At 71.2% G+C, this 47,318-nt stretch carries 49 protein-coding genes, 1 pseudogene and 1 riboswitch (1 of these 51 running past the window's edge); of the genes and pseudogenes, 23 read left to right on the top strand and 27 right to left on the bottom strand.

Going from position 1 to position 47,318, the window contains the following annotated elements; translation table 11 throughout:
- Positions 1-2,211: the 5' portion of a pyruvate dehydrogenase (acetyl-transferring), homodimeric type gene (gene aceE, locus ACH4XV_RS17945; protein ID WP_395790815.1), read on the bottom strand. It extends 468 nt beyond the left edge of the window; only the first 2,211 of its 2,679 coding nucleotides appear in the window; it begins with the start codon at positions 2,209-2,211; its stop codon lies off the left edge, out of view.
- A 166-nt stretch (positions 2,212-2,377) separates the two neighbouring features.
- Between aceE and ACH4XV_RS17950 the strand changes: the two genes are divergently transcribed.
- Positions 2,378-3,046 carry a GntR family transcriptional regulator gene (locus ACH4XV_RS17950; RefSeq protein WP_395790817.1) on the top strand — a complete coding sequence of 223 codons (669 nt, stop codon included), beginning with the start codon at positions 2,378-2,380 and terminating at the stop codon, positions 3,044-3,046.
- Positions 3,047-3,137: 91 nt separating this feature from the next.
- On the opposite strand, the gene ACH4XV_RS17955 is transcribed toward ACH4XV_RS17950, so the two are convergent.
- Both ACH4XV_RS17955 and ACH4XV_RS17960 read right to left on the bottom strand, forming a co-directional pair.
- Positions 3,138-3,524, bottom strand: coding sequence for a hypothetical protein (locus ACH4XV_RS17955; RefSeq protein WP_395790819.1), 387 nt, complete (start codon positions 3,522-3,524; stop codon positions 3,138-3,140).
- A gap of 161 nt (positions 3,525-3,685) precedes the next feature.
- Positions 3,686-3,892, bottom strand: coding sequence for a DUF2191 domain-containing protein (locus ACH4XV_RS17960; RefSeq protein WP_078979074.1), 207 nt, complete (start codon positions 3,890-3,892; stop codon positions 3,686-3,688).
- A 263-nt stretch (positions 3,893-4,155) separates the two neighbouring features.
- Here ACH4XV_RS17960 and ACH4XV_RS17965 point away from each other — a divergent pair, with 263 nt between their 5' ends.
- Genes ACH4XV_RS17965 through ACH4XV_RS17980 form a run of 4 tightly spaced genes read left to right on the top strand, consistent with a single transcriptional unit; the run spans position 4,156 to position 7,344 of the window.
- Complete coding sequence (locus tag ACH4XV_RS17965) at positions 4,156-4,902, top strand: amino acid ABC transporter ATP-binding protein (RefSeq protein WP_395790821.1); 747 nt, start codon at positions 4,156-4,158, stop codon at positions 4,900-4,902.
- A 13-nt stretch (positions 4,903-4,915) separates the two neighbouring features.
- Positions 4,916-5,881 (top strand): glutamate ABC transporter substrate-binding protein, encoded by a 966-nt coding sequence (locus ACH4XV_RS17970; protein ID WP_395790823.1) that lies wholly within the window; start codon positions 4,916-4,918, stop codon positions 5,879-5,881.
- A gap of 15 nt (positions 5,882-5,896) precedes the next feature.
- Positions 5,897-6,541: an amino acid ABC transporter permease gene (locus ACH4XV_RS17975; protein WP_395790825.1), complete on the top strand. Its 645-nt coding sequence runs from the start codon at positions 5,897-5,899 to the stop codon at positions 6,539-6,541.
- Complete coding sequence (locus ACH4XV_RS17980) at positions 6,538-7,344, top strand: amino acid ABC transporter permease (protein WP_395790827.1); 807 nt, start codon at positions 6,538-6,540, stop codon at positions 7,342-7,344. The genes ACH4XV_RS17975 and ACH4XV_RS17980 overlap by 4 nt, the downstream gene beginning before the upstream one ends.
- 61 nt (positions 7,345-7,405) lie before the next feature.
- Here ACH4XV_RS17980 and ACH4XV_RS17985 read toward each other — a convergent pair whose 3' ends face one another.
- The 3 genes from ACH4XV_RS17985 to ACH4XV_RS17995 form a co-directional block, all read right to left on the bottom strand.
- Positions 7,406-7,636, bottom strand: a complete 231-nt coding sequence (locus tag ACH4XV_RS17985; protein ID WP_395790829.1) for a hypothetical protein — start codon at positions 7,634-7,636, stop codon at positions 7,406-7,408.
- Between the two features lie 11 nt (positions 7,637-7,647).
- A complete protein-coding gene (locus ACH4XV_RS17990; RefSeq protein ID WP_395790831.1) occupies positions 7,648-8,358 on the bottom strand; it encodes a hypothetical protein in 711 nt (236 codons plus the stop codon).
- A gap of 102 nt (positions 8,359-8,460) precedes the next feature.
- On the bottom strand, positions 8,461-10,065 hold the full coding sequence (locus ACH4XV_RS17995; RefSeq protein ID WP_395790833.1) for an alpha/beta fold hydrolase: 1,605 nt from the start codon (positions 10,063-10,065) through the stop codon (positions 8,461-8,463).
- 320 nt (positions 10,066-10,385) lie between these two features.
- Between ACH4XV_RS17995 and ACH4XV_RS18000 the strand changes: the two genes are divergently transcribed.
- Positions 10,386-11,600, top strand: coding sequence for a CHAT domain-containing protein (locus ACH4XV_RS18000; protein WP_395790835.1), 1,215 nt, complete (start codon positions 10,386-10,388; stop codon positions 11,598-11,600).
- A 61-nt stretch (positions 11,601-11,661) separates the two neighbouring features.
- Positions 11,662-11,805: riboswitch (TPP riboswitch) on the top strand.
- Complete coding sequence (locus tag ACH4XV_RS18005; protein WP_395790837.1) at positions 11,801-13,168, top strand: purine-cytosine permease family protein; 1,368 nt, start codon at positions 11,801-11,803, stop codon at positions 13,166-13,168. It overlaps the preceding riboswitch by 5 nt.
- 33 nt (positions 13,169-13,201) lie before the next feature.
- Here the strand turns inward: ACH4XV_RS18005 and ACH4XV_RS18010 are convergent, their stop codons facing one another.
- Both ACH4XV_RS18010 and ACH4XV_RS18015 read right to left on the bottom strand, forming a co-directional pair.
- The gene (locus tag ACH4XV_RS18010; protein WP_395790839.1) at positions 13,202-13,840 is read right to left on the bottom strand and encodes an NADPH-dependent F420 reductase; all 639 of its coding nucleotides are present in this window, start codon (positions 13,838-13,840) and stop codon (positions 13,202-13,204) included.
- A gap of 57 nt (positions 13,841-13,897) precedes the next feature.
- Positions 13,898-14,710, bottom strand: a complete 813-nt coding sequence (locus ACH4XV_RS18015; RefSeq protein WP_395790841.1) for an inositol monophosphatase family protein — start codon at positions 14,708-14,710, stop codon at positions 13,898-13,900.
- Between the two features lie 114 nt (positions 14,711-14,824).
- Here ACH4XV_RS18015 and ACH4XV_RS18020 point away from each other — a divergent pair, with 114 nt between their 5' ends.
- Complete coding sequence (locus ACH4XV_RS18020) at positions 14,825-15,736, top strand: LysR family transcriptional regulator (RefSeq protein WP_395790843.1); 912 nt, start codon at positions 14,825-14,827, stop codon at positions 15,734-15,736.
- A 202-nt stretch (positions 15,737-15,938) separates the two neighbouring features.
- On the opposite strand, the gene ACH4XV_RS18025 is transcribed toward ACH4XV_RS18020, so the two are convergent.
- Positions 15,939-16,964: a hypothetical protein gene (locus tag ACH4XV_RS18025; protein WP_395791115.1), complete on the bottom strand. Its 1,026-nt coding sequence runs from the start codon at positions 16,962-16,964 to the stop codon at positions 15,939-15,941.
- A gap of 96 nt (positions 16,965-17,060) precedes the next feature.
- On the opposite strand from ACH4XV_RS18025, the gene ACH4XV_RS18030 reads away from it, so the two are divergent.
- Positions 17,061-17,708, top strand: coding sequence for a TetR/AcrR family transcriptional regulator (locus ACH4XV_RS18030; protein WP_395790845.1), 648 nt, complete (start codon positions 17,061-17,063; stop codon positions 17,706-17,708).
- 244 nt (positions 17,709-17,952) lie between these two features.
- Here ACH4XV_RS18030 and ACH4XV_RS18035 read toward each other — a convergent pair whose 3' ends face one another.
- Both ACH4XV_RS18035 and ACH4XV_RS18040 read right to left on the bottom strand, forming a co-directional pair.
- Positions 17,953-18,129 (bottom strand): DUF397 domain-containing protein, encoded by a 177-nt coding sequence (locus ACH4XV_RS18035; RefSeq protein WP_395790847.1) that lies wholly within the window; start codon positions 18,127-18,129, stop codon positions 17,953-17,955.
- 38 nt (positions 18,130-18,167) lie between these two features.
- A pseudogene (locus tag ACH4XV_RS18040) lies at positions 18,168-19,073 on the bottom strand (DUF5753 domain-containing protein); the annotation flags it as partial.
- 176 nt (positions 19,074-19,249) lie between these two features.
- On the opposite strand from ACH4XV_RS18040, the gene ACH4XV_RS18045 reads away from it, so the two are divergent.
- Entirely contained in the window at positions 19,250-19,657 is a 408-nt protein-coding gene (locus tag ACH4XV_RS18045; RefSeq protein WP_395790849.1) for a PPOX class F420-dependent oxidoreductase, read from the top strand.
- A 63-nt stretch (positions 19,658-19,720) separates the two neighbouring features.
- A complete protein-coding gene (locus ACH4XV_RS18050) occupies positions 19,721-20,095 on the top strand; it encodes a VOC family protein (protein ID WP_395790851.1) in 375 nt (124 codons plus the stop codon).
- Positions 20,096-20,113: 18 nt separating this feature from the next.
- On the opposite strand, the gene ACH4XV_RS18055 is transcribed toward ACH4XV_RS18050, so the two are convergent.
- The 4 genes from ACH4XV_RS18055 to ACH4XV_RS18070 form a co-directional block, all read right to left on the bottom strand.
- Positions 20,114-21,256: an FAD-dependent monooxygenase gene (locus ACH4XV_RS18055; RefSeq protein ID WP_395790853.1), complete on the bottom strand. Its 1,143-nt coding sequence runs from the start codon at positions 21,254-21,256 to the stop codon at positions 20,114-20,116.
- 67 nt (positions 21,257-21,323) lie between these two features.
- A complete protein-coding gene (locus ACH4XV_RS18060) occupies positions 21,324-22,769 on the bottom strand; it encodes a hypothetical protein (protein WP_395790855.1) in 1,446 nt (481 codons plus the stop codon).
- 118 nt (positions 22,770-22,887) lie between these two features.
- A complete protein-coding gene (locus ACH4XV_RS18065; RefSeq protein WP_395790857.1) occupies positions 22,888-23,400 on the bottom strand; it encodes an ATP-binding protein in 513 nt (170 codons plus the stop codon).
- A gap of 53 nt (positions 23,401-23,453) precedes the next feature.
- On the bottom strand, positions 23,454-24,362 hold the full coding sequence (locus tag ACH4XV_RS18070) for an MEDS domain-containing protein (RefSeq protein ID WP_395790859.1): 909 nt from the start codon (positions 24,360-24,362) through the stop codon (positions 23,454-23,456).
- 457 nt (positions 24,363-24,819) lie between these two features.
- Between ACH4XV_RS18070 and ACH4XV_RS18075 the strand changes: the two genes are divergently transcribed.
- Positions 24,820-27,045 (top strand): SDR family oxidoreductase, encoded by a 2,226-nt coding sequence (locus tag ACH4XV_RS18075; RefSeq protein WP_395790861.1) that lies wholly within the window; start codon positions 24,820-24,822, stop codon positions 27,043-27,045.
- A 112-nt stretch (positions 27,046-27,157) separates the two neighbouring features.
- Here ACH4XV_RS18075 and ACH4XV_RS18080 read toward each other — a convergent pair whose 3' ends face one another.
- Together ACH4XV_RS18080 and ACH4XV_RS18085 are read right to left on the bottom strand one after the other, a co-directional pair.
- Positions 27,158-27,736, bottom strand: a complete 579-nt coding sequence (locus tag ACH4XV_RS18080; RefSeq protein WP_395790863.1) for a 1,4-alpha-glucan branching protein — start codon at positions 27,734-27,736, stop codon at positions 27,158-27,160.
- A 57-nt stretch (positions 27,737-27,793) separates the two neighbouring features.
- Positions 27,794-28,984, bottom strand: a complete 1,191-nt coding sequence (locus ACH4XV_RS18085; RefSeq protein WP_395790865.1) for a hypothetical protein — start codon at positions 28,982-28,984, stop codon at positions 27,794-27,796.
- A gap of 273 nt (positions 28,985-29,257) precedes the next feature.
- Between ACH4XV_RS18085 and ACH4XV_RS18090 the strand changes: the two genes are divergently transcribed.
- Positions 29,258-29,476 (top strand): hypothetical protein, encoded by a 219-nt coding sequence (locus tag ACH4XV_RS18090; RefSeq protein WP_395790867.1) that lies wholly within the window; start codon positions 29,258-29,260, stop codon positions 29,474-29,476.
- Positions 29,477-29,517: 41 nt separating this feature from the next.
- Here the strand turns inward: ACH4XV_RS18090 and ACH4XV_RS18095 are convergent, their stop codons facing one another.
- The gene (locus ACH4XV_RS18095) at positions 29,518-29,943 is read right to left on the bottom strand and encodes an EboA domain-containing protein (RefSeq protein WP_395790869.1); all 426 of its coding nucleotides are present in this window, start codon (positions 29,941-29,943) and stop codon (positions 29,518-29,520) included.
- A gap of 238 nt (positions 29,944-30,181) precedes the next feature.
- On the opposite strand from ACH4XV_RS18095, the gene ACH4XV_RS18100 reads away from it, so the two are divergent.
- Positions 30,182-30,616 (top strand): SRPBCC domain-containing protein, encoded by a 435-nt coding sequence (locus ACH4XV_RS18100; RefSeq protein WP_395790871.1) that lies wholly within the window; start codon positions 30,182-30,184, stop codon positions 30,614-30,616.
- 10 nt (positions 30,617-30,626) lie between these two features.
- Here ACH4XV_RS18100 and ACH4XV_RS18105 read toward each other — a convergent pair whose 3' ends face one another.
- A complete protein-coding gene (locus tag ACH4XV_RS18105) occupies positions 30,627-30,914 on the bottom strand; it encodes a VOC family protein (RefSeq protein ID WP_395790873.1) in 288 nt (95 codons plus the stop codon).
- Positions 30,915-31,137: 223 nt separating this feature from the next.
- Here ACH4XV_RS18105 and ACH4XV_RS18110 point away from each other — a divergent pair, with 223 nt between their 5' ends.
- Positions 31,138-31,293 carry a hypothetical protein gene (locus ACH4XV_RS18110; protein ID WP_160161830.1) on the top strand — a complete coding sequence of 52 codons (156 nt, stop codon included), beginning with the start codon at positions 31,138-31,140 and terminating at the stop codon, positions 31,291-31,293.
- Between the two features lie 327 nt (positions 31,294-31,620).
- Here the strand turns inward: ACH4XV_RS18110 and ACH4XV_RS18115 are convergent, their stop codons facing one another.
- A complete protein-coding gene (locus ACH4XV_RS18115; protein WP_395790875.1) occupies positions 31,621-32,565 on the bottom strand; it encodes a hypothetical protein in 945 nt (314 codons plus the stop codon).
- A 322-nt stretch (positions 32,566-32,887) separates the two neighbouring features.
- On the opposite strand from ACH4XV_RS18115, the gene ACH4XV_RS18120 reads away from it, so the two are divergent.
- From ACH4XV_RS18120 to ACH4XV_RS18130, 3 genes are all read left to right on the top strand, one after another.
- Positions 32,888-33,475: a hypothetical protein gene (locus tag ACH4XV_RS18120; RefSeq protein WP_395790877.1), complete on the top strand. Its 588-nt coding sequence runs from the start codon at positions 32,888-32,890 to the stop codon at positions 33,473-33,475.
- Between the two features lie 142 nt (positions 33,476-33,617).
- Positions 33,618-34,946, top strand: a complete 1,329-nt coding sequence (locus ACH4XV_RS18125; RefSeq protein ID WP_395790879.1) for a sensor histidine kinase — start codon at positions 33,618-33,620, stop codon at positions 34,944-34,946.
- On the top strand, positions 34,943-35,641 hold the full coding sequence (locus ACH4XV_RS18130) for a response regulator (protein ID WP_395790881.1): 699 nt from the start codon (positions 34,943-34,945) through the stop codon (positions 35,639-35,641). Before ACH4XV_RS18125 ends, ACH4XV_RS18130 begins: the two co-directional genes overlap by 4 nt.
- A gap of 108 nt (positions 35,642-35,749) precedes the next feature.
- Here ACH4XV_RS18130 and sigJ read toward each other — a convergent pair whose 3' ends face one another.
- Both sigJ and ACH4XV_RS18140 read right to left on the bottom strand, forming a co-directional pair.
- The gene (gene sigJ / locus ACH4XV_RS18135; RefSeq protein ID WP_395791117.1) at positions 35,750-36,637 is read right to left on the bottom strand and encodes an RNA polymerase sigma factor SigJ; all 888 of its coding nucleotides are present in this window, start codon (positions 36,635-36,637) and stop codon (positions 35,750-35,752) included.
- A 264-nt stretch (positions 36,638-36,901) separates the two neighbouring features.
- Positions 36,902-37,150, bottom strand: coding sequence for a hypothetical protein (locus tag ACH4XV_RS18140; protein ID WP_395790883.1), 249 nt, complete (start codon positions 37,148-37,150; stop codon positions 36,902-36,904).
- A 481-nt stretch (positions 37,151-37,631) separates the two neighbouring features.
- On the opposite strand from ACH4XV_RS18140, the gene ACH4XV_RS18145 reads away from it, so the two are divergent.
- A complete protein-coding gene (locus ACH4XV_RS18145) occupies positions 37,632-39,269 on the top strand; it encodes a TROVE domain-containing protein (protein ID WP_395790885.1) in 1,638 nt (545 codons plus the stop codon).
- A gap of 92 nt (positions 39,270-39,361) precedes the next feature.
- Here the strand turns inward: ACH4XV_RS18145 and ACH4XV_RS18150 are convergent, their stop codons facing one another.
- Positions 39,362-39,826 carry a hypothetical protein gene (locus tag ACH4XV_RS18150; RefSeq protein ID WP_395790887.1) on the bottom strand — a complete coding sequence of 155 codons (465 nt, stop codon included), beginning with the start codon at positions 39,824-39,826 and terminating at the stop codon, positions 39,362-39,364.
- Positions 39,823-40,389 carry a hypothetical protein gene (locus ACH4XV_RS18155; RefSeq protein ID WP_395790889.1) on the bottom strand — a complete coding sequence of 189 codons (567 nt, stop codon included), beginning with the start codon at positions 40,387-40,389 and terminating at the stop codon, positions 39,823-39,825. Before ACH4XV_RS18155 ends, ACH4XV_RS18150 begins: the two co-directional genes overlap by 4 nt.
- 341 nt (positions 40,390-40,730) lie before the next feature.
- On the opposite strand from ACH4XV_RS18155, the gene ACH4XV_RS18160 reads away from it, so the two are divergent.
- Positions 40,731-41,648, top strand: a complete 918-nt coding sequence (locus ACH4XV_RS18160; protein WP_395790891.1) for an NAD-dependent epimerase/dehydratase family protein — start codon at positions 40,731-40,733, stop codon at positions 41,646-41,648.
- A gap of 25 nt (positions 41,649-41,673) precedes the next feature.
- Here ACH4XV_RS18160 and ACH4XV_RS18165 read toward each other — a convergent pair whose 3' ends face one another.
- Positions 41,674-42,459 carry a GNAT family N-acetyltransferase gene (locus ACH4XV_RS18165; protein ID WP_395790893.1) on the bottom strand — a complete coding sequence of 262 codons (786 nt, stop codon included), beginning with the start codon at positions 42,457-42,459 and terminating at the stop codon, positions 41,674-41,676.
- 162 nt (positions 42,460-42,621) lie between these two features.
- On the opposite strand from ACH4XV_RS18165, the gene ACH4XV_RS18170 reads away from it, so the two are divergent.
- Positions 42,622-42,843, top strand: a complete 222-nt coding sequence (locus ACH4XV_RS18170; RefSeq protein WP_395790895.1) for a hypothetical protein — start codon at positions 42,622-42,624, stop codon at positions 42,841-42,843.
- Positions 42,844-42,883: 40 nt separating this feature from the next.
- Here ACH4XV_RS18170 and ACH4XV_RS18175 read toward each other — a convergent pair whose 3' ends face one another.
- Together ACH4XV_RS18175 and ACH4XV_RS18180 are read right to left on the bottom strand one after the other, a co-directional pair.
- Positions 42,884-44,137 (bottom strand): PrsW family intramembrane metalloprotease, encoded by a 1,254-nt coding sequence (locus tag ACH4XV_RS18175; protein WP_395790897.1) that lies wholly within the window; start codon positions 44,135-44,137, stop codon positions 42,884-42,886.
- Positions 44,134-44,772: a hypothetical protein gene (locus tag ACH4XV_RS18180; protein WP_395790899.1), complete on the bottom strand. Its 639-nt coding sequence runs from the start codon at positions 44,770-44,772 to the stop codon at positions 44,134-44,136. Before ACH4XV_RS18180 ends, ACH4XV_RS18175 begins: the two co-directional genes overlap by 4 nt.
- A 243-nt stretch (positions 44,773-45,015) precedes the next feature.
- Between ACH4XV_RS18180 and ACH4XV_RS18185 the strand changes: the two genes are divergently transcribed.
- Both ACH4XV_RS18185 and ACH4XV_RS18190 read left to right on the top strand, forming a co-directional pair.
- The gene (locus tag ACH4XV_RS18185; protein WP_395790901.1) at positions 45,016-46,044 is read left to right on the top strand and encodes an alpha/beta hydrolase; all 1,029 of its coding nucleotides are present in this window, start codon (positions 45,016-45,018) and stop codon (positions 46,042-46,044) included.
- Between the two features lie 40 nt (positions 46,045-46,084).
- The gene (locus ACH4XV_RS18190) at positions 46,085-47,179 is read left to right on the top strand and encodes an alpha/beta hydrolase (protein WP_395790903.1); all 1,095 of its coding nucleotides are present in this window, start codon (positions 46,085-46,087) and stop codon (positions 47,177-47,179) included.
- The last annotated feature ends 139 nt before the right edge of the window (positions 47,180-47,318 follow it).

Raw genomic sequence — 47,318 nt, forward strand, 5'->3', positions numbered from 1 at the left:
GTGCATGCCCCGCAGGATTCCCTCGACCGCCCCGCCCCCGGGCATCGCCGGCTGCGGCAGCGGCTCGTTGTACACCGTCAGGTAGTAGAAGACGTCCTCGCCCGTGGGGTGTTCGGGCGTGGCCGTGAGCATCCTCCGCAACCCCTCCCGCACGATGACCGCGATCTCGTACGCGAATGCCGGGTCGTACGACACGCACGCCGGGTTCGTAGACGCGATCAACTGCGAGTGTCCATCAGCGTGTTGCAGCCCCTCGCCGGTCATCGTGGTCCGGCCGGCGGTCGCGCCGATCAGGAAGCCGCGCCCCATCTGGTCGGCCAGCGCCCACAGTTGGTCGGCCACCCGCTGCCACCCGAACATCGAGTAGAAGACGTAGAACGGGATCATCGGCTCGCCGTGCGTGGCATACGCCGTGGCCGCCGCCGTGAACGAGGCGAGCGCGCCGGCCTCGGTGATGCCCTCGTTGAGGATCTGGCCGTCCACCGCCTCCCGGTAGGAGAGCAGCAGTTCGCGGTCCACCGCGTCGTAGGTCTGCCCGTGCGGCGAGTAGATCCCGGCCGTCGGGAACATCGACTCCATGCCGAACGTGCGCGCCTCGTCCGGCACGATCGGCACCCATCGCCGACCCACGACGGGGTCGCGCATCAGGTCCTTGGCCAGCCGGACGAACGCCATCGTGGTGGCGATCTCCTGCTTCCCCGACCCCTTGAGCAGCGCCGCGAACGGCGCCGACGTCAGCGCCGGCGGCTCCGGAAGCGGGGTGAACGCGGTACGCCGCGCCGGGACCGGGCCGCCGAGCGCGCGCCGCCGGTCGGCCAGGTAGCGGGCCTCGGGCGAGCCCGGTCCCGGGTGCAGGTACGGCGGCAACTCGCCGTCCAGGTCGGCGTCGGACACCGGCAGGTCGAGCCGGTCGCGCATCACCCGGAATTCGTCTTGGCGCAGCTTCTTCATCTGGTGGTTGGCGTTGCGCGCCTCGAAGCCGGGTCCGAGCGTCCAGCCCTTGACCGTCTGCACCAGCACCACGCTCGGGCCGCCGCGATGCTCGACCGCCGCCCGATAGGCCGCGTGTACCTTGCGGGGTTCGTGTCCCGCCCGCGAGAACCCGACCACCTCGGCGAGCCGCGGATCGGCCAAGTGCGCGGCCACGTGGTGCAGATCGGGGGTGCCGCCGAGCAGGTTGTCCCGGATGTAGGCGCCATCCGCGGCCGAGTAGGTCTGGAACTGGCCGTCGGGCGTGTGTTCCAGACGGCGGATCAGCTCGCCGTCGTGGTCGCGGGCGAACAGGTCGTCCCAGGCCCGACCCCACAGCGCCTTGACGACATGCCAGCCGGCGCCGGCGAACACGCTCTCCAACTCCTGGACCACCCGCCCGTTTCCGCGCACCGGGCCGTCCAGGCGTTGCAGGTTGCAGTTGATCACGAAGACCAGGTTGTCCAACCCCTCGCGGGCGGCGAGCGTCAGCGCCGCGGTGGCCTCGGGCTCGTCCATCTCGCCGTCGCCGAGGAAGGCCCAGACCCGGCTGTGCGACGTGTCCTTGATGCCGCGGTGGTGCAGATAGCGGTTGAACCTGGCCTGGTAGACCGCGGCCAGCGGGCCCAGGCCCATCGACACGGTCGGGAACTCCCAGAATCCGCCGAGCGATCGCGGATGCGGATAGGACGGCAACCCGCCGCCGCCCACCTCGCGCCGGAACCGGTCGAGCTGATCGACCGTCAGGCGCCCTTCCAGGAAGGCCCGGGCGTACACACCGGGCGATGCGTGTCCCTGGAAGTAGATCTGGTCACCGGGGCCGCCGTCGGCCCGCCCCCGGAAGAAGTGCTCGAATCCGACCTCGTACAACCAGGCCGCCGACGCGTAGGTGGCCATGTGCCCGCCGAGGCCGAAGCGGCTCGCCCGGGTGACCATCGCGGCGGCGTTCCACCGGTTGTACGCGGTGATCCGCTCCTCCAGGGCGAGGTCGCCGGGGTAGGCCGGCTCGGCCGCGGTCGGCACGGTGTTGACGTACGGGGTGCGTGTCACGGGCGGCAGGTCGAGGCCGTGGTGCGCGCCGTGTTCGAGCAGGCGGGCGAGCAGCAGGCGGGCTCGGCCGGGGCCGGCGGCGCGTACGACGGCGTCGAGCGATTCGGCCCATTCCGCGGTTTCCTCGGGGTCCCGGTCGGGGAGCTGGTCGAGCTGCCCGGGCGGGATTCGGCTCGACGTGTGGGGTGACATCCGGGCCGCCTCCTTCGTATCGGTGAAGTCGGTGAAGGCTTCCGCGCGGGCCTCCGGGAGGCCGCTGCGTGCCGGCTTCCGACTGAAGCCCGGCGGCGAAGCATATTCATTCTGCGCAATGATCGATCATTGCGCAAAAGCCGCCCCCTCCGCCTACACTGGCGCGATGACCGAGCCGCGCCCGACCGCCGAGCCGCCCCGCCCGACCCTGGAACGCCGTCCGCTGCGCGAACAGATCCGCCAGTACGTCACAGAGGCCGTGGTCGCGGGCCGCTGGGCACCCGGCGAGCGCATCGTCGAACGCCGCGTCGCGGTCGAGCTGGGCGTCAGCCAGGCACCCGTACGCGAGGCGCTGCGCGAACTGGAACAGCTGGGCCTGGTCGAATCGGAGCCGAACAAGGGCGTACGCGTGCGCTCCTTCAGCGAGGCCGATCTGCGCGAGATCTACCCGGTCCGGGCCGGCCTCGAGGAGACCGCGGCCCGGCTGGCGCTGCCGCGGATCGACGACGAACGGCTTGCCGCGCTCGATCGCCACGTCGCCGCGCTGCACGCGGCCTCGACAGCCGGTGACGCCGCCGCGCAGGTCCGGCACGGGGTGGCCTTCCACCGCGAGATCGTCGCCGCGTCGGGGAACGCGCTGCTCGGCTCGGTGTGGGAGGCGCTGGGCATCGAGGTCTGGACGACGCTGTCGATCCGCGTGTACCGCATGGACCTGCACGAGAACGCGGCCGACCACGAGCCGATCGTCGCCGCCTTCCGCCGCCGGGACCCGGCCACGGGCGAACTACTGCGCGAACACGTACTGGGCTACGGCGGCTGCGCGTTGTTGCCGTAGGCGCGACCGGGTACAGGGCACGCCGGGGCGCGTCGGGTGCGCGCGGGCCCGTCCGCCCCCAGGCTCCCGCCCCCGAACGCGCCCCGCGCCCTCACCCCAGGACGCCGCGTTCCGCGCGCATGTGCGGCGCGACCACATTGCGCGGCCGGTTGAAGAGGATCACCGTCAGCTCGACCACCGCGACCGCGAGCGCCACCACGAACGCGACCAGCGAGAGGTAGCCCCCGAACGCCGCCGGGCTCTCCCCATCCGCCGAGAACCACGGCGACACCGCGATCACTATGGACATGCACCACATCTGGATCGCTACCAGCGCCATCGCCCGCACCAGCCCGCGCCGCGCCGGGTCGCCCAGCGGCAGCGCCCGGAACGCGAGCATGACGTCGTCGGCCACACGCGCGCTGCGCCACAGGTGGCTCGTACGGTTCGTCAGACCCACCGAGGACATGAACGCGAGATAGGTCAGCCACAGCCGCATGCGCACAACCTCTTCCCCCGCGACCCGACGTGTGGCTTCGTGTCACACGTGTCACCACCATTCTTGCCCAGCCCCTTCGGCCCGTGCACGGGGCCTCCGGTCAAAAGGGACAACGATGCGGTGTGTGAGGGTGTTGGGGCCACCGCTGGGAGCGGTGCGCGCTACTCGGTGACCGGGTTGCGCCGCTCGCGCTCCTCGACCGTACGCCGGTGCTCCTCGACGTTGCCGGTCAGCGCCTCGGTGCGATGTCCGCGGGCGATGTAGTCGAGGACGACCGCCTCGATCGCGTCCTGTGCGTTGCGGACGCCGGACAGGACCATGACCTCGATCACGGCGTTCGCGTCCAGGCTGATGTTGACCTTGGCCATCGACGGCTCCCTCGACTCGATCCGCTCCACACGATCGCACGCCTGCCCGCCCGTCGGCGCGACCGCTCCACCGCCGAACCGCCGCGGATCCCCGGGGTATCGCACCGCACGACCGTCGGATCACCCGCGAGAGGGGACTCTATCGGCCGTTAGGGGGGTTGGCGTCGTCGGCGCGACTGAATTCGTCCCGAACAGGTGGATCCTCCGGGCATGTGCGCTTGTGTACGGTCCCTGCCCCCGTGTCGAAGGCGAGTCGGATACCTGTGACCTCGGAAGACCCCCTCGTCGTTCTCTCCGGCGTGAACAAACACTTCGGGTCGCTGCACGTGCTCCGCGACATCGACCTGACGGTGGCCCGCAACGAGGTGGTCGTCCTGATCGGCCCCTCCGGCTCCGGCAAGTCCACGCTGTGCCGCACGATCAACCGGCTGGAGCCGATCGACTCCGGCACGATCACCATCGACGGCCGACCACTGCCCGCCGAGGGACGCGGACTTGCCCGGCTGCGGTCCGAGGTCGGCATGGTGTTCCAGTCCTTCAACCTGTTCGCGCACAAGACGGTGTTGGAGAATCTGACCCTCGCTCAGCTCAAGGTGCGCAAGCGCAGCAAGGCCGAGGCGGAGAAGAAGGCCCGCGAACTTCTGGCCCGGGTCGGACTCGCCGACCAGGCGCCCAAGTATCCGGCGCAACTCTCCGGTGGCCAGCAGCAACGGGTCGCGATCGCACGGTCGTTGGCGATGGATCCCAAGATCATGCTGTTCGATGAGCCGACCTCCGCACTGGACCCGGAGATGATCAACGAGGTCCTGGAGGTCATGCGCACGCTCGCCGTCGAGGGCATGACGATGGTCGTGGTCACCCACGAGATGGGCTTCGCCCGCTCGGCGGCCAATCGGGTCGTGTTCATGGCCGACGGACAGATCATGGAATCGCGCACGCCCGAGGAGTTCTTCGACCACCCGGAGACCGACCGGGCCAAGGACTTCCTGTCCAAGATCCTCAAGCACTGACGGGGGATCGGACATGCGCACCCACACCGCCATCGCGACCGGCCCCGGCACCGCGGCGGGCACCGGCGCGCCGCCGCGCCGCCCGTCCCGCTCCGCCGTGGTGCTGCTCGCGGCCCTGCTCGCCGTCGTGCTGCTCGCCGCGTGCGGCAAATCCGGTACGCCCCCGCCCAAGGGCCCCAAACCCAAGGACCTGCCGTCGTATCAGGTCGCCACCGACGTGAACATCGACTCGCCCACGTTCCGATCGGCCAAGTCGCGCGGCAGGTTGGTCGTCGGCACCAAGGCGGACCAGCCCTATGTCGCGGCGCAGGACCCGGCGACCGGCTATTACTCGGGCTTCGACGTCGAGATCGCCAAGATGATGGCCGCGTCGCTGGGCTTCGGGGTGGACCGGATCGAGTTCAAGACGATCACCTCCGCCAACCGCGAGACCTCGTTGCAGAACGGCGAAGTCGACTACTACGTCGGGACGTACACGATCAACGACAACCGCAAGAAGCTGGTCGGCTTCGCCGGGCCGTACTACATCGCCGGTCAGGCGCTGCTGGTCCGCAAGGACGACAAGTCCATCAACGGTCCCCAGGACCTGGCCGGCAAGAAGGTCTGCTCGGTCGCCGGTTCCACGCCGTACCAGCGGATCGTGGCCAACTACCCCAAGGCGACCGCCGTCGCCTACGACAGTTACTCGGTCTGCGTGGACAACCTGATCAGCCTTCAGGTCGACGCGGTGACCACCGACGACACCATCCTCAAGGGGTACGCCGCGAAGGTGCCGGACCAACTCCGGCTCGCGGGCGAGCCGTTCTCCAAGGAGCCGTACGGGATCGGCGTGCCACGCGGGGACCGCACCTTCCGGCTCGCGCTGGACGACGCGATCGTCGAGCACGAACAGAACGGCGACTGGAAGCGCGCCTACGACTCGACCCTCGGCCTCTCCGGCGTACCGGCACCCCCGCCGCCGCCCGTGGACCGGTACTAGCGGAAGGCGTCGACCATGAATGTCCTGCTCGACAACTTCACCCTGTTCCGCAAGGGCTTCGTCGGTACCGTCGAACTGACCCTGGCCGCCGGGCTGATCGCACTGGTGGTGGGTGTGCTGATGGCCGGATGCCGGGTCTCGCCGGTGCGACCGCTGCGGTTGCTCGGCGGCGCGTGGGTGACCGTACTGCGCAACACCCCGCTCACGCTGCTGTTCTTCGCGGTGGTCCTGGGGCTGCCCCGATTCGGCGTGGTACTCCCGTTCTTCACCCTCGCCGTGCTCGCCCTGGGCTGCTACACCTCGGCGTTCATCTGCGAGGCGGTGCGGGCCGGCATCAACACCGTGCCGGTCGGTCAGGGCGAGGCGGCCCGGAGTCTGGGCATGAACTTCGGCCAGACGCTCAACCTGATCGTGCTCCCGCAGGCGGTGCGCGCGGTGATCCCACCGGTGGGCAGCACGATGATCGCACTCGCCAAGAACACCGCCATCGCCGGTTCGTTCAGCGTGGTCGAACTGCTCGGCACGTACCGCCCGCTCAATGAACTCGGCTACGACATCGTCGCCACGTTCCTGTGGATCGCGGTCGGCTACCTGATCATCACGCTGACGATCAGCGCGGTGTTCCGGTTCCTGGAGAAGCGTCTGGAGGTGGCCCGATGAGTGTCGAGACGTCGGCGCTGTACGACATCCCCGGCCCGAAGGCCCTGACCCGGCACCGGACTTACGGCTGGATCGCGACCGCCGTGCTGCTCGGCGTGCTGGCCTGGGTGATCTACAAGCTGATCGACACGGGCCAGTTCGCGAGCGACAAGTGGGCGCCCTTCCAATACGTGGGCGTGCAGAAGCTGTTGCTGCGTGGTCTGTGGCACACGATCCAGGTCTTCGCGTGGGCGGCGGTGTTGTCCCTGGCGTTCGGCGCGCTCTTCGCCGCCGGGCGGCTGTCCGACCATCGGGTGATCCGCTGGATCGCGGGCCTGGTGGTGGAGTTCTTCCGGGCCATGCCGGTGCTGGTGATGATCTTCTTCATCTTCATCGCGATGAAGGTCGAACCCCGCCTGGCCCTGATCGCCGGCCTGACCCTGTACAACGGCTCGGTACTGGCCGAGGTCTTCCGGGGCGGAGTCAACGCGGTCCCCAAGGGCCAGAGCGAGGCGGCCTACGCGCTGGGCATGCGCAAGACCTCGGTGATGATCCACGTGCTGATCCCCCAGGCCGTGCGCACCATGCTGCCCACGATCATCAGCCAGTTGGTGGTCACGCTCAAGGACACCTCGCTCGGATACCTGATCTCCTACGAGGAATTCCTCTACGCCGGCAAGCAGATCGCCACCAACCTCGACTACAGCCTCCCCTTCATCCCGGTGGTCATGGTGATCGCCCCCATCTACATCGGCATGTGCATGCTCCTGTCCGGCCTGGCCCGCTACCTCGAAAGCCGCCGCCGACAACCCAGGGGCACGTAACCCCTGGGCCGGCCACGCCGATGACAGGCTCACCCGTGCGAGCGAGCCTGTCATCGGAGGCTCAGGCGGACGGCGGTTCGGCGAAGGCAAGCAGAACCCGACGCCGCACACGGTCCATCTCGACGATGCGCACGACCGCCTCTTCATCCACCGCGACCACCGGATCCGAAGGCGCCCCCGTCGGCTCGCCCGGGCCGCCCGGGTCGACCGCCCCGCCGGGCACCTCGGGCTCGACCCGCCACCCGGTCCGAAGTACGAACCCCGTGATTCCGCCCCCGAGATCGACGACCACGCCCGGGGGAATCACCTTGACGACCCGTCCGGTGACCGACTGGAGGACATCTCTGGCGTGCGAAGGAAACCGAGGACGCCGTCGGGAGCACAGTCCGGATCCACGAACACCCCGACGTCGTGGAGCCCGGTCGCGACCACCCCGGTGACGATGTCTCCGATCCGGAGCGTGGCCAGGAACGTGTGGCGTTCCTCGGCCGCCGTCTCGTTGCTCCGCCAACGGGCCCGGAGCACGCCGTCGGCGTCGGGCAGGACGCCGGTGGACAGCGGTCGGCGGTCGACCTCCCGCACGGGAACGAGGGCGGCCCGGTGGCCCGGGGCGGCGGAAACGTAGGGGTTGGGGACGTCCGCACGCGCCATTTGCGGCTCAGCGACGCATTCGGGATGGAATCGTCCGTTGGGGTGTTGTCGAACGAGCCAGGCGAGCCGCTCCCGACGCGCGATCCCCGCCCGGACCTCCTCGGCGTCCTCGGACAGGTCCGGCCAGACCGCCAACCGGGCCCGAGGCGTCAGTCGTGTGCGCGTGGAGCGGATGTCGGCCTCGTCGGTGAGGCGATACCAGCGGTACGCATTGCCGAGGTGGCACTCCTCCAGGAGCACACCGCCTCGGTCGGCGATCAGGCCGGCCACCTCGGTCCAGAACGCCTCGTCGGCGGCACGATCGTCGACCACCCGGTCGCCCGCCGGATCGTACGGCGAACTCGCGACATGGTTCACGAACAAGCCCAGCACTCGGGCTCGGGCATCGGCCGGCACCCGGGCCGGGCTGTTCCGGTGCCCTCGGGCGAAGCGCGCCGAAGGCACCGGAACCGTCGGGATGTGGCCTCAGGCGCGGGTCGGGATGCTCAGCGTCGAGGGGTCGTTCCGGGGTGAGGTGAAGGTGAGTTGGCTGCCGAGGGGGTTGTGTTGGAGGTAGAGGGGGTCGACCGTGTCGATGACCGCGGCCAGGCTGTGGCCGGCCGGGACGTCGTAGGACGTGGCGGTCAGGTCGAGGTCGATCGGGAAGGGGATGCCCGGGGTTTTGGCGTGGAAGGTGTATGGGGCGTGGGTGACGAGTTTGCCGATGCCCAGCGGGCCTACGTCGTATAGGTAGGCGAAGATCGTTCCGCTTTCGTGGGATGCGGTGATCGTGGTGTGCAGCTTGGTGGTGCCGCGGACCCTGGTTGCCGTGGCGTATCGGTCGGATTGCCAGACGGCGGCGAAGGCCCTGGGCAGGAGCGGGATCGACGCGGTCGGTGGGGCCTTGAGGAACTGGTCGAGGATGCTGGACAGGAAGATCGTGCCGCCGTCGGCCCCGGAGTCGATGCCGGTCAGGATGCGGCGGGTGTCGGTGAGCGCGAGGGTGCGGGTCGCGTTCGCCGCGGCGGGCCAGTTCGGGTAGCCCTCGTAGCCGCCGCCGGTGCGGGACTTCAGCTGTACCGCCGGCTCCCGGTCGATGCCGTTGTCGATGCCCCTGAGGTGGTGGTCGAGCCAGCGGGTCGAGTCGGCCCAGACGTCGTTGGGCAGGCCGAACAGGCCGCCCGCCTCGGCGGTGGCGTGGTCGCCGGGGCGGAATTCGAGGCGCTTGGGGCCGGTCAACCCGCCGAAGAAGTCGGCGTATTGGTCGGGCGGGAAGAGCGAGTCGCCCCACGCGTTGCCGAGCATGATCGCGGGGGCGTTGGCGTTGATCCGGTCGAGGTAGGTCGCCGGGGAGCGTTTGGCGCCCCACGCCAGCATCTCCGGCTCCTTGGCGAGATTGCCGGAGAGGAAGTTCTCCAGGATTTCGGTGAGTTCGGCGCTGGGCCGGCCGGTGAGGAAGCCGGCTCCGCCCAACAGCGCTGCGGCCTGGGCGTGTTCGGTCCGGCCGGCGTAGATCGACTCGATCAGGTCGGCCCAGCCGCTCATCGCGACGACGGCCTTGATCCTGGGGTCGAACGCGGAGGCCAGGAGGCTGATTCCGGCGCCGTAGGAGACGCCGGCCATGCCTATTCGGGCCGGGTCGGCGGGCGTGTTGGCCAGCGCCCAGTCGATCACCCTGGACGCGTCGGCGATGTCCGGCGGCCCGGCGGTCTCGATCTCGCCGCCGGATTGCCAGAATCCGCGCGAGTTGTAGCCGATCACGACGTAGCCGCGGTCGGCGAGTTGTCGTGCGGGGACGACGTATTCGATCTGGGGCATCGCCCAGCTGGTCGGCAGTACGACCACCGGGTAGCGGGTGCCGGGCGCGCCGCCGGTGGGGGTGATGACGTTGGCGGCCAGCTTGGTGCCGCCGTCGCCGGGGATGTCGACGAAGCGCGGGGACGAGCCGGCGGCGGACTGCACGACCGTCGCCGTGGTGGGGATGGGGGCGGCGCCGGCCGAGGCGACCTGGCCGAGGGCGGTCCCGGCGAGGAGCGCGGCCGAGACGACGGCGGCCGCACGAGCGCGTGGGCGCAGGCGGAATCGACCCATCAGGGTCTCCTGACGTCATGGTCGGGGCGTGACCCGACCCGCGAGAATGCATGGTGAGGCGACGCCAGGGGACGGCGTCGGGGGGTGACTCACGAGTAAGTTACGCGCCGGTAAACCAAGACGGAAGTGCCACGCGGCGATCGACTGAGGCACCGCCCCGCACCCGAGTACGGTGGTCCCGGCACGTGGGGCAAGCGGGGGTGAACGTGGAGCGCGCGCAACATACCGAACGCGCAGCGCGGGTCGAGCACATCGACACCGACGCCGACACCGAAACACGGCGCGCCCGGGACCGAGGCGAACGCGGCCGGCTCCGCTGCATGGATGCCTTGGCGGATGACGCGGCCCGCCGCACCCTGCCCGGGGCCTCGGAGGCGACCGGCGGGCCGAACCGGGTCGGCGGCCCGCACGCGACCGTCCGGCGAACCACACCCGGCAGGGCGGACCCGAGCGCCGGCCCCCACGCCCTCCCCGAAGCCCTCACCCTTCTCACCGAAGCTCTCGCCGCGCTCCCCGCCACCGATCCGTGCTGGCCGGAATTCGCCTACGCGGCCGGCGTTGCCTACGGTGCTCTGGCGGACCACGACGGCGATGCCGACACCCGGGACCAGGCTCGGGTCTGCTTCCGGCGGGCCCGTCGTGCCGCGGCGGCGGATGCCCACCTCTTTCAGGCCGCCACCCACGTGGGTGACGCCCGCGTCGGTGCCGGCCCCGCCGCCGGCGAGTGGCGTGCCCTCCTCGACCCGCCCCCCGCCGCCGAGATCGCCGTCGCACTGCGCCGCCTCGGCGCCCACGCGCTGGTCCAACTCGTCCCCGGGGCCGCCGTGGTCAGCGGCGTCGACGGCTCGACCCGGCTCCTCGACCTGCCCGGACTCGACTACGGCCTGGACCTGCCCGACGGCGACCCGGAGCACCTGTCCGACTTCCTCGACGCCCTCTGTGCCTGGGCCTGGGACGCGGTGATGGCCCCCGTACTCGCCGCCGTCACCGGCACGTTCGGCCGCACGCCGTCCCTGGTCCTGCTGCCCACGGGCCCGTTCGCCTCGGTGCCCTGGCACGCCGCCTGGTCGACCGTCGACGGCCGCCGCCGACACGCGCTCCAGGTCGCGCAGATCTCGTACATCGCCTCGCCCCGCCTGCTGTGCGACATCGCCGCGCGCCCGACGGCCGACCCGCACCACAACCGACACCGCCCGATCGAAATCGGCCACACCGCCGGCGACCCGATCGTGTTCGCCCCCGACCGCGCCGCCGGATCCGCCGCCGAGCACCTGGCCGCCGGCGCCCACACCGTGGTGTCCACCCTCTGGCCCGTGGGCCCGACCACCGCCGCGCTGGTCCTGTACATGGCCCACCACTACCTCAACCGCCGCGACCTCCCGCCGGCCCAGGCGCTCCGCACCGCCCAGCTCTGGATGCGCGACCCCAAACGCGGGATCCCCACCGCGATGCCCGCCGAACTCGCCGCGCAGGCCCGGGAGATCACCCCGAACGACCTCACCGGCTGGGCCGCCTTCACCCACTCCGGCCAGTGAGCCGCCGCACGCCGACCCCCACCCCGCCTTCCCAAGCCCCCCGCCGGGAGCGTACTGTTCGCCACGCCATCGCGGGAGCTCGGACCAACCGGGCTGAGAGGGCGGCATGGGGTGTCGGCGGCGAGCCGGCGCACACCCCGGGGCCACCGACCGCTTGAACCTGTCCGGGTAATGCCGGCGTAGGGAGAGCAGGTAGAGCCATGTCGGCTCCAGCAGTGGACGACGCACGCCCCGCCGCGACACACCCGGCGACCGAGGCTCCGCTGGTCCTGGACACCGCGCCGCCGCGCACCCTCGGCTTCCGCGACCAGGCCGCGTTCTGGGCCAACCTCGGGGTGAGCCTCCTCGGCTTCTCCGGTGCCCTGTTCGTGCTGGCCCCGGCGGGCTATCCGCAACTGTCCATGGTCGCCGCGATCGTCGCGGCGATCGGCGGCACGCTGCTCGGCACGCTCATGGTCGCCGTCGCCGGCATCCCCGGCGCCCGCAGCGGCGCGCCCGCGATGACGGTGCTGCGCGGGTTGTTCGGCACGAAGATCTCGTATGTGCCGACCGTGTTCAACATCGTCCAGTGCATCGGCTGGGGCACCTTCGAGCTGCTGGTCATCTCGCTGGGCATCGAGGCGATGACCGACGGCGACGGTCCGCACTGGCTCTACATCGTCGCCGCCGGCACGGTCACCACCGCGATGACCCTGCGCCCGCTCGGCATGCTGCGTATCCTGCGCCGCTACGTGACGATCGCGGTGGGCATCGCGATGCTCTACTTCTCGGTCCAGCTGTGGCGCGAGGGGCTGCCGCCGATGACCGAGGGCTCGTGGTCCGGGTTCTTCCCGGCGATGGACGCCGCGCTCGCGGTCGCGGTCTCGTGGGTACCGCTGGCCTCCGACTACACCCGCCACTCGCGCGGCACCAAGCCGGCGTTCTGGGCCGCGCTGAGCGGATTCTCCGTCACCAGCATCTGGTGCTACCTGCTCGGCCTGGTCGCCCTCGCCCAGGTGGGCGGCGACGCGGACAAGATCTTCGACTCGTTCCTGGGCGTCACCGCCGGTTGGGTCTTCTTCGCGGTCCTGGTCATCCGCGAGGTCGACCAGAGCTTCGCCAACGTCTACAGCACCGCGATGTCGATCCAGAACCTCGCGCCGCGCGTCGACCGCCGGATCCTCTGCCTGGGCGTGGGCGCGCTGGTCACTGCGTTCGCGCTGATGGTGAACGACTTCGACACCTACGCGAGCTTCCTGTCCCTGATCGGCTCGATCTTCATCCCGCTGCTCGGCGTGCTGGCGGTGGACCTGTTCGCCGGTCGCGGTCGCGCCGGCTGGGATCTGGGCGATCACGCGCCGGCCCGCTGGGTGATGCTCGCGCCGTGGCTGCTCGGCTTCTGCATGTACCAGCTGATCAACCCCGGCACGGTCGAGTGGTGGGTGGACTTCTGGACCCCGATCCAGGACACGCTCCACATCCACGCCCAACGCTGGACCTCGGCCTCCCTGTTCTCCTTCGCCCTCGCCGGCGCCACCGCGTACATCGCGGTCGCGTGGGACTGTCGGCGAGCGCCCGCCACGCGCTGAGCCAAACCAGCCGGGTCAAGCGGGTCAGCCGGGTCAGCGGGCGATGGCAACGGCGAACGGCCGGAAGCCGTGCCGGCGTATGACGTGCGGCACCACCAGGATCATCGCCTCGGTGGCGCGAGCCGTACCGATGCCACCGAGGTCCTCGATCCATCCGGACCGCCATCCCAGGTCGCCGAGCAGACCCGCCACGGCCCTCTTCGCCTGCTCGTCGTCGCCCGACAGATAGGCGGTCGGCGGAGTGGCCAGGGTTTCGGGCGCGGTCATGACCATGAACAGCATGGTGTTGAGCGTCTTGACCACCCGCGTGTCGGGCAGCGCGGCCTGAATTCGCTCGGCGAGGCTGCCGTCGGGATAGACCAGCTCACCGGGCAGCCCGTCGTCGGTATCGCGGGTCGCGTTGGAGACGTCGACCAGGATCTTTCCGGCGAGTTCGGCGCGCAGGTCGGACAGCCGCCCCAGGGCGGTGTCCCCGGGCGTCGCGTTGATCACGATGTCCGCGGTGCGAGCGGTGGTGCGCTGGTCGGCAAAGGAGATGCGGGGGTCGGCGGCGCCGGCGGCGTCCTCCGACGGGCTCCGGTGGCCCAGGGTGACGCGGTGCCCGGCCGCGGCGAATTTGTGGGCGAGGTTCGCGCCGACGCGGCCGGCGCCCAGGATGCCGATGTTGGTCATGACGTGATGCTCCTTGCGGTATTGGCGGGAAACGAACAGCAGTGATGCCCGGGCCGCTCAGGCGACCGCCGACAGCACCCCAAGCGCCGCAGCGTGAATACCGGGCGCAGCGGCGAGGAAGTCCGGACTACCCGTGGTCCACGGCTCACCCGCCAGGTCGGTGACGACACCCCCGGCCTCGGCAACCAACAAAGCGCCGGCGACCAGCCCGGACCGAACATCGGAGAACTGCCAGAACGCGTCCATACCCCCGCCGGCAACGTGAATGAGCTGCAAGGTCGCAGGAACGGACACCCGTACGACAAGGCCGTTGACCAGCATCGCGGTCACCGATTCGCCGATCCGCCGGAATGTGTTCCCGTCCTCCCCCGGCCTGGCCTGACCGGTCCCGGTGAGCGCGGCGCCGAGGTCGGTCTTGGCGGACACCTTCAAGGGACGCCCATCGAGCCACGCGCCACCGCCCGCGGTGGCGGTGTACGTGTCACCGGTCAGCGGCAGGTGGACCACGGTCAGCACCGGCCGGTTGTCGCGCACCAGGGTGGCCGTGACGCCCCAGTCGGACATCCCGTGTACGTGGTTGATGTTGCCCTCGGCCGGATCGACGACCCACCACTCCCCGACCGGGAGCGGACCGCCGGCCAGCTCGTCCTCGGCCCACCGCGATCCGGGCCGCGCCCGCAGCAGCGGTTCGCGCAGCACGTTCAGCACCGCGTCGTCGTTGGCGTGGATCTCCTCGACGATCTCGCTCGGGCTCACGGCTCGGGCATGCGGGGTGTACCGGTCGCGCAGGATCGCACCGGCGGCCCGCACCGCGGCGGTCACAGCCGGCATCAGCGGCGTGTCGGCGTCGAAGGGCAGGGCTGTACTCATGATCGGCTCCCGGGTTTCGGTGGTTGCGCGCGGCTTCCGCTCGCCCGCACTTCGAAGCTAGAACCGCCGCCGATTAACAACAAGTGCATGCTTCTCACTCGTAGAGTTACTCCCATGCAACTGGATCTGAACCTGCTCACGGCCCTGGACGCGCTCCTCGAAGAGGGCAGCGTCGCCGGCGCCGCCGCTCGCCTCCACGTCACCGCGCCGGCGATGAGCCGCTCGCTCGGCCGTATCCGCAAGGTCACCGGCGACCAGATCCTGGTCCGCACCGGCCGCAGCATGGTCCCCACCACCCGCGCGCTGGCGATGCGTGCCCAGGTCCACGTCATCGTGCAGCAGGCCCACCAGTTGCTGTCCGCGCGGCAGGAATTCGAACTGCCGGTCCTGCAAAGGGTGTTCACCGTGCGCTGGCACGACGCCCTGACCGACGCCTGCGGCACCGACCTGATCGCCGCCGTGCACCGCCAGGCCCCCGGCGTGCAGGTGCGGCTGTCCGCCGAACCGGGCACGGACACCCCCGAACTGCGCCGGGGCGAGGTCGACCTCGAATCCGCGTCCGCCCGGCCGACCCTGCCCGACATCCGCCACCGGCTCATCGGCCGGGACCGGCTCGTCGTCGCCGTCCGCCCCGGCCACCCGCTCACCGAAGGCCCCGTGAGCGTCGAGCGCTACTCGGCCGCCGACCACGTCACCGTCTCGCGGCGGGGGCGCCTGCGCGACCCGATCGACGACGCCCTGGCGACACTCGGCCACGAACGACGCGTCGTCGCCGCCGCGCCCACCGCCGCCCTCGCGATGCGGCTCGCCCTGGACACCGGCCTGGCGGTCTGCCTCCCGGACGCGGTCACCCACACGGCCCGCGAGCGACTCGGCCTGATCACCGTGCCGCTGCCGGTCCCGATGCCGGCCACGCCGCTGTACCTGCTGTGGCACCAACGCCACGACGACGACCTCGCACACACCTGGCTACGCGACCTGGCCACCGAGACCATCCGGGCGCTGTTCCCGCCATCCACCCAATAGCGGCACGAAAACCAAGCACCACAAAGCAATCTGACGACGCATCAGACGCAGGCTCGGCATCCCCTTGCCCTTGGCTTACCCGCCCTCCTCCCGCGCGAAATCGGCCCCGGTGTCCTGGCTCGGACAGCAACGGAGACAGGAGGAAGAGCTTCCGGGGCCTCATCCGTCCCCACGTCTTGATCCCGATCGGTCCCAGGCGGACTCAGGCGCGGTAGTGGTCGGCGATTGCGGTGAAGGCGGCCTTGGGCTCCCAGGGCAGGTCGGGGTAGGTGTCGCCGTGGCGGTCCTCGAGGATCTTGACGATGCCGAGGCTGGCGAGGTCGAGGTCGTCGCGGGGGTCGCCGTCGGGGCGGTGGGGCAGGTTGTATAGCGCGAAGAGGAACACGAACGCGCTGTCGACGCCCTCGGAGTCGAAGATCTCCAGCAGTTCGCTCAGGTACGCCGCTTGGCCGGCCTCGTCGCGCTCGTACTCCCCGATCAGCCGGAGCGGCGCGCCGGTGGCTCCGTCGGTTTCGAGAACGCCCATGCTGCGCGGTGCGACATCACCCGCCCCGCGCCAGGTGGCGGTGCCGAAGCCGGTGATGGCGACCGGTTTGGTCTGGGCGACGAGGCTGCGCACGGCGTCGCGGAAGCGGTCGGCCACCTCCGCGGAGCGGATGAGTTCGAAGGTCGTGAAGTCGAACAAGTCCCAGTCGACGCCCTCGAACTGGATGGCGGCGTAGGTGACCTTGCCGTGGAAGCGCTCGCGGACCACCGCCACGGCTTCGCGAAGGAAAGCATTGAGACGGCTGCCGACTGCGGCGATTCTCTCGGGCCGACGGGCCGGGTCGCCCAGCAGCAGGCCGAGTCGCTCTTCGGTGCTGTCGCCTTCAAGAAACCCATGGTTCATGACGGTCAGTTCCACGCCGGTGACGAACACGACCTCGGCTCCTTGCCTGCGAAGTCGCTCGGCCCGTTCCGCGCAGTCGGCGAGCAGGATGAGGATGTCGTCGGGCGTCAGCTCCAGCGGGTAGGGCGAGAACCAGATCTCCAGTCCGAGTTCGGCGGCGTGGCGGGCGGCGAGCTCCAGGCGGTCCGGGTCGCCGCCGGTGAGATGGACGGCGTTGCAGTGGAGATCGTCGCGGATGATGGTCAGCTCCTTCCTGACCTGGTCGGGGTCGAAGTGCTCCCGGGAGTAGCTGCCGTTGCGGAGGAAACCGGTGTCGTAGCAGATGCCCTTGGCTCGCATGCGTCTGATTCCTTTCTGCGGAGGGCCCGAGCGTAGGGACAAATAATGCGTGCACGCAAGTTTGCGCACACGCATTGAGGCTGGGATACTTCGAGGGTGACGACAAGGCGGACCGGTCTGCGCGAGCAGAAGAAGCAGGCCACCCGAGTGGCACTGCGCGAGGCGGCACTGCGGCTGGCCCTCCGGCACGGGCCCGACAACGTCCGCATCGACGACATCGCCGACGCGGCCGGCGTATCGCCGAGGACCTACAACAACTACTTCTCCAGCCGCGAACAGGCGATCGTCGCCGCCGTCACCGCCGAACGGGAGTCACGGGTCGCCGCGGCGTTGGCCGCCTGCCCCGCCCACACCCGCCTCGCCGCCGCCGTGGCCGACGCGATCCTGGAGCAGTACACCGAACCGCATGACCGCGACGCGCTGCTGCTGATCACCACCAGCCCCGCGCTGCGTGACACGTTCCTCGACGCCGCCGTCGCGATCGAACACCCCCTCGCCGCCGCGATCGACCAGCGCCTCGGCAACACCGGCACGCCCACCGCCCGCGTGCTCGCTGCGAGCGTGGCCGCTGCGGTTCGCGTCGCACTCCAACAGTGGCTCCAACCCCCGGCCGCACCCCTCGCCACCGGTGGGCTCGTCGTGCCCTCCGGCTCGCTGCCAGACCTGCTCCGCTCCGCGCTCGCGACACTCGAACCCGCACTCGACGCCGCCGAAATGCGGGCACGGCAGGGCTCGCAACAGTGAATCCACCCCACTCGCTCCGACGCGCGGGTGCGTCCGAGCGAGCCGCAGCGTTCTTTCGTCATCGATGAACCGGGCACTACGGCAGTGTCCCCGCCGATCGCATCCTGGGCCGGGTGGTACGCCACCTGGGATCGGTTCGAGCCGACCCGAGCGCGGCCGACGACGGACCGGGCTTCGGTGGGTGAAGGTCGTTCCGGAGGTGTGCCGACCACAATGGCGTGACCGCACAAGGCGCGCGCCGGGCTCAGCGCCTGGCGCGAGCTATGAGGTGGGCCCAGGCCGCCGGGGGGACTGCGATCGTGGGAGAGTCGACTACCTTGGCGTCTCGGACTCCGATGACGTTTCCGAGAGACGCGACCTCGACACAGTCTCCTCCTCCGCTATAGCTGCTGGTTCGCCACTGCGGAAACCTGCCGACCATGTTGTCTCCAGATCCACGAGCCTTTGCGCGATCAGCGCGATCGACGCTTCGGCGCCGAGCGCCTCTGCTTGCAGCCGATCGTAGGCGAGGGAATAGGCGGCAAGACAGGACGGCCGACAGGTCCACGAGTCCCCGGTCAGCCCTTCGCAAGAGACCACGCGACGTCCACCGAGGTCGTAAACGGTGAACTTTCCTGCCATTCCCGGATGCGCACCGATGTCACGCGGCAGGATCTGCACCGTGATGTCGGGTCGCCGAGTCAACGTCACCAAGAGATGGGCAAGTTGGCTGTGTAGCACGGCCTGCCCACCCACCGGACAGTGGAGCGCGGATTCGTCGAGGATGAACCAGAGACTCCGCGAGCCGTTGCGCTGGGCTTCCAAGCCAAGCTGGCGACTCATACGCAACTCCGCACGGCGGATGATCTCCTCCTCGGATACCGCCGGAGAGCACGCCCGGAGCGCAACACAGGCATATTCGAAGGTCTGGAGCAGCCCAGGCACGAGGCCGGCGGTGTAACTGCGGATCGCCACTGCGGCTCGCTCGACCGTGATGATGCGTTCGAATCGCAGTCCGGTCGTAGCCTCGCCTGGTATGGCACGCCACCAGTCCGGGACATCCTGATCCTGAAGTTGCTGGATGATCTCGGCCGCAGCGCCGTCGATCTCGTCCTGACCACGCTCCCGATACACCTCGGCACGGAAACCCAGCTCCCCAAGGGGTCGCTGAAACAGCTCCTCCAAGACGAGTTGGTAGTCAGGAGTAGGCCGTGGTGGCGCTGCGCTCTCCCAGCGGCGAACCTGACGGACACTCACCGCCAGGCACAGGCCACATTCTCGCGCCTTCTCCTCGAATGCCTCGGCAAATCGCCGCTGCGAGTGCAGTTGAAGGGCCTTGCGGGCCGCGACGAACGTCGGGTTCCCGGGCTGGCTCGGGCGGGTCATCTCACCCCCAGGGTGGTCGCTGAGCCCAAGTTAGCCGTGCCGGCCTGCGATATTCCCCGGTTTCGGATGGATCACCCCTGGCGAATCGTGGCGCTCCTCCCTTGACGTCAAGTCGGCTTGAAGTTCTACGTTCGAGGTGAACGCTCCCGGCGGGGGAGCCTCCGGATGGAGCGGTAATGGCGAGCTATACCGAGGTCGAACGTGCGTACCTGACCGGGCAGAGTCTCGGGCGGCTCGCCACCGTCGGGCCGAAGGGCGCCCCGCATGTGCGGCCTGTCGGCTTTCGGCTGAACGACGACGGGACCATCGACATCGGTGGGCCCAACCTCAGCTCCAGTCAGCGGTGGCGCAACGTCGAGCGCAATCCGGGCGTCTCCTTCGTCGTCGACGACATGACGCCGGACGAGCCGGGTGCGTACAAGCCGGGCTGGGGGCGCGGCGTCGAGATCCGGGGCCGCGTCGAGCTGCTGCGGGACCACGAACCGCCGCTGCCCCTCGACTTCTTCAGCAACGAGGTGATGCGCATCCACCCCGAACGCGTCATGGGCTGGAACCTGGAGGACCCGCCGGGCGACCGTTCCTGACCGGACGCGCCGACATCGCCCGCCTCCACGGGCGATGTCGGCCGTCGCGCCTACCCTGGGCGCATGAAGATCCGCCGCGTCGTACCCAGCGTCACCGCCACCGATCTCGGCCCCAGCCGGGAGTTCTACCAGGACTTCCTCGGCTTCGAGGCCGGCATGGACGAGCCCGGCTTCCTGATGTTGCGCTCGCCGAGCAACCCCACCGCCCAGGTGATGGTGGTCGTCCCCGACGAGTGTGATTGGGACACGCAGTCCGGCCGCACGGCGATGTCCATCGAGGTCGAGGACGTCGACGCGGCCTACGCGCAGGCGCGCGAGCGGGGCTACGAGATCGTGTACCCGATCACCAACGAACCCTGGGGCGTACGCCGCTTCTTCGTGCGCGACCCCAACGGCAAGGTCCTCAACATCAACATGCACATCCAGCAGCCGAGCTGACGCGGGCAAGAGCTCGAATCAGCGCGCGGCGATCGCCGCCCCCAGCGCGTGGCCGCCGAAGCCGTCGTCGGCATGCTGGGCCGCCCACCAGTCGACCATGCGTTCGGGGGTCATCGTGGTCCAGTCCGGGGTGTCCTCGACCATCGCGTAGCCCATCGAGCGGGCCACCCGCACCAGGTCCGCGCCCGCCGGGTGGCGCTCGGCCTCATAGCGCGCCAACACGTCCTCCCACGAACCGGCCGGCCCCACCTCCCGGCACGCCGCCTCGAAGGCCACCGCGTCCTGGATGCCCTTGACCGCACCGCTTGCCACATGCGGCCGGGCGATCGCCGCCGCGTCCCCGGCAACCAGCATGCGTCCGCTCGTGAACCGGTCCACCACAAGGTCGTTGATCGGCTGGATCAGCGTGTCGCTCTCGGGCGTCGAGGTGACCAGGTCGGCCCAGAACGGCGGAAAGTACTTGCGGGCCAACGCCAACAACGCCGGACGCGGGTCGGCCGTGCCGCCCACCGAGCTGTACAGGCCCCACGAGATCCGGTCTCCCCCACTGCTCGGGATCCGGTACATCACACCCTGGCCGTTCGGGATGCAGATCGAGATCAGGTTGTCGATCGGCTCGTGGTTCCACGCACAACTCCCGCGCCACATCGCATAACCGGCGTATTGCGGCTGGATCTGCGGGAACACCGCCGTACGCACCGCCGAGCCGTAGCCGTCCGCGCCCACCACCACGTCGTAGCGCTCGCTCGTACCGTCGGGCAGGTAAATCTCGCCGTCCGTACCGACGGTGACCGGTGTACCGCCGCGATAGTCGACCTCGGCCGGCACCCGGCGGCGCAGTCCGGCCCACAGCTGGCCCCAGTTGTACATCCGGAACGCGGCGGGCTGATCCCACAACGATCGCCCGCGTGCCGACTCGCCGTCGTCGAGCAGCCAGATGCGCCCGTTGACGTTTCGCCAGGGCGTGGTGTCGTCGAGGTAGCCGGCGGCGACCAGTTCGGCGTAGCGGTCCACGTGCAGCGCGATGCCCACTCCCCGGTCGGCGAGTTCGCCGGTGGTGCGCTCGTACACGGTGACCTCGGCCCCGCCGCGCGCCGCAGCGAGCGCGAAAGCGCAGCCCGTGATGCTTCCGCCGACCACTGCGACCCGACCTATCGGCATGCCCATCTCCCTTGGTTCACGTCCGACTTCGCACAGGCGTCCGGACCGGGCCGGACCCGGAAGGACCCTACGGGATGGCGGTCGCGATCCGATCACGTACACCGACCAGTTGTGCCCGGCGCGTCTCGTCGAAGGCGATCTCCGCCTCCGCGCTGCCCTCGTACGCGGGCAGTCGGGCGTGGTCGTCGATCAACGCGGTCAGGCGCGGCAACGCACCGATGGCGTGTGCGCCCATGTCGGCCAGCACCTGGAGCGCGAGTTCGCCGACGAATCGATCGCCCGCGACAGCCGACATCTCGGCGACCAGGCGCGCGGTGAACTCGGCGTCGTCAGGCCCCAGATGCCGCCACAACACGCCGGCAACCTCATACTTGCGCATCGGTTCCCGCTCGAACAGGAACATCGCCTGCCGGGCCTGGCGTTCGGTCGGACCACCGTGCGCGACCAGCCCCATCAGCGTGTGTGCCTTCCGGCGCCCGGAGGCGTCGGCCTCGACGGGCTGTGCGGCCAACCAGGCGTCGGCCTCGGCGCGCCCCTCGGGCAATCGACGCGCCGCGAAAACAGCCTCCAGATCCGGCAGGGGCAACAGTCCACCGGGTGAACCGAGTTCGTCCGAGAGTCGCCGCCCGACACCGTCGGTGCGCCCGGCCCAATACCCTGCCGCCGCCCGCCACATGTCGCGCGACAGCCGCAACACCCGCAGGCTCTCGGCACGCAGCGCGCCGTCAGCGTCGTCGGCCTCCTCCGCCATCCCCACCAACGCCGGCAGCAGTTCCGTCGGCCCCGTACGCCACAGCCTGATCGCCTCCGCCGCCATGTCCAGCCCGACACACCGCACGTCCCGATCCTCGGCGGCCAGCAACGACCGCGCGATCTCGTGGCACTCCTCCTCGTCCCCGAGCAGCCGCCAGGCCCACACCGGGCCCACCCGCACGTCCATCGGCCCACCATCGCGCCGCAACCGCCGCACCGCGTCCCCGAGATCGGCCAGGATCGCCTGGCACCACGCCTGCCGCCAGGCCCAGGGAAGGTCCCGGTCCCCGAGCAGGACCAGCGCCGCCGTCACCCGCACCGCCGGATCGGCGTCCTCGGCCAGCACCATGGCCGAGTCGTCGAAATCCCGCCCACGGCCGAGCAGCGCGATCGTGCCGGCCACCCGCACATCCGGATCGGCCGCCTCCGGCAACCACGCCGCCACGGCCTCGACCTCGGCCGTCGCCACGAACAGCCGGGCCGCCGCGACGCGCACGGCCGGCTCGGCATCGGTCAGCCACGACCACGCCCGCTCGGCCACCGACGGCCAGACAACCCCGAACTCCGCCAGATCACGCAGCAGTTCGATCGCGCACAAACGCGCGTCGACCGGTCCCACGTGGGCAAGTCCACATAGCAGCCGGGCCATCGGACCGTCACGGTCGGCCCGCACCGCGTCGAAGATCGCCGCCCGCTCCGGCCCGAAGCTCGCCGCAGCCCCCGAGGTCACCGCCCGCACGCACGCATGTTCGTCGATCACCGGCCGACCGTGTCACACCACCCCGGCCGAGCCAAGCCGTTTCCGACCATGAACCCCTGCACGAGTCACGGCCGTTCAGGCACCCAACGACACCCGACGTCGCCCGACCGCCGCCCCCTCAGTGCAACTCACCCTCCGTCTCCACGTGCCCCACAACCTCGCTCGCCACCGCCCCCGTCGACGCCGACGCCGACGCCGTCAAATGCATCGTCATCCGCACCACCACGCCCTCCGCGCACTCGGCCACCTCGACCTCGTCGCACAGCGCCCGCGCTATCCACAGTCCCCGCCCCGGCGTCTCCTGCTTGTCGGTCAGCCGAGGGAACGCGCGTCGACGGCAACCACCGTCGGCATGGCCGCCGTCGGCACGGCCACCGTCGACACCGCCGCCGTTCGCGCCGCCCCCATCGTCCCCGGCCGCGTGGATCTCGCAGACCACCTTCCCGGCCCTGGGCACACAACGCAGCAGCGCGGGCCGGGAGTCCGAGGTGACGGCGCACGCGGCGATCTCGTGTACCGCGAGCACCAGGCAGTCGGGGCGGTCGTCGCCCAGGCCGACGGCGTCGGCGTGCCGGCGCACCACGGCACGGACCAGGCACAGGTCCGACGCGCCGAACGGTAGTACCTCCACCGGTCCGGCACCGATCCGCGCACGGGCGTGGGCGCGATCACGGTTCGGGCCGGTCACTGCACTCCCCCACTGCACTCCCCGGAAGGTCGGTCCTCGTCCACGATCAGGCCGCCGACCCCGCTCCACCCGAGCAGGTCGACCACCTTGCGGACCGCCGGTCCCGCGGCGCGCAGGACCAGGTGCCGGTCCGGGCCGAGGGCGGTGGCGGCCCGATACAACGATTCCATCGTGCCGAGGTCGGCGAACTCCAGTGCGGACAGGTCGACGACCAGGTCCCGGCCCGAGTGGGCCATCGCGCGCCGCAGCGCGTCCTCCAGCAGGTCCCGGGTGCCCACGTCGGCCTCGCCGACCAGACGCAACCCCTTGGTGGTGTCGGTGACCTGGAGGGTGGGCGGACGTGCGCGACCGGTGCCGGCGACGAGCGGGTGCAGCCGTTCCTGGGCGTCGATCTGTACCGAACTGAACTCGCGCGGATCGTACAGGCAAATGCCCATCGCCCGGCGGCTCGGCAGGCCGAGGCCGGCGAGGCGTTCGAATTCGAGCAGGTCCGCGTGTTCGACGCCGCCGGCCCGACCCCACGTCATGTCGCCGCACACGCGCAGGCCGCGAAAGCCGTCGGCGAGGGCCTGATCCACGGCCGCGAAGAACGTCTCCGCCATCCCCTCGGGTGTGAACTCACCCTCCCACAACGGCGTTCGGCCGACATCGACGACCACGAGCGAGCCGTCGGCCTCGCGGTCGTCGGGTCGGGTGGGTCCTTCGGACAGCGCACTCATCAACCAGGCCCGGTCGCGCCTGCCGAGCAGGCACATCACCCGGTCCTCGGCGGACAGTCCGTCCCTGATGTAGCTGTGCACCGCGAGCCGCGTGACGGCCTCGTCGGCCGACACGAAACAGCAATGGCTGCCGTACTCCATCGCTCCCACCGCGGCCACCGTGGCCCCGGCCTGGGAAGTGTCCATCTGCGTATGCCCCCTGGTCGTGACACGCCTCGGGCCGGACCCGGGCCCTCGTCTCGCACCAGACCGTAGTACCCGAAGACCACATCACCGGGCGCAAACGGTCAAGAAAGCTTCTTTGGGGGGTACCAACCCACCGGACAGGGCACAATTTTTGGTTTCCGGCCGGTACCTCGGCCCTCCCGGACCGCCCGGCGGCCGACCCGTCGCGTCGTCGAGCGCGCCGGCCGGCCGATCGTGAACCCGATCGGGTGACACCGGCATCGGTTGGCCCAATACCGCGTGGGTGATGGTCGTTCGGCGACTAGCGTCCTGACGATACCCACTCGTCCCAGGGAAGACATTGACCACGCGTGCCCCGGCGCAGCGCGCCATCGGGCCCGACTCGCCGCGCGTCGACACCGTCGACGCGACGTCCCGTCAGGCCACTTGTGAACACCTGCAAGGAGTTGGCTGAGCCATGCGCGTCGCCATCACCGGAGCCACCGGATTCCTCGGTCTGCATCTGCTCCGCGAACTGCTGGACCGCCACCGCACGATCACCCTCCTGTCCCAGGCGGGCTCGCGCGGCGTCCTCGACCGGATCCGGGCCTTTCTGGAAGTCACCTCCGCTCCCGACGAGTTGGTGCGGCGACTCCCCGAGCGGCTGCGGATCGTCGAGACCGATCCGAGGTTGCCGCGACTGGGCCTGGCCGGGCCCGAGTTCACCTCGCTGGCCGATTCGATCGACGTGATCTGGCACTGCGCGGGCGACCGCCGACCCGACGCCACGATGGCCGAGTTGTGGCCCGACACGGTCGACGGCACCCGCAATCTGCTCCAGTTGGCCGAGGCGGGTCGGCGGCGACCGCGCGTGTTGCACATCGGATCCGCCTTTGTCGCGGGCGCCCGTCGCGACGGCACGATCAAGGAGCAACCGGCCGACGACTCGGCGGGCTTCGAGAACGACTACGAGCGGGCCCAGTACGAGGCGGAGACGCTGGTCCGGGACTGGGCGGCGCGGCTGGGGCGTTCGGCGCTGATCCTGCGGCCGACCACGCTGGTCTCGGATCGTCCCGGGGTGCCGGCGAACTCGCTGCGGCACGTGGTGGAGCGGGCCGCGGTGACCAGCGGGTGTGCGGCGTTCGGCTGGGCGGCGCGGCTGCCGGGGCGGATGCGACCGGTGTTGCGGCTGCCGGCGGCGCCGGACGGCCGGCTCAACTTCATGCCGGTGCACGAGGCGGCGCGCATGATGACGCGGTTGGCCGATCTGACCGGCTCCGGCGGCGTGGACACCTACCACGTACGGCATCCGCACGACGTCCCGGTCGAGGTGGTGCGCGAGGTGCTGGCCGAATTCCTGCCGGTACGCCTGCGGTTCGTCGCCGAGCCGCCCGCGCGGCCCACCGGCGTGGAACGGCTCGCGGAGGCACACGCGGCGTGCACGCCGTATCTGACGCACCGTCGGGGCTATGACGACTCGGGGGTACGGGCGTTGCTCGGCGAGCCGAGGTCGGCGACCGCGGTGGATCGGGACTACCTGGTCGACTGTGTCCGGCCGGGGCGCGGCGGGCGGCGCGACACCGCGTTGGAGCGGGCGTATCGCGATCCCGGTCGGGCCGGCCGGGCCGGGTCGGTCGAACTCGGCGCCGTACTGCGGTTTCGCGGCCTGGCGCCGACCGTGGCGGACCTGCGTCAGGCGGTGGCGGCCCGGTTGTGGCGGGTGCCGGTCCTGGCCTACCGCTCGGATGGCACGTTCCGGCGGCGCGGGCCGGTGGACCCCGATCGGCACGTGCACGTGTACCCGGTCGGCCCGGGACGACTCGGCGCGGCGGTCGACGCGTCGTTGGCGGATCGGCTGCCCCGGGACCGTCCGGCGTGGGAGGCGCGGCTCGTACACGGCTACGCGGGCGACGAGTGGGCGGTGGTGTTCAAGGCGCACCACACGCTGCTCGACGACGCGTCGGTGGTCGAGGTGGCCCGGCGGTTGTTCGGGGTGGAGCCGATCGAGGCGGCGGCGGTGACCCCGCACGGGCCCGCCGTGCTCGGCGTCCGCGACCACGCGCGCCGCCTGTCGCCGCCGTCCACCCGGCCGTTCACGACCCGGGGGGCGACCGGCACGCGGCGAATGGCCTGGCTGGACCTGGACCCGGAACGCCTGCACGCGGCGTCACGGCACGGTCGCGGGGTCGGTCCGGACGACGTCTTCCTCGCCGCACTCGCGGGCGCGCTGCGCACCTGCCCCGGCGTACCGTGGCGGCGCGGCGTGCGGCCGGTCTGGGCGCTGGTGCCGTCCCCGTCCGGCACGATGGGCGCCCCGGAGCCGGGCAACCACGCCCGGCCGGCCCGGGTCCGCCTGCCGTGCGATCAGGCCGACCCGATCCGTCGCCTGCACCTGGTCGCGCAGGACAAGGCCCCGCCCGTCGACCGCTGGGGCCTGCGTACCGCCGTGTCCCCCTGGCAGATCGACCTGGCCGCCGGCTCCGCCCACCACTGGCCCCGCCATTCGTACGCCTTCCGCGGCTCCCCGGTGTTCGACGCGATCCCCCTCGGCGGTGTGCCGCACAGCGCCCCGATCGGCGTCTTCCTCGGCTCCTTCGACGACACGATGCACATCACGGCCCTGGTCGACACGTGCCTCCCGGCCGGGTTGGCGGACGATCTGTGCGCGGCGTGGTCGGACTCCCTGGCCGAGCTTGCCCCGTAGACACCGCGCGCCGGGTTCGACGGCACCGACGGGGTCGGTGCCGTCGAACCCGGTGGTCCCACGCCGTGGCCCCGTCGTCCCACGACTACCGCGACTACCGCGACTACCGCGACTACCGCGACGCGAAGGTAGCCAGCACGCCTCGCACAGCCGTCCCGTCCGGCCGGGTCCAGCCCGCGACCAAGCGCCCCGGCGCGCTCTCCTCGGCCCCGACGGGCCGCAGCACCCGGTTCACCCGAACATCGAGCACGCCGGCCGCGCCACCGCCGTACACCGTCACGGTCGGGTCGGGCGTGTCGCTCTCGGTCTGATGCTGCGGCGTCGCCTCCCCGCGCAGCACCGCGTGCAACTGCCCCATCACCACCGGGTCCCGCACGCCGTCGTAGATCCACCGGGTACCGAGCACGCCATGCTCGGAGACGCCGATCAGCGCGTCGTCGGAGGCACCGTCGAGCGCCGCGCCGCGATAGGCCATCGGCACGAGATACGCGGCCGACTCCGGGGCGCCGGCCTCCACCACGATCATGAACTCGATCCCGACCTCGCCCGCCGGGTCGTCCAACCGGAATCCACCGGCCCGGATCCGCTCCGGCGCTTCGGCCCCGCCCGCGTACCAACTCTGCCGGGGCAGCCAGTCGGCGAGCAGTTCCAGTTTCCCGGGCGTCATGGTGGTGTGGTGGATCGAGGCCATGCGTACTCCCTCACACATCGGTTCGTGATCGAATCCGATCGAATCTATCCGGCCCCGCTACACCAGCAATCGCCACACGTCCCGGTCGGCGGTGCCGCTCCAGGCCGGGTCACCGTGGCCGTAGTCGGGGATCACCGTGAAGGTGACCTTCGGATTGCCGCCGTCGCGGATCAGGTTCGCGCCCATGGGGTGGTCGCCGCGTCCCAGGGCGGTGTTGATCCAGGTGACCTCGGCGGTGATCGCCGACCAGTCGATGCGGTACACCGATTCCTCGCCCGCCCAGATCGCGGTGAGGTCACGCAGCAGCGCGATCGGGATCAGACCGCTGCCGAGACGGGCGGTGGCGTCGGCCCAGGTCGCGAGCGGGCTGTGGGTCAGCGTGAACCGGTCGTCGGACGGTGTCGCACCGAAGGCGAAGGTGCCTGCGGAAAAGCCCTGTTCGTAGATCCAGTTGGTCGCCCCGGGCAGCTTGGCGGTGTGGATCAGGGCGAAGTGCGCGAGCGCTGCGTTGGTGAACCGACTCGTCGGATCGACCGGTCGCGGGACCGCGGAGGCGCCGTTCGGGTCGCCCACCGCACGCGCCAACAGCCCTTTCAGACCGGGGTCGTTCGTGTACACCCCGCCCGCGAGCTGAACGTCCAACGCCGCCCTGGTCTGCGCGGCGCGGACCGCGAGGTCGCCCTCGTACGGCCCGGTCGTGTCCAGCACCATCACCCGGGCCGGCCTCGGCGCCCGATCCGCCGCCAGGTCCAGGGCGAGCGCGGCGCCGGCGGAGTGGCCGAGCAGGTCGTACGGCACCCGCAGCGCCGCGTCGACCGCGTCGATCACCGTCCGGGCGTCCCGCTTGTGCGCGGCCAGGCCCCACTCGGCGGTGAGGTCGGCGGCGGTCGCGCCGTTCTCGCGCGGAGAGATGCCGATCACCAAGTATCCGTGCGTGCGCAGGTGATGGGCGAGGTTGTGGGTGCTGGGCGTGAAGAAGTTCGACGCGAAGTCGAGGCCGCCGCCGGGCAGCAGGTAGGCGACGCGCCGTGGCACGTGCCCGGTGTCCACGACCACGTCGATCACCAACGGCACGGCCGCGTCCCGCAGTTCGAGGGTGGTACGAATCCAGCCGGGCCCGTGCTCGCGCCCGCGCACGACGAGTTCGCCGCCCGAGTCGCCCAACGCGCCCCCGATCCGCTCGACCGCGGATGCCGCCGGGTCCCGCGTCCCGGCTCGTGCGCTGCCCATGCCCAAACCGAGCAGCATCGGTGCCGCCAACACTGTTCTTCGCCGCATGTGGGTCCCCGACTCCCGATCCGACCGGCCCGCCCGCGCACGGGCCGGCCTTCAGCCTGCCGACTGCACCCGATGTGGTCAACGATCGGGCCCGGGACATCCGCCCGACGAGCCGGCATCATCGCCACCATGGACAGACCTGGTGACGGGTGGTTGACGATCACGGCGTATCGGAACGTGCGGGGCTGCCTCGGACCGGCGGCGGCCGTACGCGCTTGACTGCGTGAACGCGGCATCGACTGGATGCCCTTCGCCGACGAGGAGATCCACATCGGGCTCCTGTGCGGGGTCGGCCCCGACGGCGGTCGGCAATGCTGGTACGACATCCGCGTACCCCCCGAGGCGCTGCGCCGGCTCGGCCTGCATCCCGATCAGCCGTCGGCCGAGGTCATCGGCCCGTCGCCGCCGCGCTGGTGGCACGCGGCGGCCGAACACCACGCCCGGGGGCACGGCGGCTGGTAGGTGGAGACGGCATCCCGGGCCGGGTCACGCGACCCCGCCGGCTATCCCGGCTCGTGGCCGTCGTCCGTCCCCGCGAAGCGGGCCGCAGCGATCAGGTGGGGGTCGCCGGTGCGGAGGGCGTCGGCGACCAGGGACGTGGCCAGCGCCGGATCGTGCCCGGTGACCTCGAGGTAGGGCAACGCGCGCAGTACGGCGCGGCGTTCGTGGGCGTCGCCGCGCCAGTACAGGGTGCGCAGGTGCGCGGACAGATCGTGGTGGGGCGTACGCGCCGCCAGCTCGGCCAGGGCCAGGACCCGTGCCGCGTCGTCGCAGGTCCAGCCGGGCAGGCCGATCAGCGGGGCCCGGCCGCAGGTGCGCCCGGCGGCGGCGAACACGGTGAAGTCGGCGAGGCTGGGCCAGTCCTGACTGCCGGGTTTGGCGGAGGCGGTGAACGCGCTGCGCAGATCTGCGATCGGCGGGTGCGGCATGGGCGGATCCTCCCGAGGGCCGGTGACGCGGGTACGCACGTGTCCTGTGCAGTGCGTTCCCCATCCGGGAAGCTCCCCAATCGACAAACCCCGGGATCCCCGCGCCCACGATGTCGCCCGCCGGAGTCGGCTCACCTTCCGGGGGGGCGCGTGGGGGCGCTCGGGGGTGGTGCAGTCTTGACCTTCAGCGGACCGTTCGTGGGCTGACGTGGGCGTTCGTGAGATCTACGGTTGGTTCATGGTCCGTGAACCGCTCGTCGAGGTCAGTGTCGTGATCGCCGCGCCCACCGAGGCCGTGTGGCACGCCCTCGTGGATCCGGACTCGCGCGCCATGTGGTGGAGCTATCTCGACCTTGACGCACGCGTGAACGGCCGGCTCTCGGAGCGCTGGAGCGGGGCCGACGGCGAGGCGCGGTTGACCACCGGTCGGGTCGAGGCGCTCGATCCCTGCCGGCTGTTGCGCTTCACCTGGGCCGACGACGACTGGGCCGTGTCCACGACGGTGACCATCGAGCTGACCAGGGCCCGCCCCGGCACCCAGCTCCGGGTCCGCGAGACCGGCTGGAGCCGCCTGCCCGACGGACCGAGCCTGGCCGCCGCCCACCGCGACGGCTGGGGTGCGCACGTCGAGGACCTGCGCCGCTTCGCCGAGGCCACCGGCGGCCCCCGCTGACCCGGTCGGTTCACCCCACCCGTACGTCCACGCTCCGCCCGTCGGGGTCGGTCAGCAGATGGCGCCCTCTCGGAAGCGGCGAGTCGGCGGCGAGCACGAGGCCGAGCCGCAGATAGCCGGTCAACCGGTCCGGCCGCGCCGGATACAGCTCCATCACGGTGCCGTCGTCGAGGGTCGCGGCGTAGTGCTCGGGACCGCTCCCGTGCCGCTCTCGGACCAGGGCCAGACCGAGCGACGCGTAGAACTCGCGGCACGCGTCGAGGCGCGACGTGTAGACAACGATGAGGCCGAGCGACACGCCGGCGAGTCAATCACGATCGTGGCCCGCCCGGTAGCCGGGGCTCGCACGCCGGGCAGGGTCCTCCGTCCGAGGTACACGGTCGCCGGTGGTTGACGCGAGGGCGGGCGGTAGGGTTGTCCCGCCGCTCGGACGACGAGCGGCGGAGCGAGCCGTCCCCGGTTCGTGCCCTCGGTGCCGCCGAAGGCGCGGTCGGCCGGCTGCACCACCCTTGGGAGTCATCGTGTTGGACGCACTCGGCGCATTCGCCGAACTCACCCCTTTCCTCGCGGTCGCGGTCGGCTTCACGTTCGTGATCCGAGGCATCCTGCGCGCGGATCGGCGCGAGCGCGAGCACTACGCGAAAAAGGACGCCGAGACCCGCGCGCACTCCTCCTGACCGTCGGGAGGGCCGCGCCCGTGGGGGCCGCCGTGTCGCCCCTACACATCGGCCCCGTCCGCGCCCGGGCGGATAATCCGCGCGCCGGATCGCACACCCGCGCCACGGTTTCGCCCGACCCCCGGTGCGCAGGTCGCGGATACTCCATGGAGCCCGCAAGGGCGGTGAAATGTACGGGGCTTCGGGTCCCGGTCTCCGCTGCCGCCTCGATCTCGGCGGGTCACCCACTCTTGCGGTATCGGCGGCCCGAGGCCGAAACCGACCGCGGCCGCCGGGTCAACCGACCCGGCGGCCGCGTGCGTTTTCGCGATGACACCCGGTCCCGGGTCAGGCCGCCTCGGCGCCGCCCCGCTCCTTGTCGATCAGCTCCTGGAAGTCCACCGTCGCGCTCGCCGGCGGCGGCGTCACGTCGACCTTGGTGCCCCAGTCCCGGTAGTCCACCGTGCTGCCCAACTCGCCGACCTCGGTCGGCGTGCGCACCGACTGCCGGACCGGGAGGTCGGTCTTGGCATCGATCCACACCTCGATGGTCGACGACGTGGCGCCGATCGCCTCGTTCGCCGCGCGCAGGCTCTCCAGGGTCTTGGGGCTCAACCCGAGTGCTTCCGCGCCCAGTCGACTGGCCTTGGCCATGTCGACCGTGCCCTTGTAGTGCACGGTCGGCCGACCGTCCACGTCCTCTTTGCCGACCTCGGCGATGTCGCCGGACCCCTTGAGCAACGACAGTTGACTGGTGGGGTCCTGCTGGCCGAAGCCCTTGTTCATCAGTTCGCCCACCGCCGAGAGGGCACCGGTCTTGTCCAGCGAGCCCAGCGCGGTGAAGTCCATCTTGAGCCAGGACTTGCCGCCGGATTCGGCGGCGAGCGCCGAGCCCATGTTCATGTACATCGCGGTCGGCGTCACCAGCGTCTCGACCTTCGCCGGCATGCCCGGGGTGCCCTGTGGCATCGCCATGGTCATCCGCAGTCCGCCCGCGTCACCGAACCTGATCGCGCCCTGCGCGCTCGAGCCCTTGCCGCCGGGCAACTTCTGCTGCACCGTGATCGCGACCGATTCGGTGCCGTGCACCTTGTCCACCGCGGCGAAGACCGCCGCCGCGGCTCCCGCGTAGGCCTTGGTCCCGCCCCCGTCCCCGTTCGACCCCTCCGCGACCGGGCCCCGATCGCCGGAGCCCGACTCGTTCCCGCATGCGGCGGTCACCAGCAGCAGCGCCACGCCGCCGATAGCCGTACCCAGCCCCCGCCGCAAACGCGGTCGCGTGCGTCCGGTCATGTGTTCATCCCCCTGATGATCGACTACGCCGATCAACCTACCAACGCGTTCGCCGGAAAGTGCGGGAGAGGTACCGGGGTCACCGGCCGGTACGGCGCACCGGCGCCCGCATGGCGACCGGCACCCACCGCGGCCGGCCGTCGACCCCCTACCCCGGTATCACTCGCGGGTTGGCGCCGCGGTGTGATGCCCACCCGGTGGCCCGCCTCCTAGCGTGGAATCCACGGCGCCGACCGAGCGCCCGCCGGCAACGAACCGGTACATCCCGGCCCCCGCCGGAGCCCGCGTGCCCGGCTCCCTGCACCCACCCCAAGGACTCGCCATGGCATCCACCGTCGTCCGTCCCGCCCCCGACACCCGGCCGGCCGCCCAGACCCCGGCCCGGCTCCGTCGCCCGCTCCGCCGGTTCGCGCCGGCCTCGGTGTCCGAGGCCGCCCGACGCTCCGCGTACGCGTTCCTCGCGCTGCCACTCGGCCTGATCGGCATCGTCCTGACGCTCGGCGGCCGTTCCTCCCGCGCCGGGCGCCTGCAACTCGCCGCGGCCCGCCGATTCCTGGACCCGCACACCGCTGACGGCCGGCACAGCGGCGCCACGACCGACCGGGGCGCCGTCCCCGGCGCCGTCCGGGTGCTCCGCCACGCCGTCCTCGACACGGCGCTGGGTGTGCCGATGCTGATCCTGGCCGCGTACGCCTACGGCAACACCATCCGCAACCTGACCTACCCGATCTGGTACGGCGACACCGACTACCACGACGCCTGGGGCGGACCCTCCCTGGCCGGCGTCTGGGCCGTACACGCGATCGGCGGCCTCGCCTTCTTCGCCGTCTGCCTGTGCCTGATCCAGGGCCTCACCCATCTCCGGGCAGCCGGTGCACGTCATACCTTCCGCACCGAAAGCCGAGCCTGAACCCACCCGAACCGACACCAACCCCCATCCGGCCGCCTCCCCGCGCCGACCCCCGGACGCCACCATGCACAACACCCTCGACGCCGACTCCATCCCCGCCCCGCCCCACCGACCGCCCGTTCCCGGCATACCATCACCAACCGTGAAGATCGTTCGGCCGGCGACGATCCGGTCCGCGCTGCGCGAGGCGGTGTCGCCCTCCTCGGTGGCCCCGCTCCCGCCCACGCGCCGCACGGTGTGGGTGTTGACCCTGGCCGCCCTCGTGCTCACCGTCGTGGGGTGGCTCGACCTCCACCAGCACTACGACATGGGCGCCCCCGGGACGACGATCGCCGCGATCGCCCGCGCCGTACCGGTCCTGCTGTGCCTGTATCGCCCGCTGCCGGCCTGGTGGTTGGCCCTGGCCGCGGCGATCGCCACCGCAGTACCCACCCACCCGGTGTCCTCCGCCGAGCCGTGGCCGTGGGCCGTGACGTCGGTGTTCTCCCTCGTCGTGGTGCTCACCGTGGTCGCCCTGCGCGCCCCGCGCCGCGTACTCCTCGTATTGTGGCTGGCCCTGCTCGCGTCGGGCATCGTGCTCGCCGCGACGCGCGGCCCGATCCGGATCGACGAACTGCTGCCGATCACGATCCTGTCCGCACTGGCCCCGCTCACCGCCGAGGCGATCGGCAGCCGGGGCGACGCCCAGCGCCGACTGGTCCTGGTCGAGGAGGTCGGCCGTGCCGAACACGCCCGGCGCGCCCTCCTGGAGGAACGCGCCCGCATCGCCCGCGAGTTGCACGACGTGGTCGCCCACCACATGTCGGTGATCACCGTGCAGGCGGACAGCGCGCCCTACCGGATCGCCGACCTGCCGGCCGCCGCCGTCGACGAGTTCGGCACGATCGCCGGCGAGGCACGTCGTTCGCTCACCGAGATGCGCCGGCTGCTGCACGTGCTGCGCCAGGACGCGAACACCGGCGCGGAAGACGGCGGCCCCGCGGCGGAGCACAGCCCGCAACCCGGCCTGGCCGACCTGCCCGTACTGATCGAGACCGCACATCGCGCCGGCCTGGACGCGCACCTGTCCATCGCGGACACCGTGCCCGCGCCGGACCGGGTCCCGGTGGGCGTACAACTGTCCGCGTACCGCCTGGTCCAGGAATCGCTGAGCAACGTGGTCCGCCACGCGCCCGGCGCCACGGTACGGGTGACCCTGTCCGGCGACGCCTCGGCGCTGCGCATCGACGTCCGCAACTCCGCGCCCACGCACGGCGGTCGGCCCGTCGAACCCGCCTCCACCGAGGCCGACACGGGCCGCGGGCCGGCCGCCGGCGGCCAGGGTCTGATCGGCATGCGCGAGCGAGTCGCCATGCTGGCCGGGGAGTTGCGTACCGAGGCGCTACCCGACGGCGGCTTCCACGTCGCCGCCCTACTGCCCCTGCCGCCGGCCGACACCGGCTCGGCCCCGTCGACCCCTGGAGTGGCATGACCACCGTATTGATCGCCGACGACCAGTCGATGATCCGCGCCGGCTTCGCCGCGTTGCTCGCGGCGCAGCCGGACCTGGAGGTGGTCGGCGAGGCGGCCGACGGGCGCGAGGCAATCCGGCTGACCCGCGAGACGCGGCCCGACGTGGTGTTGATGGACGTACGCATGCCGGTCCTGGACGGCCTGGCCGCGACCCGCGAACTCCTGGGCACGCCGGGCGAGTGCGGCCCGCTGCCGAGGGTGCTCATGCTCACCACGTTCGACATCGACGACTACGTGTACGAGGCGCTGCGCGCGGGCGCCAGCGGCTTCCTGCTCAAGGACGCGTCCCCGGCCGACCTGATCGCGGCGGTGCGCATCGTCGCGGCCGGCGACGCGCTGCTCGCGCCCTCGATCACCCGTCGGCTGATCGAGGACTTCGCCCGCAACCGCCCGATCACCCGGCCGAGTTCGACCCGCCTGGGCAAGCTCACGCCGCGCGAGACCGAGGTGCTGGGACTGGTCGCGCAGGGCCGCTCCAACGGCGAGATCGCGGCCCACCTCTTTCTCGCCGAGCAGACCGTCAAGACCCACGTCAGCCGCATCCTCGACAAACTGGACCTGCGCGATCGGGCCCAGGCCGTCGTCTTCGCCTACGAGAGCGGCCTGATCGCCCCCGGCGGCACGGGCCTGTCCCGCACACCGCACCAGGGCTAGCCCGCACCCGGCCCCGAAGCCGACAACGCGGGGCAGCCCCCGAAGCGCCGCGTCGACCCCGGGCGCGATTCGCTCGCCCAGGGCCGACCCACTCCCGTACTCCGGCGCCTACTCCGCCTGCGTCCCCAGGTCCCGAAGTTCCGGGCGCTCCAGTCGCCCCGGGTCGGCGAGGATGTTGATCTCGACGATCTTGTCGCCCACGATGGTGAAGTCCATGACCCCCATCGGCCGGCCCTTCGGCGCGGTGAACAGCCCCGGGGAGCCGTTGACCAGCACCGGCCGCGCATACTGCGCCATGCGGGCGAAGGACAGCGCCTGGGCGACCACCGCACGGGCGCCGCGGACGAGTTGCGACACCCCGAGCGCGCCGTCCCCGGTGTCGGCGCGCAGCAGCACGTCGGGGTCGAGCAGATCGAGCAGGGCCTGGAAGTCGCCGCCGCGCGACGCCGCGAGGAACGCGTCCACCACCCGGCGCTGGCGCGGCAGATCGGGCTTGGGCGCCGCGCCCTGGACCCGACGGCGGGCCCGGCTGGCGAGCTGGCGCGTCGCGGCGGTGGACTTGTCCACGATCGGCGCGATGTCGTCGAACGGCATCGCGAACATGTCGTGCAACACGAACGCGAGCCGCTCGGCCGGCGGCAACGTGTCCAGTACGACGAGCATGGCCAACCCGACCGAATCGGCCAGCACGGCCGACTGCTCGGGGTCGGCGCCGTCCGCATCGGTCACGATCGGGTCCGGGACGTGCGTGTCCCACTCGTCCTCGCGCCGCGACTTGCGCGAGCGCAACATGTCGAGACACACCCGGCCGACGACCGTGGTCAACCAGCCCGCCAGATTCTCCACGCCGGAGATGTCGGAACGATCCAGCCGCAGCCACGCCTCCTGCACGGCGTCCTCGGCCTCGCTGAGCGAACCGAGCATGCGATAGGCCACCGCCCGCAGATGCGCCCGGTTCTCCTCGAACCGCTCGGCCACCAATCCCTGCTCCGTGATCATCCGCTTTCTCCCGTCCGGTTCCACCGCCATCACGATCACCGATTTCCAGACGATATGTCACCAGCCCCCACGTCCCGAACAGCCCTCCCAACCCCCCACGAATGCCACGTCGGCGCCGCACCCAACCCACGCCCCGACCCGGGCGCGCCGACGCACGGACGAAGGTACGCCCGCCGCCGGAGGCCCTTCCGCGCAAACGGGACGACGGGGCTGCCGGAGCCGGCCGGGCCGGGTGCCACGCCCTACGGCCGACCGCCGGCCTCAGCCGATCCACACCAGGTTGATCACGCTCACCATCACCCGCTTCTCCTGCACGATGTACGTCGCGAACCCGTGCGCCGCGAAGGCCGCCTCCAGGGTGTCGCGCAGCCCGCCGCTCATCCGCGCCCCCACGGTCCAGGGGTCGGACCGCAGCCGCCGCTCCAACTCCGCCCAGGCCCGCCGCGCGGCGGCCGGGAGCGTACGCCGGATCGCCTCCGCCTCGACGTGGTACTCCATGCCGTAGCTCACCCCCGCACCCGCAACCACCGGCCGTCGGGGCGGATCGTGCGGCCGGCGGCACCCGGATCTGCGGAAACGCTCATACACCCAAGCGTCGCACCACCCACACGGTCGCCCACCCGAGACCCGGAATCCCATCCGGCACGCCTGCGCGCCGCCGCGAAAAATGGATGTCGCCCGCCCGGCCCGCACCCCTAGGCTTCGGACACGAAGAAACGCACCTCCCGGTGCGCAGACAAGCGGCTACTTCCTTCCCAGAAGTGGGACCTGGTCCCACCGCCGCGCGTCATCTCGATCTCGGGAGGTTCAACGTCGGGGTGCCCGGTGCGCAGACCGGGAATTCTTCCTTTTGTTGGGGTGGTCCCGGGTTCGAGTCCCGGTCGCCGGTTCGCCGGTGGTAGCTCAGCGGTAGAGCACCTTGAAAGCCCGGTCGCCTCGATCTCGGGCACCTCGGCGTTGTCACCTCCCCCACATTCCACGGGGGATCACCATGTCTCGATTCAACCGGCTCCGAGGCCGCCCGGCCGCCGTCTCGCCGGTGCGCAGCACGGGCTCGAAGACCGTCACCCACCAGGGCGGCACCGGCTACACCCGCGACGCGCGCAGTGAGTTGTTCCTGCTCGCGGTGGCGAACTTCGTCGGCACCGACACGTTCTACGAGAGCGGTGGCACCCGCGACGACCGGTTCACCCAGCTCGTCCACGAACTGGCGGTCTACGACGGCGAATGGCTGCTCGGCCTGCTCACCTGGCTGCGCCGCGACGCCAACATGCGTACCGCCGCCATCGTCGGCGCCGCCGAAATGACGCGCGCCCGCCTGGAGTTCGGGCTGCCGGGCCTGTCCCGCCGGGCGGTGGACGCGGTGTTGCGCCGTGCCGACGAGCCCGGCGAACTGCTGGGCTACTGGACCTCGCGCTACGGCCGGGCCATTCCCAAGCCGATCAAGCGCGGCATCGAGGACGCCGTGCGCCGGCTGTACACCTCGCACGCGCTGCTCAAGTACGACACCGCGAGCAAGGGCTACCGCTTCGCCGACGTGCTCAACCTGACCCACCCGCGCCCGGCGGCGGACAAGCCGTGGCAGGGCGCGCTGTTCGGCTACGCGCTCGACCGCCGGCACCACCCCGACACGGCGACCCCGCCCGCGTCGGACCCGGTGCTCACCGCGCGCGCCGAGCTGATGGCCGTCCCCGCGGCCGAGCGCGCGGCGCTGCTGCGCGCTCCCGACGCGGCCGAGCGGCTGCGCGCCGCCGGCATCACCTGGGAGGCGCTGGCGGGTTGGCTCCAGGGGCCGATGGACGCGGCGGCGTGGTCGGCGGTGATCCCGTCGATGGGCTACATGGCGCTGCTGCGCAACCTGCGCAACTTCGACGAGGCCGGTGTCGACGACGTCCTCGCCGCACAGGTCGCGACTCGGCTGGCGGATCCCGAAGAGGTCGCGCGTTCACGGCAGTTGCCGTTCCGGTTCCTGTCCGCGCACCGCGCCGCGCCGTCGCTGCGCTGGGCGTACCCGCTGGAGCAGGCGCTCGGTCACGCGCTGGCGAACGTCCCGAAGCTGCCCGGGCGCACGCTGATCCTGGTGGACACCAGTTCCAGTATGGAGTCGGGCTTCTCCCGGGACGGCACGCTGATGCGCTGGGACGCGGCGGCACTGTTCGGCATCGCGATCGGTCAGCGCTGCGGGTTTGCCGACGTGGTGTCCTTCTCCAGCACCCGGCGGTACTGGGAGGACCAGCCCGGCGCGCACACGAAGAGCTATCCGATGCGTCGCGGCGAGTCGTTGCTGCGCTCGCTGGATCGTTGGAAGCAGGACGGCTACTTCCTGGGCGGCGGCACCGACACCGCCCTGGCGCTGCGTCGGGAGTACCGGGCGCACGACCGGGTGCTGATCGTCACCGACGAGCAGGCCGGGCACGACACCCAGGAGGTGACCAGGTCCATCCCGGAGAACATTCCGCTGTACACCTGGAACCTGGCCGGCTACCAGGCCGGGCACACCCCGTCGGGCAGCCGCAACCGGCACACGTTCGGCGGCCTGACCGACGCCGCGTTCACCATGATCCCGCTCCTGGAGGCGGGCCGGGACGCGCGGTGGCCGTGGGAGGCGACGGCCGGCAGCGCCGGCTGAGCCATGCCGGGCGTCGCACGACGCAACGCCCGGCGCGACCCGATTCGATCCGAAGCGCCCGCGCGCCCACCTCGGGCCCGCGGACGCTTCGTTCACGCGCGCAACTTCACCCGCACCCCGCGCAGTTGCTCCAGTTCCCGACGCGGGAAGGGCCGTCTCCAGTCCGCGTACCACCCGTCCTCGCCCCGATCGGCGTGCACCCGGTCCAAGCCGCGCGGCACGCAGCGGGCCGGCGCCTCGATCGGGTGCCGCGCCTCCCACGACACCGTGCCGGGCCGCGAGCGCCGCGAGGTGTCGGGGGATTCGACGACCCGGATCTCGACCGCGTCGCCGTCCGGGCTCAGATGCCACAGAAAGCCGTTCGGCTCGGCCTCGAACTTCACCTTGTGGTCACCCGACTCGCCGAGTGCGAGCCGGGTCACCGCGCCGATCAACTCCTCGGGAGCGGGGCTGATGTACGAGACGAGCATCTGCGCCTCCGCATCCGCGTCCGCGACGACGCAGTCGGCCCAACCGGCACCCGACAGAGTCCACGTGAACGACAGCGATGCCTTCATTCCGGACATGTTGCCGGCCAACGAGGCACCGGGGCGCGAATCGCCCGAATCCGACCCGCGCCATCGGTCTCGCCGCGGATCCGTACGTCGAGCACCGCCGCCGCGCCCACCCGCGCGTCCCGAACCGCCTCGGCCCGCACCGCCGCGTAGTACAGCCCGAACACCGCGTCGGCGGCCCCACCCGGCCCCGCCGCGGCCTGCCCGGCGGCCAACGGGCCCGGGTCGCGCGGGACCCGATACCGAACCGTCCACACCACCTCGGCCCCCGGCCCGATCGGCGCGCCCGGCTCCGGCTCGGTGACCGCGACCCGTTCCGTGTCGAACACCCGGATCCGGAAATGCTCGGCCCGCCGGCCCCGGTTGCGCACCAATAGTCGTGCCTCGACCACCTCCCCGGGCCGAGCCGCAACCCGCGCGCGCTCGAACCCGACCTGCACGGCGACCCCCGGATCGCCCACCCGCTGTCCGGCCAGATCGGCTCCGCACAGCGGCCCTTCGCAATAACCGTGACGCTCGTCCGGGACCTCGGTCCCGCACAGTCGGCAGTGCCCCGTAGCACTCATCGCTGCCCCCGAAAAGTCGATCCCCCCGTCCGCAGAGACGGCCGCCCGACCATCCCCGTTCCGTGTCCACCCCCGGATAAGGGAAGGCCCTCGTTCCCTCACCCGTCCCCGCACGGTTGTGGCCCGTTACCCGCCGGTTCCCTTCCCGCCCGCCGGGCCCTTCCCGCTCCCTCTTCCCCGCTTTCTCTCCCTTCCACCTGATCGCAACCTGCACTAACGTGCCGCCACGCCCGCCCCGACCACCCCCACGGCCCCGGCCGGACCGGCATTTCCGGCCGTACGGCGCCCGGCGAACGGCCGGCCGCGGGACACGAAGCACCAGACACGACAACGGAGTCCCCATGGCAACCCCCCTCAGCGGCGCCAAGATCGTCGTCACCGGCGTCACCGGCCAGGTCGCCGAACCCGTCGCCACGATCCTCGCGCGCGACAACGAGGTCTACGGCGCCGCCCGCTTCCAGGACGACGAGGCCCGAGCGCGCCTGGAGGCCGCGGGCGTCACCTGCGTGCGGATCGACCTGGCCGCCGGCGACGTCGCCGCCCTGCCCGCCGACGCCGACTACGTGGTCAACTTCGCGGTGGCCAAGAACGGCGACTGGAACCTGGACCTGGACGCGAACGCCGGCGGCGTACTGTCGCTGATGGAGCATCACCAGGCGGCCCGCGCGTTCCTGCACTGCTCGTCCACCGCCGTCTACCAGCCCGCCGGCCACAAGGAGTTGGCCGAGCACGCGGCGCTCGGCGACAACCACCGGGTCTGGTCGTTCCTGGAGACGTACAGCATCTGCAAGATCGCCGCGGAGGGCGCCGCGCGGTGGGGCGCGCGCCGATTCGCGCTGCCGACCACGATCGCGCGCCTGTCCGTGCCCTACGGGGACAACGGGGGCTGGCCCGGCATCCATCTGGAGATGATGCTCGGCGGCGTGCCGATCGACGTGCACTCCAACACGCCCAGCATCTACCACCCGATCCACGTCGACGACATCGCCGGCACCCTGCCCGCGCTGTTCGCGGCGGCGACGCCCGAGGTCACCACGGTCAACTGGGGCGGCAGCGACCCGGTGAGCATCGAGGAGTGGTGCGGCTATCTCGCCGAACTCACCGGCGTGAAGCCCGAGTTCAACGCGACGGACGAGACCATCGACTCGGTCACCCTCGATCTGACCGCGATGCACGCGATCACCGGCCGCACCACCGTGCACTGGAAGGACGGGATGCGCCGGATGGTCGAGGCACTGCACCCGGAACTGCTCGCGTAGCGCCGGGCGGCTCCCGCCGCCGGGATCAGGTGAGGATCGGATGCTCGGTGACGGGCCCGAGTACTCGGAAGCCCAACTTCCGGTACACGGGCTCGCCTTCCGCCGACGCCTGGAGCACCGCGACCGAGTGTCCCTCCGCGACCGCCGTGTCGAGCGCGGCCCGGGTCAGCGCCGCGCCGTAGCCGCGCCGGCGCTCGGCGGCCACGGTCGCGATGTTGTACACACCCGCGACGCCGGCGTGCAGGAACACCTCGGCGGTGGCCACCGGGCGGTCGTCCACGTAGCCCACCAGGTAGCGCGCGGTGGAGACCAGGGCCGCGTCGGCGGTCAGTTCGGCGAAGCGCACCACGTCCGGCACGGCCGGTGTCCACAACGACGCGAGCACCCCCGCGTAGTCCAGCAATCCCCCACGCGTACGCACCGCTTCGATCCGCAGCCCCGCCGGCCGCTCCCCCGCGCCGGGCTCGCTCGGGGCCAACGCCGCCCACATCGCCACCTCGCGCTCGCTCACCGGCAGCCCGTACGCCGGCAACCGCTCGGCCAGATCCCCCGGCCGCGATCCCTGGGTGACCCACCACGAGAACGGTCGCCCGGTCTCGGAAACCCGGCGGACCGTACGTTCGACGACCGCCCCCACCGTCTCGGCGCTCGCGCGCGTGCCCGCGACGATGTTGTACGTGTCATGCCCCAGACCGCTGTCCGCGACGATCACCTCGTCGTCCTCGAACACGCGCATCCCCGGGGTGACCCGGTGCAGGTGGCACGCATGCTCGGCGAGATTGCGATCCATGGCTTCGATGTGTGCATGCATGCGAGCATTCTCGCCGGTGCCGGTTCCCGCGCGGCGATCCGATGCCCGCTATTCATCTCCGGTCGGTTCACATTGTCCGCCGCACACGGGACCATGGAGAGCAACTGCCTCATGGCGGCTGCCCGATGGCGACCGCCCTACAGGCAGGTAGGGAGGAGCACCATGGACGGACTCGTCGTACTCGCCGTGTCCGTGTGTCTGCTCGGCCTGACCGTGCTCCTGGTGGTGCGCTCGCTCGGCCGACGCGACCTCGGCACCGCACCCCCGGATCTGCTGCGCGAGGACGCACTCGCCGACCTCGAAGAGGCCGAGTGGACACCGAGGGACGAACACCCCCGACGGACCGACACCGCCGTCACCCCGGACCCGCGCACCTGCCGGTGATCGCGGGCCCGGGTCCGGTCCGGCGGATCGCCACGACCCGCTACGGCACCTCAGGCACCTCCGGTCCCGGAGGTGCCTCGGGTCGGGTCTGGGTCCGGCCGGCCGGGGCGTTCGGCGGCGGTTCCGCGTCGGCGGCCACCACTTGGGCCCGGGCCCGATCGATCCGCCGATGCCAGCGCGCCACCCCGGGGTCGTGGGCCGGGTCGGCGGACCGGGACAGCGCCACCCCGTAGCCCAGTTGCGCGCGCTGGAGCCGACTGCGCGCCCGGGCCGCCTTGCGCCCGTGCTCGCGCCGGGCCGCCTCCACCGCGTCCTTGCGGGTCTTGTTCGACGCGAGCGCGGCCAATTCGCCCAGCGGCAGCAGCTCCGGCTCGTCGCCCACCGCGCGGGCGAACCGCCGGAACTCCTGCCGGGCCGCGAGCCGGTAGACGTAGCTCGCCACCGCCAGCACCACCAAGCCGTTGAGCACGATCTGCACGATGGTCAGGTACCAGTCGGTGCGCCGCAGCACGATCTCCACGAGCGGCGAGTTGTTCACGAAGTGCAGACCCCAGGCGACCACGTACAGCGCGATCGCGGCGGCCACGCGCACCGGCGGCGACCGCCGCACGCCGACCAGCACGTACGCCACGCCCGCGCCGGTCATCGCGGTGAACGCCGCGTGGCTCCACAACCCGTTGACGACGGCCCGGACGAAGAAGCTGGCCACGACGCCGCCGGTCCAGATCTCGCCGGACTGGATCGCCGCGTTCAGCCCGTACAGGATGTTCTCCACGACCTGGAAGCCCAGGCCGACCAGCGCGCCGATCACGAAGCCGTCGAGCACGCTCTCGAAGACCCGGCGGTTGATCAGGATCAGCGTCACCACGCCGAGCAGTTTCAGCGTCTCCTCGACGATCGGCGCGGAGATCGAGGCGCCCCAGTCGGTGGAGAACTCCGGATCCAGCTTGGCCAGATAGCTGAGCAGGTTGTCGTTGGCCACCAGGGCGAACCCGGTCGCCACCAGGCCGCCCCACAACACCGCCGCCACACAGAACGACAGCGGCTCGCGCTCGAACAGGTCCAGGTGGGTGATCACCGCGAGCGCCGGGATCAGCCACAGCGTGTTGATCACCACGCTCAGCACCAGCGCGCCCGACGGAGCCGCCGAGGACAGCCGGACGAAGTTGGGCACCACGCTCGCCGCACCGAGCGCGAGCACGATCGGATACAGCCAAAACGCCGCGCGCGTGGGCTGCACGATGCCGCCCGCGTCCCGGCGACCGCGCCGGTCGGTCAGCGGAGCCACACTCACGACGCGGTCACCTCCACCGAGTCGAGCATGGTCACCACGTCGTCGGCGATCGCGGCGGTCAGCGGCGCGGTGTGCCGGGCGGTGAGCGACACGCCCAGTCCCTGGCCGCCGGCGACCAGGACGGTCAGCGCGCCGGCCACGGTGTGTCCGGTGATCGGCGCGACCAGGCCGGTGAGGCCGCGCGCGGTGGTCACCTTGGCGGGGTCGCCCCCGACCCGCCCGCGCCCGGTCGCCGCGTAACGGCGCGCCGCCGCCCGGAACGCGCCCGCCGCCGAGGACTGCCGGCCCAGCGGGGTCAGCCGATACGTGGTCGCCCCCTTGACCAGCACGCTGACCAGATCGGCCTGGGACGCGCCCCGGTCCACCTGCCAGCCGAGCGCGGGTTGGTACCGGAAGGTGCCCAGCGTGACCACCTGCCCGGCCCGTACCGGGGCGGCGCCGACCACGGAGCGGTTGAGCAGGTAGGGAACCGCGATCAGGATCACCATCACGACGGCGACGACGAACGTCGCCCGCAGCCCGTGCGGCCCCCGCGTCAGGCGTGACCACAACCTGCCGGGATCCGGTTTCGAGGAGTTCGACGAGTTCGCGGAGTCGGGGGAGGGCGGTCGCGGGACCGGTGCTGTGACGGACAAGCGCGGCTCCTGTCGGTGGGAAACCTGCGGGGGCAGGGTCTGCACCGGTACCCCCACCACTTGGGAAAGTCACTCCGCCATCGGCCGAAGGAGTGATCCGGGCGCGGGGAAATCACGACAACGCTGTTTACGTCCCGCCGATTGATGGACGGCTGTTACAGAGCAGCCCGATCACCGTTTCACCGCCCGGTTAAGGTCGTTTTTGTCAACAGCACCCCCCTGACGCCTGCCGGAGCTCTTCCCTTGAACCCCCTTTCCGCACGCCGTCCTCGCGCGACGGCGCTGCTCGGCGCCGTACTGCTCGCGGTGACCGCGGTCGCGTGCGGCTCCTCGTCCGGCGACTCCACGGTCGACCACGCCAAGAGCACGGCCACGCCCCGGCAGTCCGGCGGGCAGTCCTCCGGTCAGCCCGCGAAGCCCGCCGGCCCCAGCAAGGTCGTCATGCCGACCGGGCCCACGACGAACTTCACCACGGCGACGAACACCACCGTCGGGCCGATCATGATGACCAGCTACACCGGCCCCAAGTCGGGCGTCACCGGCAAGGTGTGGGTGTGGCTGCCGCCGGAGTACAACGACCCGGCCTTCGCCAAGCACGGCTTCCCGGTCCTGACGCTCTACGCCGGCGGACAGAGCAACGGCTACAACACCTGGACCGACAACCAGCTGCCGATCCAACAGATGGCCGTAGCCGAGACGAAGGCGGGCAAGACCCACCCCTTCATCATGGTGATGCCGGTGCAGAACCTGGAGAAGGACGAGAAGCGCAGCCTGGAGTGCAGCGACATCCCCGGGCAGCCGAAGATGGGCACGTGGATGTCACAGGACATCCCCGACCTGGTCAAGGCCAACTTCCGCACCCTGCGCGACCCCGCGGGCTGGGGTCTGATGGGTGCCTCCACGGGCGCGTTCTGCAGCGTGAAGCTCGCACTCCAAAACCCCCAGCAGTTCAAGGTCGCGGTGCCGATCGACGGCTACTTCAACCCGGACAGCCCGCTGTGGAAGGGCCACGAGGCGGAGCGGCTGGCCAACAGCCCCGATCACATGATCACGGAAGGCAAGGCGAACATCGACGTGCTCGCGACCGCGGGCGGCGGGGACCCGGCCGAGGTACGCCTGGTCAAGGCCTTCGCCGCCAAGGCGGCGGCACCCGTTCGCATCGAGTATTACGAGCAGCCCGCCGGCAGGCATCTCACTTCGCACTTCAAGAAGATGATTCCCGACCTGCTCGGCTGGCTCGGCCGGCACATGTCCCCACCCACCGCCGACTGACCGTGTCCGGATCGTCGCTGAATCACCCTGGAAGACGACAGTGAGTCTGACCGGTACCCCCTTCTACATAACGACCATCGTGCTGGCGATAGCGGCCGTGGTATTGGCGCTGTTCGCGTGGAACCACATCCCGGGCCCCAAGCCGGTGAAAATCATCGCCCGGCTGTTCATGCTGGTCACCTGCCAGTTCACCGCCATCCTGATGGTCTTCGTCATGGTCAACAACGCGAACAGCCTCTATGACACGTGGGACGACTTCCTCGGCACGGGCGGCAGCCACGTGGTCGAGGCGCGCGAGCCCGCTCCGCCGCCGGCGCCCGAGCAGAAGCTGCTCACCAAGTTCGATCCGGCCGGTGACGGCAAGATGGGCGAGGGCGTCCAGGAGACCACCCTCAAGGGTCCGCAGTCGGGGGTCGAGGCCGAGGTCTACGTGTGGCTGCCGCCGCAGTACAAGGATCCGGCGTTCGCGGACAAGAAGTTCCCGGTCGTCGAACTGCTGCCCGGCTACCCGGGTTCGGCCAAGGCCTGGTTCGGCACGCTGGAGGTCAACAAGCAGCTCAAGAGCATGATGGCCAAGGGCGAGGTGGCCCCGTTCATCCTGGTCTCACCGCGCACCAAGCTGCTCGCGGGCCAGGAGGACACCGGCTGCGCGGACGTCCCGGGCAAGGCCAACGCCGACACCTGGATCTCGGGCGACGTGCGGCGCATGGTGATCGACAACTTCCGCGCCGAGTCCGACCCCAAGCACTGGGCCATCGCGGGCTACTCGGCCGGCGCCCACTGCGCCACCCGAATGGCCCTCCTCCACCCCGACCGCTACGGTGCCGGAGTCAGCCTGTCCGGCTACAACGACCCCAAGGGCGAGTCCGACTCGGTCACCTCAAAAGACCCGGCCCTGCGAGTCTCCTCCAACCCACTGACCATCCTCAAAAACGCCCAACAACCCCCAAAGATCGCCCTCTACATGGCCGGCGAAAAGGGCGACGGCCTGGGCGACGCCCAAGCCCTCAAAGCCGCCGCCAAGCCCCCCACGGCCATCACAGTCGCCGAAATCTCCGGCGGCGGCCACGGCACAGACGTCTGGCGCCGAATGGTCCCCGACGTCTTCCGCTGGCTGACCAAAACGATGGTCTGAACAAAGTCAACTAAACTCAGCCCGGCCGGCGCCTGAGGCCGAACAGCCCGGCCGGCGCCTGAGGCCGAACAGCCCGGCCGGCGCCTGAGGCCGAACAGCCCGGCCGGCGCCTGAGGCCGAACAGCCCGGCCGGCGCCTG

Source organism: Embleya sp. NPDC020630 (assembly GCF_044334985.1).
GTDB lineage: Bacteria > Actinomycetota > Actinomycetes > Streptomycetales > Streptomycetaceae > Embleya.

Coding starts and splice junctions, on each gene's coding strand:
- ACH4XV_RS17950 (WP_395790817.1), top strand. CDS start 2,378: ATGACCGAGCCGCGCCCGACCGCCGAGCCGCCCCGCCCGACCCTGGAA.
- ACH4XV_RS17955 (WP_395790819.1), bottom strand. CDS start 3,524: ATGCGGCTGTGGCTGACCTATCTCGCGTTCATGTCCTCGGTGGGTCTG.
- ACH4XV_RS17960 (WP_078979074.1), bottom strand. CDS start 3,892: ATGGCCAAGGTCAACATCAGCCTGGACGCGAACGCCGTGATCGAGGTC.
- ACH4XV_RS17970 (WP_395790823.1), top strand. CDS start 4,916: ATGCGCACCCACACCGCCATCGCGACCGGCCCCGGCACCGCGGCGGGC.
- ACH4XV_RS17975 (WP_395790825.1), top strand. CDS start 5,897: ATGAATGTCCTGCTCGACAACTTCACCCTGTTCCGCAAGGGCTTCGTC.
- ACH4XV_RS17980 (WP_395790827.1), top strand. CDS start 6,538: ATGAGTGTCGAGACGTCGGCGCTGTACGACATCCCCGGCCCGAAGGCC.
- ACH4XV_RS17995 (WP_395790833.1), bottom strand. CDS start 10,065: ATGGGTCGATTCCGCCTGCGCCCACGCGCTCGTGCGGCCGCCGTCGTC.
- ACH4XV_RS18000 (WP_395790835.1), top strand. CDS start 10,386: ATGGATGCCTTGGCGGATGACGCGGCCCGCCGCACCCTGCCCGGGGCC.
- ACH4XV_RS18005 (WP_395790837.1), top strand. CDS start 11,801: ATGTCGGCTCCAGCAGTGGACGACGCACGCCCCGCCGCGACACACCCG.
- ACH4XV_RS18010 (WP_395790839.1), bottom strand. CDS start 13,840: ATGACCAACATCGGCATCCTGGGCGCCGGCCGCGTCGGCGCGAACCTC.
- ACH4XV_RS18015 (WP_395790841.1), bottom strand. CDS start 14,710: ATGAGTACAGCCCTGCCCTTCGACGCCGACACGCCGCTGATGCCGGCT.
- ACH4XV_RS18020 (WP_395790843.1), top strand. CDS start 14,825: ATGCAACTGGATCTGAACCTGCTCACGGCCCTGGACGCGCTCCTCGAA.
- ACH4XV_RS18025 (WP_395791115.1), bottom strand. CDS start 16,964: ATGCGAGCCAAGGGCATCTGCTACGACACCGGTTTCCTCCGCAACGGC.
- ACH4XV_RS18035 (WP_395790847.1), bottom strand. CDS start 18,129: ATGGTCGGCAGGTTTCCGCAGTGGCGAACCAGCAGCTATAGCGGAGGA.
- ACH4XV_RS18045 (WP_395790849.1), top strand. CDS start 19,250: ATGGCGAGCTATACCGAGGTCGAACGTGCGTACCTGACCGGGCAGAGT.
- ACH4XV_RS18050 (WP_395790851.1), top strand. CDS start 19,721: ATGAAGATCCGCCGCGTCGTACCCAGCGTCACCGCCACCGATCTCGGC.
- ACH4XV_RS18055 (WP_395790853.1), bottom strand. CDS start 21,256: ATGCCGATAGGTCGGGTCGCAGTGGTCGGCGGAAGCATCACGGGCTGC.
- ACH4XV_RS18070 (WP_395790859.1), bottom strand. CDS start 24,362: ATGGACACTTCCCAGGCCGGGGCCACGGTGGCCGCGGTGGGAGCGATG.
- ACH4XV_RS18075 (WP_395790861.1), top strand. CDS start 24,820: ATGCGCGTCGCCATCACCGGAGCCACCGGATTCCTCGGTCTGCATCTG.
- ACH4XV_RS18080 (WP_395790863.1), bottom strand. CDS start 27,736: ATGGCCTCGATCCACCACACCACCATGACGCCCGGGAAACTGGAACTG.
- ACH4XV_RS18085 (WP_395790865.1), bottom strand. CDS start 28,984: ATGCTGCTCGGTTTGGGCATGGGCAGCGCACGAGCCGGGACGCGGGAC.
- ACH4XV_RS18090 (WP_395790867.1), top strand. CDS start 29,258: ATGCCCTTCGCCGACGAGGAGATCCACATCGGGCTCCTGTGCGGGGTC.
- ACH4XV_RS18095 (WP_395790869.1), bottom strand. CDS start 29,943: ATGCCGCACCCGCCGATCGCAGATCTGCGCAGCGCGTTCACCGCCTCC.
- ACH4XV_RS18100 (WP_395790871.1), top strand. CDS start 30,182: ATGGTCCGTGAACCGCTCGTCGAGGTCAGTGTCGTGATCGCCGCGCCC.
- ACH4XV_RS18115 (WP_395790875.1), bottom strand. CDS start 32,565: ATGACCGGACGCACGCGACCGCGTTTGCGGCGGGGGCTGGGTACGGCT.
- ACH4XV_RS18120 (WP_395790877.1), top strand. CDS start 32,888: ATGGCATCCACCGTCGTCCGTCCCGCCCCCGACACCCGGCCGGCCGCC.
- ACH4XV_RS18130 (WP_395790881.1), top strand. CDS start 34,943: ATGACCACCGTATTGATCGCCGACGACCAGTCGATGATCCGCGCCGGC.
- ACH4XV_RS18145 (WP_395790885.1), top strand. CDS start 37,632: ATGTCTCGATTCAACCGGCTCCGAGGCCGCCCGGCCGCCGTCTCGCCG.
- ACH4XV_RS18150 (WP_395790887.1), bottom strand. CDS start 39,826: ATGAAGGCATCGCTGTCGTTCACGTGGACTCTGTCGGGTGCCGGTTGG.
- ACH4XV_RS18155 (WP_395790889.1), bottom strand. CDS start 40,389: ATGAGTGCTACGGGGCACTGCCGACTGTGCGGGACCGAGGTCCCGGAC.
- ACH4XV_RS18160 (WP_395790891.1), top strand. CDS start 40,731: ATGGCAACCCCCCTCAGCGGCGCCAAGATCGTCGTCACCGGCGTCACC.
- ACH4XV_RS18165 (WP_395790893.1), bottom strand. CDS start 42,459: ATGCATGCACACATCGAAGCCATGGATCGCAATCTCGCCGAGCATGCG.
- ACH4XV_RS18170 (WP_395790895.1), top strand. CDS start 42,622: ATGGACGGACTCGTCGTACTCGCCGTGTCCGTGTGTCTGCTCGGCCTG.